Here is a 53,526-nt window from a genome sequence, read left to right on the forward strand (position 1 = left end):
TTACGTACAGATGCAAACATTATTGTTGAAACAGCTTTAGCGCGTGATCCACACCAGTTTGCCGTAATGCTTGGCTTTGGCGCAACAGCAATTTACCCATATCTTGCATATGACGTCATTAATGATTTAATTGCGAAAGGTGAGTTGTTAGGTGATCCGATTCATGCACAAGCGAATTTCCGTAAAGGGATTGAAAAAGGATTGCTGAAAGTCCTTTCAAAAATGGGTATTTCGACTGTTGCTTCATATCGTGGTGGGCAGTTATTTGAAGCTGTCGGTTTATCTGAAGAAGTTGTTAATAAATGCTTCACAGGTGTTCCAAGCCGTATTAAAGGTGCTACTTTTGTTGATCTTGAAAATGATTTGAAAAAATTAGCAGAAACCGCTTGGAAATCACGTAAGCCAATTGAGCAAGGTGGTTTGCTGAAATTTGTATTTGATAAGGAATATCACGCTTTTAATCCTGATGTAATTAATGCTCTACATAAATCTGTACGTTCTGGGAAATATGAAGATTTCAAAGAATATGCTGAGCTTGTAAATAATCGTCCAGTGGCAACCATTCGTGATTTATTTAAACTCAAAACAGAAAATTCAATTCCACTGGATCAAGTTGAATCTGTAGAAGCGATTCTTCCGCGTTTTGACTCTGCAGGGATGTCTTTAGGGGCATTATCACCAGAAGCACATGAAGCGATTGCCATTGCAATGAATACAATTGGTGGTCGTTCGAACTCAGGTGAGGGTGGTGAAGATCCAGCGCGTTACGGCACAATCCGGAACTCAAAAATCAAACAAATCGCATCAGGTCGTTTTGGTGTAACGCCTGCTTACTTAACTTCTGCAGAAGTACTGCAAATTAAAGTGGCACAAGGTGCAAAACCGGGTGAAGGTGGTCAGTTGCCAGGTGGTAAAGTGAATGGCTTAATTGCACGTTTACGCTATTCTGTACCGGGTGTGACATTAATTTCTCCACCACCGCACCACGATATTTATTCAATCGAAGATTTATCGCAGTTAATTTTTGATTTAAAACAAGTTAACCCTCAAGCGATGGTCTCTGTAAAACTGGTATCTGAGCCAGGTGTGGGTACGATTGCTGCGGGTGTTGCAAAAGCCTATGCTGACTTTATTACCATCTCTGGTTATGACGGTGGTACAGCAGCATCGCCATTGTCTTCGATTCATCATGCGGGTTCGCCATGGGAGCTTGGTCTTTCTGAAGCGCATCAAGCCCTTCGTGTAAATGATTTGCGTGGTAAAGTTCGCGTTCAAACGGATGGTGGTTTAAAAACGGGTCTAGATGTCGTGAAAGCAGCTATTTTAGGTGCGGAAAGCTTCGGTTTTGGTTCTACACCAATGATTGCGTTGGGTTGTAAATACCTCCGTATCTGCCACTTAAATAACTGTGCGACTGGTGTAGCGACTCAGCAAGATCATTTGCGTCAAGAGCACTATATCGGTGAACCACAAATGCTCATTAACTTCTTCACCTTTATTGCTGAAGAAACACGTGAGTGGTTGGCTGCATTAGGTGTATCAAGTTTGAAAGACTTGATTGGTCGTACCGATTTACTAGAAATGCTACCTGGTGAAACAGATAAGCATGCTCACCTAGATTTAAGTGCTTTACTTGAATCACATCCAGCTGCTGAAGGCAAAGCTCAATATTGCGAAGTCGAAGGAAATGCACCATTTGATAAAGGTGTTTTGGCTGAGTCTATGATCGCAGAAATATTGCCTGCGATTGAAGCTGGTACAGGTGGTGAATACAGTTTTAGCATTGGTAACTGTGACCGTTCTATTGGGGCACGTGTTTCAGGTGAGATCGCTCGTCGCTATGGTAACTTAAGTATGGAAGCACACCCTGTTAAAGTGAATTTGACAGGTACTGCTGGACAATCACTTGGTGTATGGAATGCGGGTGGCCTGCATATCAAGCTTGAGGGTGATGCGAATGACTATGTGGGTAAAGGTATGGCGGGTGGTCGTATCTCAATTTTCCCACCGAAGGGTTCTCCATTCCAAACACAAGAAACAGCGATCATTGGTAACACATGTTTATATGGTGCAACAGGCGGTAAATTATTTGCTGCAGGTACAGCTGGTGAACGTTTTGCTGTTCGTAACTCAGGTGCGTTCGCGGTGATTGAGGGTGCTGGAGATCACTGTTGTGAATACATGACAGGTGGTATTGTGACGGTACTGGGTAAAGTTGGTCATAACTTCGGTGCAGGTATGACAGGTGGTTTTGCTTATGTACTTGATTTAGATAATGACTTTGTTGATCATTATAACCACGAGTTGATCGAGCTTAATCGTATTTCGACCGAATCAATGGAAGAACATAAAGAGTTCTTAAGCCGCATTTTAGATGAGCATATTAAGGAAACTGGTAGTGCTTGGGCGTACAAGATCCGTAACGAGTTTGATTTCTACAGCCGTAAATTCTGGTTGGTGAAACCAAAAGCTGCAAACTTGCAGACTTTATTAAAAACAACTCAAGCTGATCCTCAATAATTCCACTACTGCAGATATATAGGCAGATGCAGCTGAACTAACAATAGACTGCATTTACCCACGGAGAGAGACATGGCAGAACGCCTTAATAATGACTTTCAATTCCTGGATGTCGCACGCCAAGATCCAGAGAAAAAAGATCTCAACGTCCGCAAAGCTGAGTTTGTGGAAATTTATAAACCCTTTACAGCTGAAGTTGCGAAAAACCAAACACATCGCTGTTTAGGTTGTGGTAACCCTTACTGTGAATGGAAATGTCCAGTACATAACTATATTCCAAACTGGTTAAAACTGATTGCTGAAGGTCGTATTTTTCAAGCAGCAGAGCTTTGCCACCAAACCAATACTCTACCGGAGGTGTGTGGTCGAGTTTGTCCTCAAGACCGTTTGTGTGAAGGTGCATGTACACTAAATGATGGGTTTGGTGCGGTGACCATTGGAAATGCTGAAAAGTATATTAATGATACGGCATTTGCATTAGGCTGGCGTCCTGACATGTCTCATGTCAAATGGACAGATAAAAAAGTCGCGATTATTGGTGCAGGCCCTGCAGGTCTAGGTTGTGCGGACATTTTGGTGCGCAATGGTGTTAAACCTGTCGTATTTGATAAGCGCCCAGAAATTGGTGGTTTGCTGACCTTTGGTATTCCTGAATTTAAGATGGAAAAGGACGTGATGAAACGTCGTCGTGAAATCTTTACAGGCATGGGGATTGAATTCCGTTTAAATACAGAAATTGGCACAGACATCACTATTGATCAATTGCTTGCTGATTTTGACGCTGTCTTCATGGGTATGGGAACATACACATACATGAAAGGTGGTTTCGCAGGTGAAGATTTGGAAGGTGTTTATGATGCGCTTGATTTCTTAATTGCCAATGTGAATCGTTGCCAAGGTTGGGAGAAAGATCCTTCAGAATTTATCAGTGTGGAAGGTAAGAAAGTTATTGTACTCGGTGGCGGTGATACTGCTATGGACTGTAACCGTACTTCAATCCGCCAAGGTGCAACATCTGTCACTTGTGCATACCGCCGCGATGAAGAAAACATGCCAGGTTCACGCCGTGAAGTTAAAAATGCGCGAGAAGAAGGTGTTGAATTTCAGTTCAATCGTCAGCCGATCGAAATCGTGGGTGAGAATGGAAAGGTCACAGGTGTTAAATTTGTGACGACTCAACTCAGTGAGCCTGATAGTCGTGGTCGTCGCAGTCCTGAACCGATCCCAGGTTCAGAGGAAATCTTACCTGCTGATGCAGTGCTGTTGGCCTTTGGTTTCCGTACAAGCCCTGCAGAATGGTTTAATGATGTAAGTATTAATTTAGATGGTTCAGGTCGTGTCGTTGCTCCTGAGCATCAACAATACAAGTTCCAAACTTCTAATCCGAAAATCTTTGCCGGTGGAGATATGGTGCGTGGTTCTGACTTGGTCGTAACTGCGATTTGGGAAGGACGTCAGGCTGCTGAAGGTATTTTAGATTATCTTGATGTTTAAACGAAAACATGCCTTACAAAAAATCCTACTTCGGTAGGATTTTTCATTTATATGCATGACTTGTTTGACAATCTCTTGTTGAATATTCAAAAGTATCCAATTCAAGAACTATCTTAAGAATCATGTAATTAAATTAAAAAAGAGAATGGAGTTGTAATTTAATTTGCGACTTTATTGGCAAAAAATATAATTTATTTGTCTGTGTGGTTATTTTTGCAATATTAAATCTGATTTATTCTGACAGTATGAATAAGAAATGCTATATCCATATAGGCTCTAAAATGACAACTACACAAATCGCCAAAGATAAATCTTATTTAAATCGTCCAAAAGCGATTGGGATTACCGTACGACGTTTAAATTATAATCCTAAAGCCATACGACGCCATTTTTTCGCGAATTCTCCTGTCATGTCACACTTGTTAACGGCACTTTCTTCTACCTTTCCAATTGGTGAACAATTCTTTGTTCATAGTGTTCGTAATGTACGAGATAAAGTGAAAGATGAAAAATTACAAGCGCAGATTGCAGCATTTATTGGTCAAGAAGCGATGCATTCAAAAGCACATGCGGAATTTAATGACGCTTGGCGCCGTGATGATTATCAACTTGACAACTTTCAAGCATGGTTAGCGCGACGCGATGAATTTATTCGTACTACCCATCCAAAATTGCAGTTAGCAATTACCTGTGCTTTTGAGCATTTTACAGCGTTATTGGGTGGTTATATTCTTCGTCATCCTGAAGTCCTGTCGACCTTAGATGAAGATGCAACTAAGCTTTGGGTGTGGCATGCTATTGAAGAAATTGAACATCGAGCAGTTGCATTTGATGTCTATCAAGCGGTATACAAAGATACCAAAGTGCGCCGCAATATTATGCGTAGCGTAACCACAGGTTTCGCGAGTCTTACATTTTATTCAGCGACTCGATTATTTTGGCAAGATCGTCGAAAAAGCTTACCGAAGGTCAGTGGAAACTTATATGGTATTTACCTGATTTCTAAAATGATGATCGAGCTAATTCCAGAATATTTATCATATTACAAAGAAGATTTTCATCCTTCTGAAATTGACTATACGGATATCGTGAATCATTGGAAGGCAAAATTAGCTGAAGAATATCAAGTGGAAGGCTTCCAAGAGCATCCCCAACCTGTACTATATAGCTAACAAAAAAAACCTAGCGAAAGCTAGGTTTTTTTATTACTTAGATGAGTCTTGATTAAACTGACGCATTCTTCTTTGGCGCTGCCAAGGGAGAGGGCGGTCTAGTGCTTCGGGGACATCGCCTGATGTAGAGCGTAAACGTAAATGTAATGCAGCTTGTGCAATTAAATTTGCCGATACAGGCGCCGTAATAAAGGCAAGTAATGTAATCAGTAGTTCAGCAAACCCAAAGCGACTATGAAAAGCTGAATAAATCATAGCTGCTATTAAAAAACTACCTAAGCCTAGTGTGCTCGACTTTGTAGGGGCATGCAGACGCATGAACAGATCGGGTAACTTTACGATTCCAATTCCACCTACAAGGGTAAAGAAGGCACCCGTAAGAAGGAAGAATGAAACTAAGATTTCCATGATGAGCTGAGTATTCATATTGTTCTCCTAGTCCACCACATGGCCTGTCGTAAAATAACGAGCCAATGCTGCTGTGGATACGAATCCAAGCATTGCCACCAACAATGCACCTTCGAACAATGAAGTACTTGCCCAAAAAATTCCAAGTACCACGACCAAGCAGGTTGCATTCAGAAATAAAGTATCTAGTGCGAGTAGTCGATCTACCATAGAAGGACCAATGACTAAACGTATTAAGCAGAGCAGCATTGAAATCGTAATTCCAATCAAACTAATTCCCAATGCATAAAGTAAGATCGTCATGCTGAATCTCCTTGTTTCACATGGAAAATCGCCATAAGTGGTACTTCATAGCGTTGTTTGATTTCCAAAATATCAGCTTCGGGATCATCTGAGTTAATTGAATGAACCAAAATGTCACCGCGTTCTTGGTCGATTCCAGCACTTACTGTGCCAGGTGTAGTCGTAATGATCATTGCCAATAAGCTGTTGACCTGATCATGATCAGTATCTAATGGAACACGATACCACTTGGGATGAAGACGGTCAGTTGGTCCAAGCACTTGCTTAGCGACACGGATATTACTGATGATAATGTCCCAAAGTACGACCAAAATTAATTTGCACGCTAAATCCCAATGAATATTGGGTGTGCGAACGATAAAAGGTTGTACCAATTTTGGGATGACTAAACCAATCACAATGGCAACTAAAATATCAAAAAACTGAGCGCTTTGTGCCAGCATTAGCCAACTTATTCCCACAATCACAGAAACAAAAGGATGCGGGAAAACTCGATCGAGTAGAGAACTTTGTTGTTTCATTTATTGCTCCATCGGTTGAAGTTTAGATTGAACTTCTTCAGGCTGAAGCTGATTCAATTCTTGCTCTTTAATTTGACGTTGCTTGTACTCAGATATATGTTCTCCTTCGAGTGCCTTCTCGCTTACGATATGTGGAATATAATGCGCATTTTGGTCTGCAGATTCCCCGCCATATTTTGTTTCTGGCAGATAATTTGGATCAAATGGTTGCACACTAATCACTTTGCCTTGTTCATCTTTTTTCAGGACAGCTGCAATATATTGCTCAGAATCATTCAGTTGGACTGCGGTATATTGAATATACTGAGTAATTGGATTTGCGAAAGCTACATAAGCAATAAGGCCAATCAGGAAAATATAAATCGTGGTGTGATTACGAGGTGGTGCCTGATTTGGTAATTTTTGATATTCCAAATATGCTTCTTCTTTAGGATTGTTTTCAGGAGTTGTAGAACGCCAGAAAATGACAAATCCTAAGCGCGTAAAAGCAATGATACTAAGCAAGCTCACAATCAGAATGACAATAATAATGAGCAATTGATAGCTAGATACAGAGGCCGCTTGAAGGATAAATACTTTTCCAAAGAATCCACTGAAGGGTGGAAGCCCTGCCATCATGAGTGCAATAATGAAGAAGCAAATCGAAACTAGCGTCTGCTGTTTCATGATTGGTGCGATTTTTAGATGATCTTTGAATGCACCACGCTGCGAAGTAATCCAACCGCATAGCAAGTAGAATGCAGCGGCAATAATCGTACTATGCACGAGGTAATATAGCGCTGCAGCCCAAGCATCTGCAGTCATCAGAGAAAGGGCGATTGCAATCGTTCCTATAGACGATAGGATCATGAAACCAACAAAACGACGCATTCGCTCTGCACCAATCGCTCCAATTACACCATAAATAGTCGTAATTAAACCAATTGGAAGCAGCCAAGTGCTGAGAATTTCTCGCGAAAGCTCATCGGTGAATACGGTTCCATTCACACGTAAAATGGCATAGATACCCACTTTGGTCATGATGGTGAATAATGCGGCTACAGGGGTCGTGGCGACGGCATAAGTTTTAGGTAGCCATAGTCCGACAGGGAGGATTGCAGCCTTGATACCAAAGACTACAAACAGCATTAATCCGCCTGCAACTGCCATATTGTACTGATCACCTTCAAGTGTACGTACAATTCGACCCACATCAGCCATATTCAGGCTACCAGTATTACCATAAATCATCCCTAAGCCAATCAAAAAGAATGCAGACGCTAATAGGTTGATCGTTACATAGTGAATACCAAGTTGGAAACGTGCTTTGCCTTGACCATGTAGAAGCAATACATATGAAGCCATCAACAGCACTTCAAAGAAAACAAACAAGTTAAATAAGTCGCCTGTTAGAAATGCACCACATAATCCCATGAGTAAAAAATGGCTCATTGCATGGAAATAGCGTCCACGTTCATCCCATTCTTTACTTGCAAACCAAATAATTGGTGTCGCAAGAGCATAGGTGAGCACGAGCATAAAGGCTGCCAAACGATCTAGTACAAGTACAATGCCAAAAGGAGCTGACCACTCGCTTAAACTATAAACATAGATCTGACCAGAGTTCGCCTGAATTAAGTAAATGATTGCAGTCGCTAAACCAAGAAAAACCGATGTTAAACTGATTCCACGACGCCAAGGTTGACGCCAGTCATGCGCTAAAGATCCTGAACCTGGATTACCCAATAGCACTAAAATAAATGCAGTAAATGTCGGAATTAAAATACTTAAAATTGGCGAGTGGGTGAGCCATAAATCATAAAAATTCATCATTAAGGCTCATCCTCTCTTGGGTCTGTATTGATTATTTCTTCTTTAGAGTCAACATGATCAGTACCCGATTCATAACGACTTCTCAATGCTAGTTGCACGATAAAAGCAGTTGTGGCAAAACCGATTACAATTGCCGTTAATACAAGTGCTTGAGGTAATGGATCTGTAACTTGAGTGGCATTGGTTAAAATCGCAGGTGAATTTAATTGAATCCGGCCCATTGCGAAGAGAAATAAATTGACTGCATACCCTATCATGGCCAAGCCTAGTACCACAGGGAAAGTGCGGGCACGTAAAATCAGATAAATACCAGTGGCAACCAATAATCCAATAGCGGAGGCGAGTAAAAATTCTAAACTAATCATTCTTTACTCCTTCGGTACAGGGCCGGTGATGCTTGAGTTGCGTGAGTCGCCTAAAACGGAAATCATGAGCATTGTTGCACCAACGACTGTGACATAGACACCAACATCAAATGCTGCAGCAGATGGCAAATGCATTTTTCCGAGAATGATCGGCTCTACATAAATATGAGCACTGGTCAGGAATGGTCGACCCCAGAACCACGCAGCGACCCCAGTCAGACCAGCAATAGTTAAGCCAGTACCAATCCAAATTTCATAAAGACGCCCAGACTTTGCTCGTAAGAGTTGTTCAGTGTGATCTTGACCTAGTGCAATGTACTGAATCACAAGCGCCATTGATGTAATGAGACCTGCGATAAAGCCACCCCCTGGAAGATTATGTCCGCGTAAGAAAATATATAAGCTGACGACTAAGGCAATCGGAAGGACCCAAGATGCGGTCATTCGGAACATCAACGGTGATGGATTAAAGCGATAGGTTAAGCCTTGTGTAATGGTCGTACCATGAGCACGCATTCCATCCATTAAACACAGTGTCCCAATCGCAGCAATACCCAGTACTGTGATTTCACCAAAGGTATCAAATCCACGGAAATCGACTAAAATTACGTTCACAATATTTGAACCACCACCGAGCGGTAGAGATTGTTGAACAAAGAACCATGAGATTGAATTGTGATCACGCGTTAGAATCATCCAAGTGATCCAACCGATTCCTAGGCCTCCGATGATTGCAATCACCGCATCTCTCCAACGACGAGTGCGTGAAGATTCATAAGGCGTAAGTTGTGGTAAGAGGGACAGACTCATCAGAAGTAAAACAGTTGTGACAACATCGACTGTGATTTGTGTGAGTGCCAGGTCTGGTGCTGACATCGTAACAAAGACCATCGTCACGACAAGACCGATTGCTCCACTGATAAGAACGGCTTTAATGCGTTCATGGTGAAACCAAAGCATCATCCAGCACGCTGAAAACAGTAATAACCAAAGCACGATTGCAACCAATGGTGCATGCGTCAGTTCGCGTGTACCTGCATAAATACCTTGACCAATGAGAGGCATGGAGACTAAAACAACAGCAAAAATTAATATCCACAATAAATAGTTTTGTAGAGAACCTGTTTCTGTTGCTCTTTTTAATTTTCGCGAATTTAAGAGCAAATGTTTGAGAAAGAGATCAAACAGGACTTTACCTTGAAGTTTGCCAAGTATTGGATCAAGGTCAATGTCACGAATTCTACTGTTCTTCGCAAGACTAAAATAAAAAATAATACCGCCAATCAATGCAATCGCACTCATCAATAAAGGCACATTAAAGCCATGCCAGATTGCTAGATGTACGCCTTTAAAAGCTGGAAGGTTGGTGCTTGCTCGTGCACCAGCATTGACGATATCGCCTACTAAGAGCGCTGGTAATAGACCCACTGCAATACATAATGTAGCTAATAAAATTGCAGGTGCACGCATACCAATTGGTGGTTCATGCGCATCTTTATTTGGAATCGCTTTGCCTAAATCACCATCAAAAAATACGCCATGAACTAAACGAACAGAATACGCGACAGCAAACAGACCTGCGAGTGTTGCAATAATTGCTGCGAAGATACCTACACCACCCGAGAGATTCGCTAATAGTTCAGTAAAGAACATTTCTTTGGATAAGAATCCATTGGTCAGTGGTACACCAGCCATTGAGGCTGCTGTGATCATGGTTAAAGTCGCTGTAAATGGAAGTAACTGCCATACCCCACTGAGTTTTCGTAAATCACGTGTACCTGTTTCATGGTCGATAATACCAGCGATCATGAATAATGCTGCTTTAAAGGTCGCATGGTTAATGATATGAAAAATAGCTGCAGCCACAGCGAGTGGTGAACCAATCCCAAATAAGCAAACGATCAAGCCTAAATGACTAATGGTGGAGTAGGCAAGCAAACCTTTCAGATCTTCCTTAAAAATGGCAAAGAACGCGGCCATACATAAGGTAAATAAACCAATGAATGTGACGAGGTTATGATACAAAGCAGAACCAACAAAGATCGGCATTAAGCGCGCCAGTAAGAAAATTCCGGCTTTCACCATTGTCGCTGAATGCAAATAAGCTGACACGGGTGTTGGGGCAGCCATTGCATTTGGCAACCAAAAATGGAAAGGAAATTGAGCACTTTTGGTGAATGCACCTAAAAGAATAAGGAGCAAGGCTGGCACAAATAAATGACTCGATTGAATCTGCGTCGTCATATTGAGGATTTGATCAATTTGATATGTGCCAGTAATTTGACCTAAGAGAATAAAACCACCGAGCATAGCTAAACCACCCATACCCGTGATGGTTAAGGCCATTCTTGAGCCACGCTGTGCTGCTTCGTAGTTACTCCAATAACCCACTAAAAGGAATGACGAAATACTGGTCATTTCCCAAAAGACAAGAAGAATAAGTAAATTATTGGAAAGTGAAATGCCGAGCATGGCGGCCATGAACAGCATCAGTAAGAAATATAGCTTACTTAGAGAGTTTTTATGATTTAAATAATAATAAGCATAAATATAAATGAGCGTCCCAATCCCTGTAATAAGGAGGGAGAAGATCAAGCCTAATGCATCAAGTCTAAAGCTTAAGTCGATACCAAACTGTGGTAACCATGACCAATGTTCAGAGATGACTTGACCTTGAAAGACGTCTTTGGCTTGAGTCAGCAACAAGATAAAACTTGTTAAGCTGACTCCAATTGCCCCTAATGCTGTCGCCCCGCGAGAGATTTTTTGCAGCCAGAGGACAAGAAAAGTGCCAAGTATTAATGGTAACAATATAATAATCGGTAGCACACTCGTATCCATAGAGTTGTAGGCCGGAACCTATGATGAGTTTTATCTTTCAAAAGCTTGAGGATGGCAAAGAGTCATCCAACTACTTAAACTTTGAAAGCCGAACGAATTTTAAAAACAAAAACAAGTTGTGTTGCGCAACTTGGAAAGCTAATGCAAAGAAATAGACACTTTTTGATTAAAAAATGAATGAGTAGATTTTATTACATGTATAAAATTACATCAAACTTTTTAGCTACACAATTCAGAATTATAGCGAAAAAAAGCTTAAATTTCTGTTTAAATTGAGTGAGTCATACCCGATTAATTCATCTATTTCCAATCAATTAGGGTAAGGAAATACTCGATAAGTCACCAGCTTGGAGATACTCAATGAAGCGCTGTTTTTCTGACGCTGATAAATTTTTGAAGTGTTCAAACAAACGCAAGCCATCAAGCGTATCAGTAGTTCGATTCACTTCAGAGATTTGGCCATCTTGTAAATCATTAGCCATGAGTTGAGCAAATAGTTCATCATATTGTTCCCTGATTTGGTTTTGTTCTATTTCAACAACTTTTCGATTTTCTAATTTAAAATGTTGTAGATCTACGTCATTGTTTAAAATCAATTCAGAGCATGCAGATGCGATAATTTGAATTTGTGGGAATGCTTCATGCAAACGGCTGAGTACGTTTTGCACAAAATCTTCATCCACTTGAGCATCAATATTGTCAATTAATAGAATGCCTTCACCATCAAGGCATGGGTCAATACTATGAGGATTCAGGAGACAAAGTCGTCTGACAATATCACCTACTAAACACAACCATTGACGATACGAATTAGATAATTGCGAAAAAGGAATTTCTTGACCATTTTGTACCAGCATCAATTGGATCTTGGGCGTGTATTCAATATAAATGTCACTGATCGACGGGAATAATGTCTGGATGGCTTTCTTGAGTGCTTTGAGTGATGGTAGTTGCATCTCTGCTTCAAGATTCAATAATTTTGCAACTAAATCCTCTTGGTCATGATGAGAGGATAATTTTTGATTGGTTTGAATTTTTTGAAAAACTTGTGCTAATCGTGCATTTTCGATGTCACTAATTTCACGAAACCATTCGAAGAACCGAGCAAATGTTGTATAAGGTAGTGCTGCAAGTTCGTAGGCTGCATGTGTTTGTAATACAGCAGGATTATTTTTGCTTAGCAAATTCACTTCGTTGATAAAGCGATCAGAAGGATAGTAGGCCACCATAGGCATGCCTTGAGCAGGATCTTGTTTGATCGCTTGTTGATAAAGATGAACGAGTGATTCTAATTGAGTCGTTAGCGCTTTACTATGACCTACACCTTTGCTGGTTAATGTTTTATAGAGTTGCCATTCGCACAAACCCTCTTCATTGTTTTGCACGGTCGCAGCCTGTTCAATAGATCCAATATCCGTGGGATATTGAACACAAATATCTATTTTGGCTTGAATGTGTTTGTGCTTAATATCCGAATCAAGCATGACTACACCAGCAGTTCTTAAATCTTTGGCACGTGCAGCAAACCACGTTAAAGCTTGATAAATATTTTTAATTATCGCAGTTTTACCAGAGGCCTGATCACCTAAAATAATAGATATTGGTCGTTGAGTTGGATCAAATTTAATTTTTATATCTGAAAAATGATAACAGTGACGTAACTGAATAGATTGAACTTTCATATTTTGCCTGCAACTTATCGTAGGGGATTATGCTGTTGCTTTCGTTTTAATCGTGGATTTAAGTTTGAGTTGTTGTATTAAATCATAAATATGATGAATATTTAAGCTGCTTTTTGCTCGTGTACATGCAACATAAAGTAAACGTAATTCTTCATCGCTAATTTTATGTTCTAGTCCATTAATTTTAAATTGGTAATCATCTTCTAAATGCACACGATTCCACTCTAAACCTTTGGCTTTATGAGCGGTTGAGATTACATAGTCCGCTTGTTCAATGGGTGTGATTTTGGCAAGAGCTCGTTTGAGTGGATCTGTACCATGTTCATCAACCAATTTAACCAAAGGCTTGATGTCGCTACCATCATTTGTTTCACAATATTCATGCACATCATGCCAAGAGTTAAACCAAGCTAACTCTGGAACGTCCGTTACTCTTTTACCTTGTTTAAGTAAGCTTGCAGCGTCAACAAAGCGATTTAATTTCGCATGATCGGCTTGCAGGCTCACTTTGTCCCCTTGAACTAATCCTGAGAGTAAAAGTTCCATTGCGCGTGCGTTAGTACGGCACAAAATCGCATCTCGCATTTTGGTATGAGGCTTGTTGACGACTTTTGATTGGAGTTCGGGGTTGCCAATCAACGGAACAGTCTCATTGAGTGCGCCTAATAAGTGATTAGCAACTTCAGCGATATCATCACCAAAACGGAATGAAGTGGTTAGGCGCGATTCGGGTAAAGGCATTTGTTGCATCGCATTGACTGCCCCACGCCATGCATAAATTTGTTGATGTGCATCGCCGACATAGATGACTTGCGTACTTTTTTGCTTGAGTAAAATCCCTAGCATGAGTGGGTCAGCATCCTGTGCTTCATCAAACAATACATAGTCTGCGGGTATAAAAGGATCTGATAAAGCCCATAATTTGAGATAGATATCATGCCCAATGCCAGCCTGATGATTAGGGTCGATTGATTCTAACCAACGACGTTCGACTGCAGGATAGAGGTGTTGCTGTAATACCGCAATATCGTCAGCATGTAGCCAACTTGGTGCTTGAATATGTCGGGGTGCAGGATATTGCGAGCTTGTTGAACAGAAATAACTAACAGCATTAGCAACTAAGCCCGCCAAACGACTAGGCATAAGCGCATATTTTTCGTAACGCCCCCCCATGAGTCGGCGTAATGTGATGGGTTGCAAACGGTATTCTTTGGCAATAAAGCTCGGGCTCAAGCGTGGGAGTCTAAGTTTATCTGTCACTCCACGTGGAACGCTTCGAAATGCTAAAGAGTGGAATGTACGACAATCCACGCGCTGATGAAATTTTTGTTGAGCCTCGCTGGCAATCGCTTTGTTAAAGGCAAGATACATACCGCGACGCTGTTGCATCGCATCACTGACTAATTTAAGCGTTGTTGTTTTACCTGTACCTGCATAGGCAATCACTTTGAAGGATTGACCAGATTGCGCTTGTTGAATCGCAATTTCTTGTTCTAAGGTAGGTTTGACAATGACAGACACAGGTTGATAAATCTTCAATGGTTTTAAAAATGATCAGTGAGTATAGCAAGAATTTACAAAGGGGAGAGTTCAATCTTCTTCTTTTTGGATGGGGAGTCTTCGGCGACTTAAAAAGCCGAATTAAATAAAAAAGCCATGTTTGAACATGGCTTTAAAGAGTAAATTAATGCGTGCGATTTGCTTTTTCAACAAGTCCTGACAGACCCTGACGTCGTGCAAGCTCATTTAAAACGAGTTGAATATCAAGATCGAAGTAACCCAGCATCACTATGGTATGGAACCAAACATCAGCAACTTCATAAATTAAATCATTTTGGTGATCCAGCGTCGCTTCTTGTTTGAAATCTTTAGCAGCTATTACCGTTTCAAAACTTTCTTCACCAATTTTTTCAAGTATTTTATTGAGACCTTTATGATAAAGCTTTGCCACATAAGAAGAGTCAGGATCTGCAGATTTACGTTCTGCCATCATTTGACCAAGATAATGTAATACATCGACTTGCTCAGCTTGAGCTGTTGATGCATTCATCACTTTACTATGCGCATTCTCAGACTTTTCGCCATAAATTTGGTTCGGATCTTTCAATTGAGCGTCTACAATTTCCCAACCGTTTGATGTTAAGCGGCGATAAAAACATGATTCACGTCCCGTATGGCAAGCAATGCCACCATGTTGCTCAATTTGAAGAACGATCACATCAGCATCACAATCTAAACGAATTTCATGCACAGTTTGGAAGTGACCTGATTCTTCGCCTTTATGCCACAATTTGCTGCGTGAACGAGAGTAGTAAACAGCTTGATTTTTTTCTGCTGTAAGTGCCAAAGACTCACGATTCATCCAAGCCACCATCAACACTCGACCTGTTTGATGATGCTGAGCAATGGCAGGGATTAAACCTTGTTCGTTAAATTTTACTTCATCGAGCCATTGCGTATTGTTCATAAGGATTTCACCAGAATTAAATGAGACACTACAAAATTGTAGGTCATTAGTTTAAGCGAATAAATCTTTGTAGGGGAGAGTAGAAATTAATTTATTTAAGATCTTGCATGTATTCTTCAAAGTTTTGCTTATGGATCATTTCTAGGAATGCATCCCCTAATCGTTGACTTTCAGCTACAGACTGTTTCCAAAGCTCGATTCGTTTTTTTTGATCAAGCCCTTTCAGTGTGAAATCTTTGCGATCAGGAAGACGTCCTAAAGGAAGCGATCTTAAATAAGACTCAGAGGGTGAAATCAATACGGTTCGTGCTTGATATTCAGCATTAGATCTACGTTTTTTGAGGAACTTATCGAACCAACCAGGTGTTATTTGATCTGTAAAATGAGGGTAGAGGACAATCCCATGACTCGGTAAAGGTAGATCAATATGATAATCGATTAGCCCGCCATCACGATAAGCAGCGACATCTGCACCTTCGATATTTCTGACCGCCGGCATCAAAAATGGAATGGATGCAGATGCCATTAACCAATCTTCTAAATTTTTTTCAGTCAACGCATAATCAAGGTGTTCGAATTCATTTTTGATGAGTGAAAGTCGTGAAGCGTTGTGTGGTTGGGCAATTGTACGTTGCATGAAGTGCCCAATTTTAGCTCTCGAAAAAGTATTGAGACCGATAATGCCAGCGACTGCACGGGCCAGCATAAGAGGGTGATCACTTTGAAATTTTTTCGATGACTTTACTGCCAAAATAGCCAGATGGTAGTCGGGATGATCAATAATTTGATTGGTTTTACCTTGAAGGAGGGCTTTAAGCATGCCGCGACAGACATCTCCAACTTCAAGAATATTCATCTTAGGTCGAAATTCAAGATGGGTATATAAGTCTGCTAATTTGGATGTGCCTGCTTGTGCACCATGCGCTGCAATACTTGCAAAACGCCAACTCCCAATGGATGAGCCTATTAAAGTTCGCTTTTTCGGTGCTTGAGCAAAGAACTCACCAAAAACAGCTTGGTCCAATCCTTGAATTCCAATACCTTTAGGACCACCTGCTGCTCCAGGAACAAAATCAACCGCACTGGCTTGTAAACCTTGTTCTTCAAGGACCTGTTTTGCTTTATAACCTACATGAATATTCAAGCAAGGTTGAGTGTTCTTGAGGATATGTGTCATAAGCAATTCAGCGACTAAAAACCTATTGAGGTAGCAAGTTTTGACATGAGATAGTGAACTTATTTCACCATACGCCAAATGGCAATAAAAGATGCCAACACAATTAAAATCATGGAAATAAACCATGGTGCGATCACAGCGATTGAGAGCAGAATTGCGATTACACTTCCGAAAATCCAACTACGCTTTTGCTGATGCTCCATTTGCAAGCGCAGCGTTTGAAGTTCATTCAATTGTTTAGCATGCCATGCAGACTGATTTTTTAAACCGTTAAGACTGTCAATCAGTAAAGTCGGTAAATCCTGAGCGCCCAATAACAAGTCTGGGATTTTTTGTCCTAATTCTTTAATATTTTTTTGAGGATTCATTTGGGCTTTAACCCAATCCGTTAGAATTGGCTTTGCTAACTTCCAAATATCTAATTCAGGATAAAGGTCTGTACCTAAGCCTTCAACATGCACTAAGGTTTTAAGCAATAACATCAGTTGCGGTGGGATTTCTAAATGAAAACGTCGAGCGATGTCCATCACTTGGATCAATATGCCTGCGAAATCTAACTCATGCATCGGTTTCGAAACCATAGGTCCTACTGTACGACGCATTTCACGTGCTAAAGCATCTTGATCCGTGCCTGGTGGAATCCAACCTGCTTGATGCACAATCTGAATCAATTGCATGAAATCACTGTTCATGACTGCCAGCAACATACGTGCTATCGTCATTTGATCATGCTTGGAAAGCTCGCCCATGATGGCGCAATCGAGCGCAATAAATCTTGGGTTTTGCGGATTAATCGTTTCTACGAAAACATTACCCGGATGCATATCTGCATGGAAAAAATTATCGCGAAACACTTGAGTAAAAAAGATTGTTAAGCCTTTTTCTGCTAAGTCTGCACGATTCATTCCTAAACGATCAAAGGTCGCAGTATCTGAGATAGGCACACCAGTGATACGCTCTGCCACCATTACATCCGGACTATCCATATATACTTCAGGCACATACATCATGCTTGAGCCAGTAAAATAATGGCGCATACGTCGTGTATTTTCGGCTTCAAGAGTCAAATCGAGTTCATTTAAAATGATTTGACGATAATCTTGAATAATTTCTGATAGATGTAAAGCACGGGCAGCTTCTAGCCTTTTTTCTAAATAGTGACCAAGCCATTCTAAAATTTCAAAATCTTGAATAATTTGAGCACGTATATTCGGGCGAGTTACTTTCACGACAACTTCACGCCCATCGTGAAGAGCAGCGGTATGTACTTGGGCAATTGAAGCAGCAGCTAGCGGCTTATCATCGAAGCGCTCAAATAATGTGGAAACATCTGCTTTAAGTGATTCTTGAATTCTTTGCTTAGCCACACCAAGATCGAAAGGTTTAACACGATCTTGTAATAACACCAATTGTTGTAATATTTCTGGTGGAATTAGATCGCGACGCGTAGAGAGGAGCTGCCCTAATTTAATTGCGAGTGGCCCCATTTCTTCTAAAGCTTCTTTAAGCTTTAAAGGATTTTTACGTTCTCGACTAGAAAGTGCAGCAGGATGCAAACGTATAAGATTCAGTAGGGGGCGAACCTTTGCAGGAATATCTTCCGCAGGAACCAACGTGTCGATTCTATAGTGCGCAGCTATACGCCAAAGTTCGATTAAACGTCTAATGTGCGGAATCATATATGCAATTACCTGAAATCTACGAAGGGTTAAATTTTGATTTTAAAAGCTGAATTTTTGCTTCTAGTCGATCAATATCTTGATTAAGCTGGCGAGTTCCGTGGAGAAGATCGTCCATTTGCCAACGTGGTGCGAATAGTCCGGTATCTTCTTTTAAAAAGTCTTCCGCAAAAAAAAGATGAGATTGAAGTGACTTAATTAAATGTTGTGGTGCTAATTGAACCTTGCCGATTTGACTTGCAAGATTAGGTCCGATCCAATCACTCAATTGCGAAGCGAGGTCTGGCTCAGCATTTTGTATAATTTTTTGAATGTCTTGCAGAAGGTGATAGTCACCTTGAACGGGGATATTGCCAATGTCATCTGCTAGAAATAGTTTGCACAAGTCGACCACATTATTAACATGCAATGTGGAATCTGCTTCAGTAATCGTGTGAGCTTGCTCCCAAGGCCGCTGTTCGAAAATAGAGGGTTGAGTGCTATGACCTGTTACTGTTGGTTCTAAACGAACTTTATTTTCATCAAAAAACACATCAACGGAAAGTTGTGGCGCATCGATCACAACACGAAGCATTTTCCCTTGTAATTGGTTAAATTGGATACGAGTAATCGCATCCAAATTAATCCAATGATGTATGGTTTTTTCAACTGCACCCAGTGCTAAGATTGACCACATGACGAAGTGCTACCTGCGGTTAGAGTTTAAAACCACGGTGAACTGCAACAATACCACCTGTTAAATTGTGATAATCGCAGTTTTGGAAGCCCGCATTTTCCATCATGCTTTTCAATGTGCGTTGGTCTGGGTGCATACGAATTGATTCAGCAAGATATTTATAACTTTCAGCATCATTTGCCACAATTTTACCCATGATTGGTAAAGCAGTGAATGAGTACAAATCATAGAGTTTTGAGAAAGGCTCAAAGACTGGTTTTGAAAACTCTAATACAAGTAAGCGACCACCTGGTTTAAGTACACGATACATTGCTGCAAGTGCTGCATCTTTGTCTGTTACATTACGTAGACCAAAACTGATGGTGAGTAAATCAAAACTGTTGTCTTCGAAAGGCTCGAGGGTTTCAGCATTCGCCAGTACAAAATCAACGTTGGTACAACCCGCGTCGATCAGACGGTCGCGACCTACATTCAGCATGGATTCATTAATATCAGATAATACAACATGCCCAGTAGGACCAACTTCACGGCTAAATACTTTCGCTAAATCACCAGTACCACCAGCGATATCTAAAACGCGTTGCCCACGGCGAACGCCAGACATATTAATGGCAAAACGTTTCCACAAACGATGAATACCAAATGACATTAAGTCATTCATAATGTCGTATTTTGCGGCAACTGAATGGAAAACTTCAGCGACTTTTTGCGCTTTCTCTTCAGAATTTACGGTTTTATAACCGAAGTGTGTCGTTGGTCCAACGTTTCCAGTATTCGCACCACGTGGCAAATTATATTTCGGCACTGAAGAATGTACTGGCGTATCTATCAGTTGCTCTTGTAGCGATTGTTGCTGACCTTGAGGTGCGCCAGTTGGTAATGGATCTGTTAAAAAAGGACTCACGTTGTCTTTATTATTTGCCGGCTCAACCTGAGCATGAGGCTGTTGATTTTCATTAGACATTCGAGTCACTCCTGAACACAAATAATATTAAATCTGAATTAAACTGCATAATGACAGATTCTTCAGTTTTTTTCAGTCTAGATTATGCAATTGATATGAATAATATACAGAATTAAAGCGAAGTTTCATCCATGAAATGAGAAGATGTTCTTTTATTTTCGATATTCTGACCAGACGCTTTTACGCTTTTTCGGCTGATCAGAATCTTTGCTAATGATTTCTAATTAAGCGATTTGGAAGGGATTTTCTTTCCCTGAGTGGACATTATTTACAATGATTCGCTCTTTTTCTGTAAAACTCCGAATAAAGGTCGCAGCCGATTTCATTGGTTTCATAGCGACAAAGCCTTCACCAATAAAGTCATACATCAGTTCAAAATTATATTTGCTTGCTGCACCTTTACACATTTTAAACGCTGTGTGCATGATGAATGAACGCATGTATTTGTCCAGACTCAGACCGAGCTCATCCAACAGATTGAGTTGTTCATGGCGCGCTTGCTCTTGATCTAAAGCCACTAAAGTTTCACGCATCATTTCATCAGTAATTGGTTGGTCTTTTGGATAATGTTGGAGTAAATACTGTGAAACTTGTTCATCCAGTTGCATCGCCAAGACCGCCAGTCCTACAGATTTTAACCCAGTTTTAATGGCATTTTCTGGAATGATTTTTTCAGCTTTGTGTGCGTATTTTAGTAAACGTTCGATTTGCAATGCTAGGTCATCAAATTCAGGGCCACCATAAAGACGGTTAATAAAATATTGAGCCATCAGCTTATTTTTGTCTTCAGCGAATAACTCAGCATGTGTGTGAAGTATGCGCTGTTTTAGCCAATTTTGAGCATCATTTAACCTTTGTTTAAGTACCGGATCCTGATGATAATTGAGTTGTTTGTATTGTTCTAAAAGTTGATCTAATGCAGCAAGTTTGGACATGTTCTAGCTCAATTAAAAGGACTGAAAAAAGCATAATAGGTTGGATTGCGCTCGACTATGACTGTTGAAATCTAAAATAAAACCTTTCAGGTCAGTCATGGATGAAAAGACAATTGCAATAAATTGTACCTGAAGATTTAAGTTGATACTGTTCCTTGCGTATACTGTCGAAAATACAATAATTTTGAGTGGGCTATGTCTGAACCAAAACAACAATTTGATAAAAATACTGATCAACCCGAAGATAAGAACAAAATATTTGATGCAGATCAGATCAATTTAGACTTAATTGAAGCGCAATATGCTCTCAAAGATACACGTGGTAAGAAAAATGCCAAAAGCTTAGTGGTGTTGGTAAGTGGCATTGAGTTAGCAGGTAAAGGAGAATCGGTTAAGCAATTAAGAGAATGGGTTGATCCACGATATTTGAAAGTCAAAGCTGACCCTCCTCACCTTATTCAGCCGAATATCCCATATTGGCAACCTTATGCACGTTATATTCCTGCTGAAGGACAAATGATCGTCATGTTTGGAAATTGGTATAGTGATCTTTTAGCCACATCCTTACATGTTTCAAAACCATTTGATGAAACCATGTTCGAAAATTATTTGCAGCAAATGCAAAGCTTTGAGCAGGATTTAAAAAATAATCATGTTGATGTCGTGAAAGTTTGGTTTGATTTATCGTGGAAATCATTACAGAAGCGTTTAGATAAAATTGAACCTTCGGAGCAGCGTTGGCATAAATTGCATGGGCTGGATTGGCGCAATAAAAAACAATATGAAAATGTACAACGATTGCGTCAAAAATTTACCCAAGACTGGGTCATTATCGATTGTGAAGATGAAGTATGTCGTGATCAGAAATTCGCAGAAGTTGTATTAGCGCGACTGAAAGATTTGCCAAATCATCCTCAAAAAAAGCGCCAAAAATGGCATCAAGCGGATATCCCAGAAATTTTAACGTCCCCCAATGAAGCAGTACTTGAAAAAGATCAGTATAAGGCTGAACTCAAGAAACTGACCAAGAAGGTCGCTGAAGCATTACGCGCAGAAGGACAAAAAACGGTGATCGTTTTTGAGGGGGTGGATGCCGCAGGTAAAGGTGGTGCGATCAAGCGTATTGTGAAAAAGCTCGATCCAAGAGAATATGGAATTTATAACATTTCTGCGCCCGAAAAGTATGAATTGGCGCGGCCTTATCTCTGGCGTTTTTGGAATAAACTGCTTGAAGATGAAAAAATCTCGATTTTCGATCGCTCTTGGTATGGTCGTGTATTGGTGGAAAGAGTTGAAGGTTTTGCAACGGATGTGGAGTGGAAACGTGCATATGATGAGATTAATCGCTTTGAAAAAGATCTAGTAGATACGCAAACAGTCGTTATTAAGTTTTGGTTGGCCATCAGTCAAGAAGAGCAAGCCAATCGTTTCAAAGCACGAGAGGAAACACCGCATAAGCGTTTTAAAATTACGGCTGAAGATTGGCGTAATCGCAAACGTTGGGATGATTATTTATTGGCTGCAGCAGACATGCTCCACCGAACAAATACCGAAGATGCGCCGTGGTATATCATTGCTACCAATGATAAATATACTGCACGCCTTGAAATTTTGAAGGCAATTTTGAAACAATTAAAAGTAGATGTTTATAACTGATGAGAGATATAAATAAAGCCCTTACAGGGCTTTATTTATACGTCTAAGGTTTTATGTGTTAAGCGTATTTCACAACATTTGCTTGTTGTTTTTGTTGAATGCTTTTGGCAAGTTTATAGCTTTCTTCAACATGAGCCTCAGCCACTTTTTTCATGACAATATAACCCAAGCTAGCTGCAATAATTGAACCGCCCAATGGAATAAACTTAGTCACTTGCTTGGTCAACACTTTGGCTGCCATATTGTTCAGCGAAGCTTTAGCGGCAGTACGAGCCACGACTAGACCAGAAAACTCGAAACCGCGTTTGCGTAGTTCGTTCCAATGGATTTTTTTGGTTTGAGGATCAAAGACGCTGATTTGTTCAGGAGCTAAGCCAAAGCGAGCATTAATTTCTGGAATTAAAATTGACAACATACCTACGTCAATCACAACATCTAAAAAGGGCACAGGAATGACAGCAACACCTGCTGAAACATAAGAGCGTTTTTTGACGAGTTCAAGACATTCATCTCGAATTTGTTCTAAATTTAAATTTGGGTCGATTGTTTCTGGAATTTTATCAATTTTCATTTATTTATCACCTAATCAAAGTCTATGGTTCTCGATCCATCACATGATGAACATAGCGCGAGATGAAAGTTTTATTAAAGTCATAAAGTAAAAGTGACATAGTCAGATTAAGATGTATAGTAATTTATGTTTATGATTTTGTTCACACAACTTCATAACGTGTTCGTTGTATGGTGAAAGGGACCTTATGGGAATTCATGTAATTCAAAGTCAGCGCATTGAAGTTTTGGTACAAGGCATCATCACAACTCAAAAGCGTCCCACGAACAACCCATTTGCAGTCCTACAGCAACAACATTTTGTGGTGCCTTCTGCGGCAATGCAAGAGTGGTTAACCCAACGGTTATCTGAGCACCAAGGCATCAGTGCAAATACATTTTTCCATCAACGAATTCGTGGCTTTCAGTGGTATGCCTACCAGCAAATTCTGAGTGACAAAGATAAAGTGCGTAAAGCGAATATTCCACGTCTGATTATGAAGTGGCGTATTTTCCAAGCGCTCAAACCTTTTATACAGTGTGGGCATAATCAGCTTGAGGTTGAACATCCTTTATTCCCATTAATCACACGTATCTATGACAGCGCAGCACGTATTGAACAGTCAAATGAACAATATCGAAAAAAAATGAGCATGTTGTATTGGGTGTCTGATCAAGTGTCAAAATTGTTCAGCCATTACATGATTTATCGAGCAGATTGTCGTCGAGGATGTGAATATGATTGTCGTTGTCCTGAAAATTGGATTCAGGTATGGGGGCGTAATGAAGCACTCAATATTGAACAACAATTACAATATTTAAATGATCAAGATTCCAGTTTTAAATTTTCGCAGGCACAACAATTAGAGGCTTGGCAACGTTGGTTATGGCTCAATATTTTTCATGAAGACTTTGTTGAAATGCAAAGTATTGATCATGATTTTTGGGCTGTACTTCGTGATGAACAGCAACAGAAAATAGCCCTCAAAAAACTACCACAGCAACTGATCGTTTTTACACTCTTGGATTTACCACCAAGTCAATTACAGTTTTTGCGCCGTTTGGGTCAGTACATTGATGTGTTGATTTTGCATTACAATCCCTCACAAGAATATTGGGCGGATAGTGTCGATCCGAATTGGAAAAAACAATATGACTTAAAGCTTAAAGAGCGATATATCGAAAAGTTTCAGCAAAAGCATCAAAGAAAACCAGCTGATAATGAAATTGAGCAGTTTTTTGAGAATTTTAGTCTGAGCTTTAATGGGCTGGCACGTGAGTCCAGACATCCCTTATTAACACGAATGGGCAAGCAGGCACGTGATCACTTTTCTCTGTTGTCTAACCTTTCCTCTGGTGATGAGGGGCAATGGATAGATGCTTTTGTGGATGAAGCACCGCAGCATTTACTGAGCCAATTGCAATCAGATATTTTACATTTGGTTGAACCTCAAGCTCAAAGTTATGTATTAGATCCAGCAGACGATTCAATCCACATTCATGTTTGTCATTCCGCTGTACGACAGCTTGAAGTCTTAAAAGATCAATTGACCCGATGGCTTGCTCAGTCAACAGCAGAAGCACCACGCCGTCCGAGTGATATTTTAGTTCTTGCGCCTGATCTGAAACAAATTGAGCCTTTGATACGGAGTGTGTTTCCGCAAAAAAATACTGCAACAGGTGTTTATCTGCCAGTAAAGCTAGCTGGTATCACGCAGTTAGATACAGTATTGGCATGGCGTTCAGTGTTAGGGCGAATTGAACTGATACAAAGTCGATTTACCATTGATGATTTTGCTGATTGGTTGAACTTAGCAGCGACCCAAGTGAGATATTGCTTAGACATTAACGGGACTGAGCGCATCTTATCTTTGTTGAGACAAGTGGGATTTCGACGAGGTTTGGATGAACAACATCTGCAAAAAACATTGGCGGAGTATGATCAAGACTATCGGTTCAGTTTTAAGTATGCCTTAGATCGTTTGGTGCTGGGTGTTGCTGTTCCAGTTCATGCGATGTTTGAGGAGACCTTAAGTTCTCATATAGTGGACTCGGGTGATTTTCACTTAATTGCCACGCTCATTGAAATATATAAGCACTTTACAGAGCGTCGAGATTGGCTCACGACGATTGAAATCGAAAGTGAACAAGAGACGTCAGAGCATGTTGAATTTTGGCTCAATCGTTTAATTTTAGAAGTTAATGAGTTTGAAAGCGCTGGTGTAAGCTCGTTAGAGATGATTAAAGAGATTATTCAAAAGCAAATAAGAATGCTAACGCTGGCAAATTTCTATGAAGAACATGATCAAGCCATTCTTAAAAACATACGTTTGCCTTTGAGCTATATTCTGACTGAAATCCAAAGCACCCTTGAATCGCAACTTGATTATGCATTGCCAACTGGACAAATTACATTTAGTCAAATTGGTTTGATTCGGCCAATACCGTATAAGTTAATTGTCATGATGAATTTAGACGGGGGGAAGTTTCCAAATCGGGAGAGCCATTTACCTTTTGATTTAATGGATTTACTCAAGCCAATGATTGGTGATCGATCACGTTTAGACGATGATCAAGGTGCTTTTTTAGACGCTTTGTTATTGGCCAAAGATAATCTCTGGCTATTCTATAATGGTTTTGATGTAGCCGATGGTGAAGTACGAGATCCATCGAGTAGTGTTCAGGAATTACTCCAACATCTCGCGTGGATCATAAAAACATCAGATCAATCTTCCTCGAATCCTCTCATTGATATTGATGGCATTCAAGTTCATCAGAATTTGAGCACACTCTACACGGTACATCCTTTGCAACCCTTTGATCCTGATGGTTTTCAGCAACAGCATCAGCGCTATGAAGATGAATGGTATGCCGTGGCTTCTAACCTCAATCGTCAGGATCAACGTGGTCATAGAGAGGCTTGGATTAATACCACGCTTGAATTGAATCAGGACATCATGGTCTTGGATGCTGAACAATGGATCAAAGATATTTGTTTTCCTGCGCGTCTTTATTTAAAAACCTTAGGCGTATCTAATTTAAAGGATCAGGATTTACCTGAGGTGAATGAGCCGTTGTTATTAGATGGATTGGCACGATACTCTATTCGTGACTTTTTACAACAGCAGCCAAATGTTTCGAAGCTTCAGACTGAATTACTCAGTGACCAGCTTCCTGTCGGCAAATTACAAGAAGTCAGTTTGAAAATGAGTCTGTTAGAACATCAACAGTTATTAAAAAGGCAAATGTACTATATTGATGAGCCGACCAAAATCACTCAGCGCGTCATAGCAATAGATGATATACAGCTTCAAGTGACCGTTCCTCAAGGGAATGAGATGAGCTGGGTGAGTGTTTCAACATCCAGTGCACGCGCACAACGACGAGCACATGTATGGTTAGAATACTTACTTTGGTTAAGTTATCGAGACTTACCAGATCACCTTGCAACTGAAATGCAGCGCATCCAAATCTTTAGCGATAAAACGATCATCTGTACTGGCCTGACGACGAAACAAGCTCAGGATATGCTTTCCCAATGGATTCAGGCATATAAACAAGCTCAGATAGAGCCTCTCGTTTTACCTGCAGCATTGCTGATGAAACTTGCGGTAGATGGAAAAGCATTAGAATGGGTCACTGATGAAGAGGGTCATCAGCAGTTAAACAACTTCGATAAGCTATTAAATGAGTGGAATAAAAGCGATGCCTTTCTGAGTTATAGTTTAAATGACAGCGAAGAAAGTCATTTGCACCGAGATTGGCAGTATATTTTACAAGATTTAGATGCTGAGCATCTATTAAAACAAGCGTGTGATCAGTTTGCTTATGTCTTATATCAGCCGATATATATGTATCAATCGGAGGCTGAAATATGAGTCAAAAGCCTATAGTCTCATATCAGCCAATTGTGGATATGCATTTCACTGGATTGCATTGGATTGAGGCTTCTGCGGGGACTGGAAAAACGTATACGCTCTCCAGCCTCATGGTCAGAATTTTATTAGAAGAATATTTACCAAAGCAGATTATTGCGACGACATTTACACGCAAAGCAGCGGCTGAATTGAAAAGTCGAATTCGTGCACGTTTAATCGAGGTACTTGGACTTTTAGAGTCATGTCGTGAGTTAACTCAAGATCAAGTTCAAGCGCGTGCAAAATTAGAATCAGATATTTTATATCAAGTGATTTTAAATCAATTTTCTGGCTTGATTGCACATGCGTGTGCACGTTTAAAACTGGTAATAGATCAGCTTGAAGAACTCTTTGTTGGGACCTTAGATAGCTTTAGCCAAAAGCTTCTTCGTGAGTTTGCATTTGAGAGCGGTAAAATTGAACGAATGCAAATCACCAATGATGCAAAACAATATACGGTTGAGTTAATTCATGATGAATTACGGGCATGGATTCAACAGCAGCCTCAATCAACTGTAGATTATTTGTTGCTTAAGAAAAAAATTAAGTCACAAGATGCTTATATCGATTTAATTGAAACCAGTTTGAATTTTTCCTCTGCTTATTTCAAAGCAGTGCCAGCGCCGACCATAGATGTAGATGCTTTCAAAACTCATGCAGAGCGCTTCATGCAGATCGAGCTTGAAACGCTTGATTCATTAACAGACTTTTATGATCCTGAAGGGCAGTATTATGCTGTAGTCGCAAAGAAGTGGCGCGATCAAGATAAATTAAAAATTACACTCACGCAGTTGTTGCCTGAATTCCATGATCAAGTTAAATCCCAAGGCATTGAAGTCATTTTTGCGTCGCATCTCAGCACTCATCTTAGTCAGTTGAATGAATTGAGAAAAAAAGTTCTCAATAAATGTCCCGTGGATGTTTTGGCGGCATTTGAGCAACATCCTATTATTGTTGAACTTGCTGAGTTTTTTAAACACTTTGATAAGCTCAACCAACAACTCGAGCATTTGGAGAGTTATTTACAATATTATTTAGCACAACAAGTAAAACAACGTTTGCCAGAATTGCTACAGCAAAAATCAGAAACCACATTCTCACAGCAAATTCGAACTTTGGCCGAAGCATTGCAGGGAGCGCAAGGTCAGGAGTTTGCAAAGTACGTTCACGCGCGTTACCCACTTGTTTTAGTGGATGAGTTTCAGGATACCAACCAAGATCAAGATGATATGTTGGCGCAGATTTGGAGACATCCAAGTCGCGTGAAGCAGGGTTGTATGATTATGGTGGGAGACCGTAAGCAAGCGATCTACGGTTTCCGCGGTGGAGACATGCTCACGTTCCTAAAAGCATATCAAGATGTTGAAACTAAAGCAGGGCGTTTTTACCAACTTGTGCATAATCATCGCTCAGTGAAACCATTGGTCGAAGTCGTCGATGCATTGTTTCAACAACAAATGGATTTTGGTGAACAAGTTGAATATACGCCTGTTACAGCAGGTACTCGACCGCATCCAGGATTGATCCAATCCGGTTTAGAAAATTATGCTCCGCTTCGTTGGGTTCAAGTAAATGATAAGGAACACGAGTTAGAGCAGGTTGCTTGGAAGATACTGGATTTGCTCAATCAGGCTGCCCAAAGTCAGCTATATTTCGAAAAGCAGGGGCAACGTATTGAGCTTCAGGCAGATGATATCGCTGTTTTGTCTCGTAACAATCCTGATTTAGATAAAGTTCATCATCACTTATTGATGTTAGGCATTCCTGTAAATCGACCTTCACGAAAAAGTGTCTTCAAAAGTGGAATTGCTCGAGATGTTGGTGCAATTTTGACAGCCATCATGAATCCATTTGATGAAGCTAAATTAAAGAGAGCTTTACTTACACGATTGATGGGTTTTAATTTACATCGTTTTTTGCAACTTCAAATTCAAGCAGATGGCTTAAGTTTATTTATCACGAAATTTGAAGAAATTCGTGAAATGTGGATGGGCCAAGGCTTTTTAACAGCATGGCAAAGTTTCCTCACAGAATTCAAAGTTTGGACAAACTTGGTTGAGCAATTCAGCTATGACAATGAACGCGAAGTGGTCAATCTACGACACATTTCAGAGTTGTTGAGCCAAAACAGTGATGAGTTAAGAGGTATGCATACCCTTTATCATTGGTATATGCGGCAGCTTTCAAATCCGATGGAAAGAGAGTGGGAAATTGAAAGACAGTTGAGTAATCAAGCGGGCGTTCACCTTTTAACTATTCACCAATCTAAAGGATTGGAGTTTAAGATTGTATTCTTGCTTGGCGCAGATCGTAAACTGTCAGATCGAAGCGAACTTAACTTTTCAATTCGTGAAGTGCAGGATCATGGAACTGGAAAGTCCGTCGCACAACGTGTCGTGGCGTTAAAGCGTGAAGAATTATTGGAACCATTAGAGGTTGAGCAACATGACCAACGTGCTTTGGCAGAGCATCGACGATTATGGTATGTGGCCTTAACTCGAGCACAACACCGCGTTTATTCAATGATGAGTGATCAAAAAGGGCAATCTATTTATGGTTTGGCGTTTTGGCGTGGTCATGGTGCGAACCAATTTCAGCATGCTTTCAGTTTAGATGAGCCATGTTTAGAGCAATGCCCTGAGAAAGTAATCGCAAAAAAAGAACATCATACTGTTCAAATGATTGCGCAGAAATATCCTCAAGTTCATTTTTATCCTAGAGCCAAAACCAGTTTTAGTTATCTCGCACAACATTTGAGTCATCAACAAATTAAAGATCGTATGGCGGCTCAAGATATGATTGAACATCATGCGAGTGATGAGGTCAATGCTGTGACGCTCGTGACTCCATATCAATTTGAGGATTTGGATCATCAACAACCTTTGAGTTGGATTCGTGCTCATTTTCCGATGGGAACATTAGCTGGAAATTTCCTACATGAAATTTTTGAACATATCGATTTTCAAGATCGCCGAGATTGGACATTAGAAATTCGCCGCCGTTTTAAAAATGCCTATTCGAGTTTATGGGAGCAATTATTCGCTAAATTTCAATCAGATTTTCCTCAACATGATGATGCCGAGCAACATCTGTTAGAAATGATGGCTGAATGGTTAGCAGAGGTTTTAGAGACACCTATTCAACCTGAATTTCGACTCAAACAATTAGTACCTGAAGCACATTTGGCTGAATTTCCATTCTATTTGGCTTTAGCAGACCGAATATTTGGTATTCAGCGTATTCAGCAATTATTTTTAGAGTTTGGGCTTAATATGCCCGAATTCAATGCTGCAAATTCAGCACGTTACCTCAATGGTTCAATTGACTTGGTTTATTATGATGGGGAGCGCTATCACATTGCCGACTATAAGAGTAATTATCTCGGAAATCATGTGGAAGACTATTCAGCTCAAGCTATTCAGCTGAGCATGACGCATGCAAGTTATTGGCTACAAGCAGCCCTATATTTGGTGGCATTACATCGCTATTTAAGTATTCATATTGATGACTACAACATCGATCGAGATCTTGGTGGTGCCAGTTATTTATATTTACGTGGGATGAATGGCACTGACCAATATGGATTTAATTATTGGCGTCCTAGTTCAGAATTTATTCTAAGATTAGATGCAATATTGGGCTATTTTGCTGAGGATAAAAACAGCAAAATAGCATGAATATTTAAATGAATTTATTATTAATCATTAATTTATCTTGTGGATAATATTGATGATAAATGTGTAGATAACTATGAGGATAACTGTGTGGAAATTAACCAGAATGAAAAAGTTGATGTTCCTCAATGGGTAACAACTTGGGCTGAATATATCCTAAATCAGTATCTTTCATCAGATGATTTAAATGAACAATCCATTAACACCATTGAACAAGTTCTGATGGCATCTACTGTCGGCGATAGTTGTATTGATTTGAAAGGGGAGGTTATCCAAGATCTGAGTAAGTTGCTCGTGAGCGCAGAGCTTGCAGAACAACAGGTCGCGCCTTTTGTTTATGATCAGAACTATTTGTATTTATATCGCTATTGGCAATTAGAGCAGCGTTTAGCTCAACAAGTTTATCGTTTAAAGCAGCAAACGATAGTGCCTGTAGATTGCACAAAATATGAAAAATTATTAATCGATCCATTTCAAAAGCAAGCCTTAGAAATAGTATCAAGGCAAGCGCTGAGTATGATTACAGGTGGTCCGGGTACAGGGAAAACGTATACTCTAGCGCGTATTATTGCCGTATTAAATGAGTCGAATCATCAGTTAAGAATCGCAATGGCTGCACCGACAGGGAAAGCTGCACAGCGAATGAAAGAAGCATTGCAAAACTCATTAAATGACGATGCAATGCTCAATATGGGTTTGGATATTGCCCACTTAAAGCAGCAAAATACGTTAACGATTCACCGTCTTCTAGGTTTAGGGCATAGCGCTCAACCTAAATACAGTCTGAAAAAGCCATTACCCTATGATGTGGTGGTGATTGATGAAGCCTCAATGCTCGATCTCAATCTCGCGACGATGCTTTTTGAAGCAATTCCAGACCAATGTCGTTTGATCTTGTTAGGGGATGCACAGCAGTTGGCCTCGGTTGATGTGGGGATGGTATTGGCGGATTTACAACAAGTAAAAGCGCTTAATGACCATCACGTCAATTTAGTGACCAGTCGAAGATTCAAAGCAGGTGCAAAAATCGGTGATTTGGCAAGGTTCATCCAGTCACATCAATGCTCACCACAAAGCTCGAAAGTTGAGGTATTGGCTAAATTTGAGAAGGAGATTTGTAGAGCATCTGAAATCCAACAGATTAATTTAGCTGAGCTTCAAGAGGATCTTGTTCAACTAGAGTATTTGAATAAAGAATATTCAGATCAAGATTTAAAAGCCTATTACCTTAAATTAAGCTCGGGGTTTACGGATTACTTTAAAGCACTCAACCTTTATGTCAGAAATGGATATCAGCAGCAGGATGTGGCTGAAATTATCCAAAAATTTGATGATTATAGGATCTTAGCTGCAGTGAGACATGGACATTTGGGATTGAATCGTTTGAATGATGAAATTGAAAGGGAGCTATTTCAGCACATGCGGATATCACGACACGACCTTTGGTATATTGGTCGCCCTGTCATGATGACATATAACGATTATCAACTCGGGCTTTCTAATGGTGATATTGGGATATGTCTCAGACATCGCCAGTTTGCTGATCAATTTGAAGTATATTTTCCAAGTCTTGACCAATGGTTTCCAGCATCACGTTTACCAAAGTCAATGCAAACCTGTTATGCGCTGAGCATTCATAAGTCGCAAGGTTCTGAATTTAAACACACTGCAGTTGTATTAGATGAGTTTGCGTCACGTCTATTGAGCCAAGAATTATTGTATACCGCGATTACGAGGGCAAAAAAAGCAGTCAGTTTATTGGTGGATACTGATGCTTTATTTGAGGCAATAAACATTAAAACAATAAGAAAAACAGGTTTATTGAATAAATTAAACACTTTATTTATATCTAATATTTAACGATTGGTTGAAAATAGAAAACCTTTGTAGGAAATATCTTACAAGGATTCGAGAAATTGGCGCATAGAGCTTCGTACAATTTTTTGCGATGATTGCTTGCATAAAAGGTTCAACACGGAAAGTTGAGCAATATCGCATAATTACAATAATTTATAGTCGAGAGACTGCGAACTTACAATGATGTAAGTGATAAAAGAGGAAACTTACAGCCGCTAAGCCTTGTAGTTTTGGGAGAGACTACAGGGCTTTTTTATATACATATAAGATTAAATTGATTACATAATGTACGCAATTTCTTACATAAAGATCAGAAAACTGCGACTTGTGTTGCATAATGAATCTGGCAAAATAGTCATATAAGGAAATGAAACCTTAAGAACAAGGACCGTATTAATAATAAATGTGTGTGCAGCACTTACAATAAAAATATAAATAACAGAATCATAACTAAAATATAAGAATCTACAGCGCAAAAAAGGCCCTATGACTTGTCATAGGGCCTTTTTTAACCGTTTATCTCAATCTTAATTTTTAGGCATCTTTATACTTGTTTTGACTTAACGATTCTATTAAAGTGAGTAAAAATTATCACTTTACAAAAAAACCATGAAAAAATTCATAATTTTAATCATTTTGGTGAGTGTTGTTCTGTTTGGGTTGTATAAATGTTTTAAGCCTGCAGATCAAAACACTTCCTCAGTCGCTCAGATTGATTCTCTATCTGCTCCTGAGAGTGGACAGCAAACGCCAATATCGCCTAACGAAGATCAAGTCGAAGATTTAAATGAGTCTGAGAAGATGCCTGTTACTGATTCTCCAGATTTAGTAGATCCGAAGAGCGATTTTTCGATTAAGCCTATTGATCCAGAAACTGATCCAGCCAATCAAGTGTAATTTTTTACCCTGCGCACTAAAAACATAACAACGGAGAACAATTATGTTTAAAACTTTATCATTAAGCGCATGTTTGAGTGTTTTGATGGTCGGTACTGCAATGGCTCAAATGAGTCCTGTAGCAGCTAACGCTAAATTGAACAATCAGGCAAAACAAAAAGTGTCGAAAGGTGGTATTAATCTGTCGGCATTATTGAACAACAGTTCAAATGATCTAATCGTTGAATATCATATTGACATTAATCATTTAGAAAATAATCGCGCTCAACTTCGTGAACATCTTGCTCAAAAGAAGCAATCGATTCAATCGAACTTTAAGCGTTTAGGTGGTATTCAATTACTACGCGATTATAATGCCTTACCATATAGTTTTCATCGCGTTCAAAAGCGTGACACGCTCGTAAGCTTATTGAATGACCCGAATGTAAAAGCAATTTATCCAAATAATATTTCTTATACGACAGCATCTCAAAGTCTACCATTAATTGGTCAAGTGCCTGCAGCTGCGCAAGGCTATACTGGTGCAGGGACAACAATTGCTATCTTAGATACAGGTATTAATTACCAACATTCAGACTTTGGTAATTGTACAGCGCCAGGTGTACCATCATCCACTTGCAAAGTTTCGGATTCTATTGAAATTGCTCAAGAAGACGATACATTAGAATTAGATGTTAATGGACATGGAACTAACGTTGCAGCAATTGCTTCTAAAGTTGCACCAGATGCAAAAATTGTCATGCTTGATGTGTTCACCGGCAGTACAGCTAGAACTGGTGGTGGCGCAACCGATTATGACATAATTGGTGCCTTGAACTGGGTAGCGAACCATGCCCAAAGCAAAAACATTAAATCAGTAAACTTAAGCATTGGTAATGGACGTAGTTATTCCTCAACTTGTACTAGTTCCGTACTTACAGATTCTTTTTCGAAGTTGAGAGGCTATGGGGTATTACCAGTAGTTGCATCTGGCAATGATGGCCATCTGAGTGGTATATCCTATCCAGCATGTACTGCGGGTGCAGTCAGTGTAGGGGCAGTTTATGATGCTAACGTAGGTTCGATTGCATTTAGCAATTGCTCTGACAGTGCAACTTATAGCGACAAAGTAACGTGTTTCAGTAACTCGAGTCGTAATTTAACTTTATTGGCGCCTGGTTCACGTATCACCGCTGGCGGATATACAATGGATGGTACTTCAATGGCTGCACCTCACATTGCTGGTGCTGTTGCTGTGTTACGTGCGAATAATGCTTTCCCGAATGAATCTCTGGATCAAATTGTTGCACGTATGACGTCTACGGGAACTTTGGTTACGGATCATCGTAACTCAATTCGAACACCTCGTTTGAATTTAATTGCTGCGTTAAATGGTGCTCCATCTACTCCAGCACCACAACCCCCTGTTATTGACCCACCTGTAGTGACGCCAACTCCTACGCCAACACCAACGCCAGCACCAAAACGTAACTGTCGTACTTTCTTTTTTGTGACAATCTGTAGTGGTTAATTAATAGCTAATAGATGAAAACTTTAAAAAAAGGCATCTAAATGATGCCTTTTTTACATTGATATTAAACACGTTCAGTTTCAGATTGATCAGTTCCAAATAACGCGCGTCTTTTTTCCTTAGGAATACTTGGGCATTGGTTGGATATTTGATATAGCACTTTTGCTAAAGCGGCTAAATGTGTGCCTAACACAGATTTCCCTGTATTTAAGAACGATACACTGATATCCCGTTGAGGATCTGCCCAACATAAAATATTCGAGAAACCTAGATGACCAAAAGCTTGTCCAGTATTTGGGCCAAATACACCGATTGGATTACTGCCTAACATCGGACCAAGTGCATAACGCATAGGTGCTAAAAGGTTACGGTCTATTGTTGTATTGGATGTAGGGAGTGTTGCTCTGAAAACCGTTTCTGAATTGATAATTTGCTGGTCTTGATAACGACCACCATTAAGTAACATTTCAAAAAAGCGATTGGCTTGTTCAGCACTGGTGTAAATATTTCCTGCAGGACAGACGGTATCCATAAAACGGGGATCATTGGTGACATCCACTGCCAGTTGCAGTCCTCCGCCTAATACACGATTGAGATATAGGTCAGTCCCCAAAACAGGGTGAATCCCAGTTGGATAATTTTTTGCAACTAAATGACGTAGTTCTGGTTTTAAACCATAGTTGAAGAAAGGTAAATTCATTGGTTTTTCAATATGTTCGTGCAAGTAATCACGAATATCTTGTCCTGTTACACGTTCAACCAATTCTCCTAAAATATATCCAGCAGTTACAGCATGATAAGAGAGTTGCGAGCCTACGGGTGCAATCGGTTTTGCTGCATAAAGATGCTCCAGGATCCCTTGACGATCAAATAAAAGCTCTGGAGTGACCTCAGTTTCAATTTTAGGAATACCGCCACGGTGTGATAACAAATGAAATATGGTGGCGCGTCGTTTACCGTTAACACCAAACTCTGGAATATAGCGACTCACTGGATCAAGTAAGTTAATTTTCCCTTGTTGATCTAACAAATGCACTAACATGGCATTAACGATTTTAGAGGCAGAAAACATACAGACCGGTGTTTCTGGTGTCGCAACTTTAGAAGGGTCTGTTTGATAGTTTGGACCAAGTTCTGTGTAACCAATACTGCGATTAATTAATATCTGACCCTTGCGACGTAAACACATACTGATCATTGGATGATTGCCAGTACGATAAAGTGCTTCAACACTGTGCCAAATTTTATCAATTTGCTGTTGCGTCATTCCCCCAAGTTCTGGCGCAACTTCGTCTTTATGACGAGTGATCGTAGTTAAGTCTTTTGGTGCTATGCACGTATTTGTAGAGAGTAATTTCACGTTCATTCCATGTTTCATTGTTTTTATAACAGGCAAGTTTGCCCTGCCAAAAAACAAAAGTCAGTATCTTTAACGACATGAATTGATGATTGTTTCTGCCAGAAGTTATTGAGCGGATAATTTTGCTTTTTGAGGGGGGTTCCTTTAAAATAGCACGCTGCTGTAGTGATGCACGGCAGTCAATTCCGCTTTGAAGAGCGTCATTGATTTGTATCAAATACTTTTAAATAAGCATCTCGGAGAAATCGAATGGCTTTAACAAACGCAGATCGCGCAGAGATCATTGCTAAATTTGCTCGCGCTGAAAACGACACTGGTTCACCAGAAGTTCAAGTAGCTCTTTTATCTGCTCAAATCAATGACTTACAAGGTCACTTCAAAGAGCACAAACACGACCACCATAGCCGTCGCGGTCTTATCCGTATGGTTAACCAACGTCGTAAGCTTCTTGACTACCTTAAAGGTAAAGATGCTACTCGTTACAGCGATTTGATTGCTGCTTTAGGTTTACGTCGTTAATTCGATTTAAACTTTATTTTCGGATTATTGCATGTTGAATGCTGTATTGCTGAAAACTAAAGGCGATCTAGTTTCGACTAGATCATGGGGAAGGGGCGAATAGTTTCGCTCCTTCTTTGTGTTTAAAAATAGTGTTTCTAGTGAGGTCGGCTTCTAAGCTTTGTCATTTAAAACCTGTGTTGTGAATGCCAAACCTTAGGGGTCTCCACTAGAATAAAATCAGGAAAAAATAGAACATGTCGATGTTTAATATTATTCGTAAAGAATTCCAATTCGGTCAGCACCAAGTTGTGCTTGAAACAGGCCGTGTGGCGCGTCAAGCAAATACAGTAGTGATTACCATGGGTGGTGTGACTGTATTGGTTGCTGTTGTTGCTCAACCGACTGCGAAAGCAGGTCAAGACTTTTTCCCATTGACTGTTAACTACCAAGAAAAACAATATGCTGCAGGTCGTATCCCAGGTGGTTATGGTAAGCGTGAAGGCCGTGCATCTGAAGCTGAAACTTTAATTTCACGTTTGATCGACCGCCCAATTCGTCCGTTGTTCCCAGAAGGTTATTACAACGAAATCCAAGTGACTGCGACAGTTGTATCATCTGACAAAACAATGGAAGCTGACATTGCTGCAATGTTAGGTACTTCTGCTGCACTTGCAATTGCAGGTACACCTTTCCGTGGTCCAATTGGTGCTGCACGTGTCGGTTTAATCAACGGTGAATACGTTCTTAACCCAAGCCACGAACAACTTGCTCAATCTGATCTTGATCTTGTCGTTGCGGGTACTGAAGCTGCTGTACTTATGGTTGAATCAGAAGCGAAAGAACTTTCTGAAGACCAAATGTTGGGCGCAGTTCTTTTTGGTCATGACGAAATGCAAATTGCAATTCAAGCAATCAAAGAATTCGCAGCAGCAGCGGGTGCAACAGAGTCTACTTGGACTGCACCAACTAAAAATGAAGAACTTCAAGCAAAATTAAAAGAAGCATTTGAAGCGAAAATCTCTGAAGCATACACGATTGCGGTTAAGCAAGACCGTTATGCAGCACTTGATGCACTTCATGCTGAAGCAATTGCGCAATTCGTTCCTGAAAATGATGAAACAGGTATTGCTGATGAAGTGAACGAATTATTTGAAGACCTTAAATATCGTACAGTTCGTGACAATATCTTGTCTGGTAAACCACGTATTGATGGTCGTGATACTAAAACTGTTCGTGCAATCGACGTACAAGTGGGCGTATTAGATCGCGCTCATGGTTCTGCATTGTTTACACGTGGTGAAACTCAAGCACTTGTAACAACAACTTTGGGTAACACGCGTGATGCATTAATGGTGGATACCCTTGCAGGTACGAAGACTGATAACTTCATGCTTCACTACAACTTCCCTGCATACTCTGTAGGTGAAACTGGTCGTGAATCGGGTCCTAAACGTCGTGAAATTGGTCATGGTCGTTTGGCACGTCGTGGTGTTCAAGCAGTTCTTCCACCAGCTGATCGCTTCCCGTACGTGATTCGTATCGTATCTGACATCACTGAATCGAATGGTTCGTCTTCAATGGCGTCTGTGTGTGGTGCTTCTTTATCACTTATGGATGCAGGTGTTCCACTTAAAGCGCCAGTTGCAGGTATTGCAATGGGTCTAGTGAAAGAAGGTGAACGTTTCGCAGTTCTTTCAGACATTCTAGGCGACGAAGATCACCTTGGCGACATGGACTTTAAAGTAGCAGGTTCTGCAAACGGTATTACTGCACTTCAAATGGACATCAAGATCGAAGGTATTACTGAAGAGATCATGGAAGTTGCATTGAATCAAGCGTATGCAGGTCGTATGCATATCTTGAATGAGATGAATCAAGTGATTTCACGTGCTCGTCCTGAAATCTCAATGCACGCACCAACATTCCAAGTGATCAGCATCAATCCTGATAAGATCCGTGACGTGATTGGTAAAGGCGGCGCAACTATTCGTCAAATCACTGAAGAAACCAAAGCAGCGATCGATATCGAAGATAACGGTACAGTACGTGTATTTGGTGAAACTAAAGCAGCGGCAATGGCTGCAGTAGCGAAAATCCAAGCGCTTACAGCAGAAATTGAACCAGGTACAATTTACACAGGTAAAGTCATTCGTATCGTTGAATTCGGTGCGTTCGTCAATATCCTTCCTGGTACTGATGGCTTGCTTCACATTTCACAAATCTCGAACGAGCGTATTGCGAATGTGACAGACGTTCTTACTGAAGGTCAAGAAGTTAAGGTACAAGTTGCGGATGTTGATAACCGTGGTCGTATCAAACTTACAATGAAAGACATTGAACAAGCTTAATCATTTAAGCTAATTCTAAGCCTTGTGTGGTGCTTCGTTTAAACGAGTGTTACACAAGGCTTTTTTTATGGCATGATCAAAATGTTCTCATTTAAAAATAACTAAAATGCAAAAGTTTAATTATTATTATCATCAAGGTGACGGGTATATTTATCTGAGTGAAGAATTATCGACTGATGTTGATGCAGAATTTATATGGTTGAGTTTTGAACGCCACGAATTGATTCAAAATACAGAGACGTGGCAACGATATATTTTTGAGAACACTGGAATTCTGTTGAACGAATTTCATCTTAAAGATATTCAAAACCTTGAGCATCCTTGCGTATTTGATGCATTGGATGATTATGATTTGTTGATCTTTAAAAAATTAATCACCCCAGATGACCACATACAAATTCAGAATGGTCATTCAGCTGAACAACAAACTGCGGACATTGTTACAACGCCGGTAAGTTTTGTCATGACATCAAATGTTTTAATCACAGTGCATGAACGAGGTAATTGTGTATTTGAAACATATCTTGAAAGAGTGCAGGCGATTCAAACACGACCTATAGAGCAACAAAATATTCCACGAAAATTAGCACAGAGCCCTGTAGATATTGTGCTTAGATTACTGAATATGATGGTGGATGGCTATTTAGGTTTACGTGTGCCACTAACCAAACGTGTGGAATTTTGGCAAAGAGAACTATTACAAGGAAATCAAAAATTTAATCGATGGAATCAACTGCTGCAAGAGATCACGGCTTTTCAACAAGTTGAAAATTTGTGTGAAGAACAGGTTGAATGCCTACAAGAATTAAGAGATGAAGTTGTCGAAAATTATCATCATATTAAAGCTAAACGTAAGGCAGAGAAGCAAAATTTAATGCTCGTCCGAATGGATGATTTAATTAGCCATATTGAAAGAATACAAAAGCACAGTGTTCGGTTAAACCATGCAGTACAAGCCGCTATCGATTTGCACTTTTCAGCAGTGGCCAATCAAACCAATGAAAATATGAGAATTTTAGCAATTATCACCGCTGTATTTGCACCACTGACTCTTCTTACAGGTATTTACGGAATGAATTTTGAATTTATTCCAGGATTAAACTCACCGCATGGCTTTTGGTGTATGCTCACAGCCATGTGTGTGACAACACTTTTGTTAATTTGGTATTTTTATCGTAGACAAATGGTCGGACGCGGTGAAAAAAGTGTGATGGAATTGTTGGCTCAACAAAACCAGCAGCAACAACTCGGTTTGTTTGCATTTTTGGAGTATGAACCGATTCAAAAAACATTGAAAGGTACGCTCCGAGAAATGGGACGTTGGACTCGATTAAAATAGTCAACGTCACATAAGGCACTTATGCTTTAAGTCAGAATGATAAGTGCCAGATTCACCGTTATTTTATAATATTAAATTGAAATTACTGGGTAAGGTTCATCTGCGCTTGTTTGAGCAAACGATACATTTCATCTTTTAATTTAAGTTTTTTTCGCTTTAGAAACTCAATATCATCATTAATTACATTAACTGGATTTAGTTCCAAATGCGTAATTTCATGATCTAGCGTTTCATGTTCCTCGAAAATTTTAGCGAAGTGAGGGTTTTCTTCTCTTAAAGGCTGAATAAGTTCACGGAACTCAGGGAAAAGGTTTTTCAGCTTTTTATTGCATTCTTTAACTTTCATTGATGGTTTAATCCTTTCATTCTAATCAATAAAAAATAAATGCATGTAACAGTACATGCATTTATGTGGGCTTGCTTTATTTGAAGTATTTCACTTGCTTGCGCAATTGTTGTACTTCATCTATCAGATCCATCATCATGGCGACGGCAGGGAGACTTGCTTCAAAATCCCGTTGCAAGCGATAAGCTCTCCGTGCTCGAGTAAGTTCTTCACCAAAAAATTGATGGATTTTTTGCTCAGAACGAGCTGGTAGAATTTCATATTCAAGTAATTGCAAAACCCATTCAGGACTTTGTCCGCATGCTTGGGCAAAATGCTTTAAATCAAAAATACATTGGTCATCAATGATTTCAGCCTCTAAATATCCATTTTTGTACACTTCTCGGTACTGAATCGTTGTCATGATTCACCTCCTTCATCACGAGGGTTGAAATGTGTAAATGCTTGAGCAAATTGCTCATATGCCTGTTTTTGCTGCGGGGATTCTGCTCTTGGATAAACAATATTCAGGATTAGATAAAGGTGTCCCGGGGGGGAAGAGGGAATCCCTTTTTCTTTAATACGGAGTTGTTTGCCATAAATTGTATGTTGAGGAATGCTGAATTTGATCTTTCCAGAGGGGGTTTTTAGCTCGATGTCTTGGCCTAAAGCAGCTTCCCAAGGACTAATGTTAATGTGATAGTAAATGTCTGCCTGATCGACATATATGCTGTCAGTGGTTTGATAATGGATCTGTATATAAAGATCTCCATTTTCACCGCCCGATAAACCAGCTTGTCCTTGACCTTTGAGTCGAATTTGTTGACCGTTTTTCATCCCTTTCGGGATTCTAATTTCAAGGGTTTTTCGCTGAACTTCAGGTTGTCCATATGCATTAAAAGTGGGTATACGCAATTGGATGGATTGAGTGACACCTTCAAAAGCGACTTGTAAGGGCACTTCTATACTGGCATGTTGATCTTCACCACGAATCGGCTGGGATTTATATTGGTGTGAGCGCTGTGCATAACCTCCACCAAAACCTGTTCCAAAACGCCCAAACAAATCTTCAAAGCCAGAAAATTCATGATTTGTATGGTTTTCACTATCCGAGAAAGGAGACTGACTATTCAACTGATCGAGTTGTTGATCGTACTCTTGTTTTTTTAAAGGATCACTTAATGTGTCATAAGCCGTATTAATCGCCTGCATTTTTTTTTCGGCATCAGGTGCTTGACTGATATCGGGATGGTATTTCCGAGCCAGTTTTCGATATGATTTTTTTATTTCCTCAGGACTCGCATCGCGATCTAGTCCGAGTTCCTCATAATAATTATTTGCCATTAAGCAAAAATAACCGTTGATTAACTTTTAATCATTATGAGCAGACTTTCGAAGACTACAATATGTTCAGATGGTGAATAATTGTTTCAATTTCTTACAACAAAAAAAATCAGCAAGTAAAACTTGCTGATTTTCGAAGAGAACTGTTTAGGATTAACTGAGGTGCTCGCCGAATAGACCAAGAGCTTCTTCAGCAGTAAATCTGTATTGAGTGTTACAGAATTGACAGTCCATGGTAATAGGGTTCTGTTGTTCTAAAATTTCACGCACAGATTCAGCACCCACCTGAATTAATGCTGTAGAGCAACGCTCTTTAGAACATGTACAGCCAAATTGAAGTTGTTCAGCTTCAGGTAGTCTGACTTCTTCTTCATTATATAAGCGATACAAAATTTCTTGCGCATCCAGCTCAGTAAGTTCATCTGTTTTTAAAGTTTCAGTGAGCATGGTTAGACGAGGCCAGATATCTTCATCAACCTTTTGCTGCTCTTCATCATTGTTACGCGGTAATAATTGAATCAAAAGACCACCAGCGCGTTGAGCAGTACTAGCTAAAACGATCTTGGTTGGAATTTGGGCAGATAAATCATAATACTGCATGAGGCATTTAGCTAAATTCGGCTGATCTAAAGGCACGATACCCTGATAGCGTTCGCCAAATTCAGGTTCAATATTAATAAATAAAACTGGACTGACCAAAGTTTTCAGAACGATGCTGCTGTCTGATGCTTCTTCAAAACGTGGATCAGCTTCATATTCAGCTAATCCGCGTACTTCACCGAGGTGATTACATTCAGCCATAGCCCATTTTAAGGTGCCAGAAGCTTGAATTTGGAGGCTAATACGTCCCTTAATTTTAAGTGTGCTGGCCAACAATGCAGTTGCACTGAGCATTTCGCCCAATAAAATTTGAATCGCAGGTGCATAGGCGCGTTGCGCTAAAATTGTTTTAAGCGTATCTTCAAGATGTACGACTTCACCACGAACAGGGCTGTTATCAATAAAAAAACGTTGACGTAAATCAGACATAAAATTCTCCAAATCCCTGTCTAGATGGTGACGATATTGTAAATCACAAGTTAAAATTCTTCATCTCGACAAACATTAATTTGGTTTTGCGAGTGCTTAGCGCGTCGTTCTACAGAACTTACTTCAGAATCAATGGTTTCATCTAAACTTTCTAAAAGTGGTTGATGTTGTTGCGCATCATTTTCAAAAATTTGTTCGAGTTCCGCTAAGAAATTTCGATAGCTTTCAAAGACTTTTTGATCATCCGTATAGATGCGTTGTTGCTCAGCTAATAGACGCTCATCATAGTCTCTAAATATTTCAATACTATGTTGAGCATGTTCTTGACTTAAACCTAACGCGGTTAAGGTGCGAAATGCCATACCGAGTGAAGATAGAAAAGTTTCACGCCAAATATGCTCAATGCCTAAGTCTTTAAGTAAATGCATATGATGTCGATCACGGGCACGGACGATGAGTTTGAGCGTTGGATAATTCAAACGTAAATGGCGAGCAATATTCATCGACATTTCCACATCGTCTACAGCAAGTACAAATGCCTTAGCATGCTCGATGCCTGCAGATCTCAATAAATCAGGGGAGGAGGCGTCTCCATAATAAATTTTACCACCGTACTTTCTCACAAAATCAATTTTTTCTAAATTATTATCAATGGCTGTAAAGCTGACATGATTGAGATAAGCAACGCGCGCCACTATTTGTCCGACGCGTCCAAAACCTGCAATGATTAATGTTGAATGAGTGTCTGGTAATGGGACATCTTCAGCGCTATCAGTCTTTCGATCAAGATATGGAATGAGCCATCGTTGTGCAAGCCAGAAAATGACAGGGGTGAGTGCCATCGAAATTGCAATGATCAGAATCGTAGGGGATAACACTGCTTGAGTAATTAAACCTTCGGTATTCGCAACAGCTAAGATCACATAAGCAAATTCTCCTCCTTGAGCAAGACAAATGGCAATCAATACACTGGTTTTGCATTGAAATTTAAAATATCGCGCGATTGCAACCATGCTTAATATTTTTATGATGATCAGCACGAATGCCCCACCAAAAATGAATAGCGGCTGATCTACGAGGAGATCAATCGGTGTCATCATGCCTACGCTCATAAAGAATAAACCGAGTAATAACCCTTTGAAGGGTTGAATGCTCGATTCCAGTTCATGGCGAAACTCAGAATCCGCGAGTAATACACCTGTCAGAAAAGCACCGAGCGTGGTGCTTAATCCGAGCATATCCATAAACAGAACGACAGCCAAAACAATGAAGAGTCCAGCAGCCGTAATGAGTTCAGTGGCACCACTCTGTACAATGAATCTAAAAAATGGTCGCATCACATAGCGACTAAATAAAAATAAGCCAGTAAACGTTGCAACAACAGCGGCAAAATAAGCAATACCATGATGTGTAGACTGATTTCCCGCGAGTAGGGGAATCAGGGCGAGTAAAGGAATAGCGGCAATATCTTGAAACAGTAAAATAGAGAAAGATTGCTGACCATGCGCGGTATTCAGCTGCTGCTTTTCTGCAAGTAATTGCATGACAAATGCTGTAGATGATAAAGCAAGGGCAAGACCAATTACGACACTAGCAGCAAGATGCTGTTGGAAGAACAGCCAAATGGTTGCGACAAGAATTATACCTGTGATCAAGACTTGAGCACTTCCAATCACAAATATAGAGTGACGCATATTCCACAAGCGCTGAGGGCGTAATTCTAGGCCGATTAAGAACATCAAAAAAATCACGCCGTACTCAGCTAATTTCATTAATGTTTCGGCATCATTGGTCACATTCAATGCACTTGGACCAAGTAATATTCCTGTAAACAAATAACCTAAGACTGTCGCAATACCAATTTTTTTTCCGAGCGGAACAAAAATTAATGCGGCAGCTAGAAAAATTGTGATTTGTAACAACAATGGCATTGGCCTTCCCTAAAGTGGAATGTTGGACTGATGAAATTGTAATCGTGTCTGCTTTAGCTGTGTAAATTTAATTCAGGTCTTCGACTTTGATAATTTAACTCTATTCATGATTAGCTTAGCTCTTGAGGATCTATATCAATACTGAGCTTCATCGTTGAAGGTTTTTGTTGAAGCACAAATGGCCACCATTCTCGTATATAGAAATGCATTTTTGCACGATCTGATGACAATAAAACCACATGTGCCTGATAACGCCCAGCCTTTCGCTCCATTGGCGCAGGAATTGGACCCCAAATCTCAATCAGCTCACCAGTATGTTGTTGGAGCGATTGTGTCATATTGGTTAAAAAATTGAGATTTTCTTCCTGACTACGCGATTCACAACGTATTAATGCTGCATAGCGCATTGGAGGGAGTAAAGCAGATTGACGATCATGAAGTGTTTCACGAGCAAAAGCACGATAGTCTTTATTAATGAGCGTGTTGAGTAGAGGGTGATCAGGTCGTAAAGTTTGTAGATAAACCTCACCTTTTTTTTCACCTCGTCCTGCACGACCTGCAACTTGAACAATCAATTGGGCTGTTCGTTCCGTTGCTCTGAAATCAACACTGAGTAGGCCACTATCAATATCTAAGATTGCAACTAAGGTTACATACGGAAAGTGATGACCTTTGGCTAACATTTGCGTACCAAGTAAAATCATCGGTTTACTTTGATGAATTTGCTCGTAAATTTTTTGCCAACTACCGACACGGCTCGTGGAATCACGATCTACTCTGACCACAGGAAAGTCTGGAAATAAATGTTGTAAATTCTCTTCAACTTTTGCCGTGCCCATTCCAATAGGCTTCAAGGTGTGTTGCTGACAAGAGGGGCATTGATCAGGCAGTCGATTAATTGTCCCACAGTGATGGCAATGCAGGTGCTCATATGGTTTTTTATGAAGCGTAAAATGTGCATCACAATGGGGACAATTGGCTTGCCATCCACAGCTTTCGCAGATCAGGACAGGTGCATAACCACGTCTGTTTAAAAAGATCAGTACCTGTTCTTCTTGATTGAGTCTTTTTTGAATTTCTTTAATGAGTTGTTCGCTTATACCATGCTGTTTTTGAGCAATCTTTAGATCAATTAAATGAATTTTAGGTAAGCTTGCACCTGCAGCACGTTCATCGAGTTTCAGAATCGTTAATTTTTTTTGCTCCACCAAATGATATGAGTCAATACTTGGTGTTGCTGAGCCAAGGACAATGGGGCATTGCTCTAAATAAGCGCGATAGAGAGCAACATCACGTGCATGGTAGCGAAAACCTTCTTGTTGTTTGAATGACAGGTCATGCTCCTCATCTAAGATAATGAGCCCTAAATTTGGCATGGGGGTGTAAATCGCAGAGCGTGTACCAAGAATAATGGAGGCCTTTCCTGTTTGAGCATATTGCCAAGCTTGGAGGCGCTTTGTGTCATTCAGTCCGGAATGCAACAAGACAATATTGCAGTGAAAGCGAGATTGAAACCGACTGATAGTTTGAGGGGTTAAGCCAATTTCTGGTACCAGTACCAATACTTGCTGACCTTTTTGTAAAACCTCTTGCATGACTTGCAAATAAACTTCAGTTTTTCCGCTTCCAGTTAAACCATCGAGTAAAAATGCTTGATAGCGATTTTGTGCTTTTAAAATGGATTGAATTGCTTTTTTTTGATCATCATTTGCAGTCAATGGCATTTGAGCCAGCTGTACAGGTTCAGGACTAAAGTCCTGCTGAATCAATTTACATTCGACGATTTCTTTCTTTTCAAGCGCTTTTAATGTTGCTGTTTCCACACCACTCAAATTCAGTATCGTCTCGGCAGTCCCTTGAGGGTGTAGCTTTAAAATTTTATAAGCCTCTTGTTGTTTTAAAGATCGAGCCACTTTCTTTTCAGCGTCTAAATTTAAAACTTTCCAAGAGTGAGCTAATAAATTATAGGGTTTACCCTGCCTTAAAAATGTCGGCAAAGTGGTATGCATGACTTCCCCAATGGGGAATTGATAATATTGAGCAGACCACTGCGCGAGCTGAATGATCGTATCATTGAGTATGGGTTGCAGATCCAAGATTTCAGTGATGGGTTTCAGTTTGATTTTCGGATCTAATGGCGTTTCCGGTGCGATCTTTTCGAGTACGATTCCGACTAAGTTTTGACGACCAAACGAAACAAGAACACGGCAACCTATGTGTATAGTTTGGTATTGTTCTGCAGAAACTTCATAATCAAAACAATCATATAGATAAACTGGCACCGCGATGCGCACTCGATAAACAATTTGGCTTAATTCTGAAATATTTGTCATATATAGTCGTCAATCAATATGGTGAAAACTTATCGTGGATAACCAATGCTTGTGATAGAGTGTTCAAGTTGTTGCAAGTGATCAATATGAATGAAGAGAACGGTCTAAGGCAACTCTTAAGACATCATAATTAGGAAAATTAGAGCATTATCATGCCCGCATATCAATATACTGCCATCGATGCTTCAGGAAAGCAGCAAAAGGGTGTGCTAGAAGGTGATTCAGCCCGACAGATTCGACAACAGCTTCGGGATAAACAATGGATTCCAGTACAAGTTGATGCTGTAGAACAAAAAGACAAGCATCGAACTGGTGGTTTTTTTCAAAAAAAGTTTACAGCTTATGACTTAGCTTTGATGACTCGCCAATTATCCGTATTAGTTGCAGCGGGGATCCCACTTGAGGAAGCATTAAGAGCAGTTGCCAAACAAAGCGAAAAAGCTCACGTGCAAAATTTGATGTTATCTGTAAGATCAAAGGTTTTAGAAGGTCATTCCTTGGCTCAAGGGATGCAACAATCTGGCAGATTCCCTGAACTTTATATTGCAACGATTGCTGCTGGTGAGCGATCAGGACACTTAGATCTTATTCTCGATCAATTGGCTGATTACACTGAAAATCGCTTTGCGATGCAAAAGAAGATTCAAGGTGCAATGATTTATCCTATTATTTTGATGTTGATGTCTTTCGGTATCGTGATGGGACTCATGACCTATGTAGTGCCAGACATCGTTAAAACCTTTGACCAAAGTAAAGATGCGCTACCTTGGATTACGGTTGCTTTAATGAAAGCCAGTGATTTTATACGTCAAGCTTGGCCATTTGTATTGGTCGCGTCGGCGTTGGGATTCATTATATTGGTGCGTTTTTTAAGGACTGCCGCAGGGCATTATGCTTTTGATCGTCTCACGTTGAAGTTGCCATTATTTGGAAAACTATCACGAGGTATTAATGCCGCCCGCTTTTCAAGTACCTTATCTATCTTAACGCAATCTGGTGTTCCTTTGGTCGACGCGTTGAAAATTGGTGCAGCAGTAAGTAGCAATTGGGTTATTCGAGATGCAGTCAATGTCGCGGCTGAAAAGGTCACAGAGGGTGGAAATTTGGCGACGCAACTTGAACGCTGTGGTTATTTTCCACCGATGATGGTGCAAATGATCAAAAGTGGTGAAGCCTCGGGTGAGTTGGATCGAATGTTAGAAAGAGCTTCGACGATGCAAGATCGAGAAGTTACCACATTAATTTCGACATTATTGGCGTTGCTGGAGCCACTAATGTTGGTGTTAATGGCTGCGATTGTATTGGTGATCGTGATTGCTGTCATGTTGCCAATCGTCAACATGAACAATATGATTTAAACAGATTCAATAAATTCTAATAATGAATGAAACAGCGAGTGAAAATATGCGAAACAAGATGAAAATGCGAAAACAATCTGGTTTTACCCTGATCGAAGTGATGGTGGTGATTGTGATTTTAGGTGTGCTTGCAGCACTGATTGTGCCTAATGTCATGGGTCGTGGTGAGAAAGCGAAGGTTGATACCACAATCATTACGCTGAAAGGTGTTGCAGGTGCATTAGATCAATACAAATTAGACAATAACCAATATCCATCGATGCAAGATGGTGGCTTGGATGCCTTAGTCAATCAACCAGCTTCAGCAAAAAACTGGTTACCTGGTGGTTATGTGAAGGGTGGTTATCCTAAAGATAGTTGGGATAATGATTTACAATATGTGATTCCCGGTTCGGAAGGTCGTGCATATGATCTTTATTCATTCGGCGCAGATGGAAAGCAGGGTGGTGAAGGAAATGATGCTGATATCTTTTACACACCATAAATGAAAATCATTATTAAAAACCATTCATGGTATTAATCACTTCACTTAATCGAATTAATAAATATTGAGTGAAGTGATAATCTTTATTATTTAGAAATATTAAACCAAATCATTGATAATTATAATTTTTAAAAATAAAGGTTTTTTGAGATTTATAATAAGAATTATTCCCATATTTAATGGTTACAAGAAACAGAAAATATGAAGAAAATTAGGCTTTTTATTTTAATTATTCCCTGCATAATGGAGCTAACAGCTTAGCTTGATAATAAGGGGGAATGATGAAAGCATTAATATTGTCAGATGAAATCAATTTATTTCATTGGACTGTGCTCAAGTCTGCACTGCTTATTTTGAGCTTATTGCCTATCAGTCATCTATTTATTGATCTTTGGTCAAATGCAGATGCAAGCAGTCAAATCATGATCGGATTTATGGCGATTAGTGTATTTAGTGCGATTACGATTTTAAGTTTTTATAGTGCACTTAAAGCATCTATTTTGACGCTGTCTGATGTATCTTCAACATTTGAAGCGCTGCTCATTAAAATTTATCGATCTATTCCCATGTTGAGTTTGATGGCAATGCTGTCTTACCTCACAACACAAATTTAAAAAAACCGAGCATATTTGCTCGGTTTTTTTGATATAGAACGTATATTTGATTTGAACCAAGTGTTATCGACGAGATTTAAAACTGACATCGACAACACGTGGTCTAAAGAACCAACCCATCATCAATAAAATCAATGACAATCCCAATATTGGCCAATCACTGAATCTCGTATACCAAGTTTGCCCTTCCATTGCAGGTAGATCACCACGAAGAACCGCTTTTTGATCAATTGGGGCTTGGCTGACGATTTCCCCTTTGTGGTTGATAAAAGCAGTTACACCTGTATTGGTTGCACGAATAAACCAGCGTCCATTTTCTTTTGCTCGCATTTGTACCATTTGTAAATGTTGCCACGGACCAGCCGTACCCGTAAACCACGCATCATTTGAAACGGTGACGAGGAAATCACTATTTAGTGCATTGCGTCGGGTTAGGTTCGGATAGGCAACCTCATAACAAATCGCAGCAGCTAATTTGTGGTTGTGAATTGAAAAAGGAGCTTGATCCTGCGGACCACGTGAAAAACCGCTCATTGAAGGATCATTTTGAAGCGCAGGTAACACCCAACTTAACAGGCCAGACAGCGGAATATATTCACCAAAAGGAACGAGACGCTGTTTTTTATATAAGCCTGTAGCTTCATCACCAGATGCTATCATGGAGTTGTAATAACGCGGATAACCCAATGCCTTAGATTCATTTAAATCCCAATAAGGAATGCCTGTTACCCAAGCTGTGTTGGTACTTTTGGCTTGCTGATCCATTGCATCTAAAAATGGTTCAATATCTGATTGAAACATTGGGATAGATGATTCAGGCCAAACCACCAAGTCACGTCCCCATTCTGATCGTGTTAATTGTGCATAGATTTCAAGTGTCTTTACTTGATACTCAGTTAACCACTTTAAATCTTGAGGAATATTACCCTGGATTAAAGAAACGCTCAGCGGTGCAGATTTTCTTTCTTCAACAAAAGTTAAATGGGATGCGCCCCATGCACCTAGCAATACAATTGAAACTGGAATAGCCCAAAAGTAGCGTTTTCGTAGCAGTTCAACAAGTGCAGATGCAATGAGAATGACCACGAAAGAAACGGCAAATACACCAAATAAAGGTGCATAGCTATCTAAGAAGCGCTCTGTAAAAGCATAACCTGCAAATAACCAAGGGAAACCAGTAAATACCCAAGTTTTTGCCCATTCAAAGAATACCCATAAAGGGGCAAAAGTAAGTGGTGTTTCTGGAAAGAATCGACGATATATCCAAGTTTGTATTGCAGTAAATAGCCCCATCACCAAGGCCATAATCGCAATCATGATGACACTTAAAAACGCAGATGTATCACCATACACATGGATAGAGGTGTATAACCAGAATGCACCTACAAACCATAATCCAAAACCGTAAGCCCAACCGATGAGGAATGCTTGTTTAGAATTCCGCTTACTGAGTGTGGCATATAGCAATGCTGGCGATAATATTGCCAGCCACCACCAATAAAAAGGTGCAAGTGCGAGACTAAAAGTCGCACCTGCTGTTAAAGCAATAAGGAGTGGATAAATGAAAGGTAATGATTTTTGTTTTTCTGAAGGACTCAATAATTTTTGAAAATAGGCTCTCATTTACGCACAGCTCGAATCAGATGAATAGTACGGACATCTGCTTCCACAATGGTAAATTCCCAATCTCCCAATTCAATCACTTGGCCTTGAAGATCGCTGACTAAACCAATTTCTTGCAGTAATAGTCCACCCACAGTTTCCACTTCATCATCGGAAAATTCAGCATTTAAAACATTGTTAAAATGTTCAATTGGTGTAAGTGCTTGAACTAACCACGTGTTACTGCTGTTGCTGGTTTGATCTGGAACAATGAAATTGGCTTCTTCATCGACATTGTCATGTTCATCTTCAATTTCACCCACAATTTCTTCAAGAATATCCTCAAGTGTCACTAAACCCGAAGTAGAACCGTATTCATCAATCACAATCGCAATATGTGTTTGAGTGTTTTTTAGCATTCGGAGCACTTGATCAGAACGCGCGCTTTCAGGCACAAAGATCGGTTGGCGCATCAGCGAATGTACATTTACTTTCGAATCACGATCTTTTAAGAAAGGTAAGAGGTCCTTTGCCAAAAGGATACCAATGACGTTATCAGGTTGATCTGTTGAAAATACAGGGAAACGTGAGTGCGCTGACTCGATGAGAACATCAAGAATATCCAATAACTCATCATCTTCTTGTAAGCTGACCATTGAAGTTCGTGGCGTCATGACTTCACGAATTTTAGTCGCTGGAAGGTCAAAGATTCCCTCGAGCATCGCTACTGTATCTGGTTCGAGTAGTCGACGTGAATCTTGTACAATTTTTAACAGTTCATCTCGGGTTTCTGGGGCTGTGCCTAACCATTTGCGTAAGCCACGCATACCCCACGATGTACCTGATTCCTCTTGCATGATCTTTCCTAAAGACTCTTCAATTGAAAAAATAAGTTTTAATCATACCGAAGAAAATACGCTTGTCTATTGGTAAAATTTTGATTCCTAATGATCTATTTGATCATAGACCACTGTATTTGGAGTCTTTTTCTGAATTTGGGAGTGAAAAGATTGAATTATGATAAAATAATCGCCCAATCTTTTAAGGGCGATATTGAATGTCTGATTCTCAAGTTCAACCTCAAATCCAGTTGAATACACGTGGTTTACGTTGTCCAGAACCGGTGATGATGTTACATCAAGCCATTCGTAAATCTAAGTCTGGTGATGTGGTGGAAGTATTTGCAACAGATAATTCAACTTCTTGGGATATTCCTAAATTCTGTATGCATCTTGGTCATGAATTGCTGTTGCAAGAAGAACGTTTAGATGACAATGGGAACAAAGAATTTCATTATTTGGTAAAAAAAGGTTAGCCCGTCGTGAATTAACGGTTGAAACAATTCATATCGTTTAAAATTGATTTTTTCGTGTACAATTTGGGTTAAGAATATCTAAATAATAATGATTAACTCATTTTGACATGAAGAATTTCATCAATAATATTCAGCGTACGATTGAACAGCTCGGTCTAACTGCCCAAAACAGAGCCCTCCACATCCAATTCAGTCATTCACAACTGAATAGCCAAGTCTTCCTACAACGCATCGATGGCAGCCATGCCCTTAACGAAGGCGTGCAAGCAGAACTCATCTGTCTCTCGACCAATGCCTTAATTCCACTCAAACAATTCATCGGCACACAAGTGGCCGTCGATCAAGTCACCGATCAAGGCACCCTGTTTAGAACTACAGGCATCATCACCGAAGCCTCACAAGGACAAAGCGATGGGGCACTGACCCTCTACAAACTTACGCTTAACGATGCAACCTCACTTTGGCACAAACGCCGCAACAGCCGCGTATTTATGAACAAATCCGTGGTCGAAGTGGTGGAAATCCTCTTTGAAGAATGGCAAAACAAAAGCCCACTCTTTGCCTCGA

General features: G+C 40.0%; 41 protein-coding genes (1 of these 41 running past the window's edge). 17 read left to right on the forward strand and 24 right to left on the reverse strand.

Annotation, left to right across the window (positions count from 1 at the left end; genetic code table 11):
* The 3 genes from gltB to AC1M9J_RS07675 form a co-directional block, all read left to right on the forward strand.
* Nucleotides 1-2,520, forward strand: partial view of a glutamate synthase large subunit gene (gene gltB / locus AC1M9J_RS07665; protein ID WP_481610872.1) — the 3' portion only. It extends 1,956 nt beyond the left edge of the window; 2,520 of the gene's 4,476 nt are visible here — the last part of the coding sequence; its start codon lies beyond the left edge, outside the window; it ends in the stop codon at nucleotides 2,518-2,520.
* 72 nt (nucleotides 2,521-2,592) lie between these two features.
* A complete protein-coding gene (locus tag AC1M9J_RS07670; RefSeq protein ID WP_481952107.1) occupies nucleotides 2,593-4,014 on the forward strand; it encodes an FAD-dependent oxidoreductase in 1,422 nt (473 codons plus the stop codon).
* A 281-nt stretch (nucleotides 4,015-4,295) separates the two neighbouring features.
* Complete coding sequence (locus AC1M9J_RS07675) at nucleotides 4,296-5,186, forward strand: metal-dependent hydrolase (protein WP_481589148.1); 891 nt, start codon at nucleotides 4,296-4,298, stop codon at nucleotides 5,184-5,186.
* Nucleotides 5,187-5,219: 33 nt separating this feature from the next.
* Here AC1M9J_RS07675 and AC1M9J_RS07680 read toward each other — a convergent pair whose 3' ends face one another.
* The 14 genes from AC1M9J_RS07680 to AC1M9J_RS07745 form a co-directional block, all read right to left on the reverse strand.
* Nucleotides 5,220-5,612 carry a Na+/H+ antiporter subunit G gene (locus AC1M9J_RS07680; RefSeq protein WP_481596121.1) on the reverse strand — a complete coding sequence of 131 codons (393 nt, stop codon included), beginning with the start codon at nucleotides 5,610-5,612 and terminating at the stop codon, nucleotides 5,220-5,222.
* A 9-nt stretch (nucleotides 5,613-5,621) separates the two neighbouring features.
* The gene (locus tag AC1M9J_RS07685; RefSeq protein ID WP_481596122.1) at nucleotides 5,622-5,897 is read right to left on the reverse strand and encodes a monovalent cation/H+ antiporter subunit F; all 276 of its coding nucleotides are present in this window, start codon (nucleotides 5,895-5,897) and stop codon (nucleotides 5,622-5,624) included.
* Nucleotides 5,894-6,418 (reverse strand): Na+/H+ antiporter subunit E, encoded by a 525-nt coding sequence (locus AC1M9J_RS07690; protein WP_481596123.1) that lies wholly within the window; start codon nucleotides 6,416-6,418, stop codon nucleotides 5,894-5,896. Before AC1M9J_RS07690 ends, AC1M9J_RS07685 begins: the two co-directional genes overlap by 4 nt.
* On the reverse strand, nucleotides 6,419-8,230 hold the full coding sequence (locus tag AC1M9J_RS07695) for a monovalent cation/H+ antiporter subunit D (RefSeq protein WP_481596124.1): 1,812 nt from the start codon (nucleotides 8,228-8,230) through the stop codon (nucleotides 6,419-6,421). It lies immediately after the preceding gene.
* Nucleotides 8,230-8,595 (reverse strand): Na+/H+ antiporter subunit C, encoded by a 366-nt coding sequence (locus AC1M9J_RS07700; RefSeq protein WP_092767259.1) that lies wholly within the window; start codon nucleotides 8,593-8,595, stop codon nucleotides 8,230-8,232. Before AC1M9J_RS07700 ends, AC1M9J_RS07695 begins: the two co-directional genes overlap by 1 nt.
* A gap of 3 nt (nucleotides 8,596-8,598) precedes the next feature.
* Nucleotides 8,599-11,436 (reverse strand): monovalent cation/H+ antiporter subunit A, encoded by a 2,838-nt coding sequence (locus AC1M9J_RS07705; RefSeq protein ID WP_481952108.1) that lies wholly within the window; start codon nucleotides 11,434-11,436, stop codon nucleotides 8,599-8,601.
* Between the two features lie 314 nt (nucleotides 11,437-11,750).
* A complete protein-coding gene (locus AC1M9J_RS07710) occupies nucleotides 11,751-13,118 on the reverse strand; it encodes an ATP-binding protein (protein ID WP_481591464.1) in 1,368 nt (455 codons plus the stop codon).
* 27 nt (nucleotides 13,119-13,145) lie between these two features.
* Nucleotides 13,146-14,639, reverse strand: coding sequence for a UvrD-helicase domain-containing protein (locus AC1M9J_RS07715; RefSeq protein ID WP_481586744.1), 1,494 nt, complete (start codon nucleotides 14,637-14,639; stop codon nucleotides 13,146-13,148).
* 163 nt (nucleotides 14,640-14,802) lie between these two features.
* Nucleotides 14,803-15,585 (reverse strand): bifunctional phosphoribosyl-AMP cyclohydrolase/phosphoribosyl-ATP diphosphatase HisIE, encoded by a 783-nt coding sequence (hisIE, locus tag AC1M9J_RS07720; protein WP_092767251.1) that lies wholly within the window; start codon nucleotides 15,583-15,585, stop codon nucleotides 14,803-14,805.
* Nucleotides 15,586-15,676: 91 nt separating this feature from the next.
* Nucleotides 15,677-16,762 (reverse strand): patatin-like phospholipase family protein, encoded by a 1,086-nt coding sequence (locus AC1M9J_RS07725; RefSeq protein ID WP_481952109.1) that lies wholly within the window; start codon nucleotides 16,760-16,762, stop codon nucleotides 15,677-15,679.
* A gap of 59 nt (nucleotides 16,763-16,821) precedes the next feature.
* Nucleotides 16,822-18,441, reverse strand: a complete 1,620-nt coding sequence (locus AC1M9J_RS07730; protein ID WP_481952110.1) for an ABC1 kinase family protein — start codon at nucleotides 18,439-18,441, stop codon at nucleotides 16,822-16,824.
* Nucleotides 18,442-18,460: 19 nt separating this feature from the next.
* Nucleotides 18,461-19,117, reverse strand: a complete 657-nt coding sequence (locus AC1M9J_RS07735) for a ubiquinone biosynthesis accessory factor UbiJ (RefSeq protein ID WP_481952111.1) — start codon at nucleotides 19,115-19,117, stop codon at nucleotides 18,461-18,463.
* A gap of 19 nt (nucleotides 19,118-19,136) precedes the next feature.
* Nucleotides 19,137-20,081, reverse strand: coding sequence for a bifunctional demethylmenaquinone methyltransferase/2-methoxy-6-polyprenyl-1,4-benzoquinol methylase UbiE (gene ubiE / locus AC1M9J_RS07740; protein WP_481952112.1), 945 nt, complete (start codon nucleotides 20,079-20,081; stop codon nucleotides 19,137-19,139).
* A 224-nt stretch (nucleotides 20,082-20,305) separates the two neighbouring features.
* Nucleotides 20,306-21,016, reverse strand: a complete 711-nt coding sequence (locus tag AC1M9J_RS07745) for a DUF8198 family protein (protein WP_481952113.1) — start codon at nucleotides 21,014-21,016, stop codon at nucleotides 20,306-20,308.
* A gap of 195 nt (nucleotides 21,017-21,211) precedes the next feature.
* On the opposite strand from AC1M9J_RS07745, the gene pap reads away from it, so the two are divergent.
* Nucleotides 21,212-22,672, forward strand: a complete 1,461-nt coding sequence (gene pap, locus AC1M9J_RS07750; protein WP_481596133.1) for a polyphosphate:AMP phosphotransferase — start codon at nucleotides 21,212-21,214, stop codon at nucleotides 22,670-22,672.
* A 58-nt stretch (nucleotides 22,673-22,730) separates the two neighbouring features.
* Here the strand turns inward: pap and AC1M9J_RS07755 are convergent, their stop codons facing one another.
* Complete coding sequence (locus AC1M9J_RS07755) at nucleotides 22,731-23,243, reverse strand: hypothetical protein (protein WP_035264037.1); 513 nt, start codon at nucleotides 23,241-23,243, stop codon at nucleotides 22,731-22,733.
* A 187-nt stretch (nucleotides 23,244-23,430) separates the two neighbouring features.
* Here AC1M9J_RS07755 and AC1M9J_RS07760 point away from each other — a divergent pair, with 187 nt between their 5' ends.
* The 5 genes from AC1M9J_RS07760 (at nucleotide 23,431) to AC1M9J_RS07780 (ending at nucleotide 35,076) form a co-directional block, all read left to right on the forward strand.
* The gene (locus AC1M9J_RS07760; RefSeq protein WP_481952114.1) at nucleotides 23,431-27,099 is read left to right on the forward strand and encodes an exodeoxyribonuclease V subunit gamma; all 3,669 of its coding nucleotides are present in this window, start codon (nucleotides 23,431-23,433) and stop codon (nucleotides 27,097-27,099) included.
* A complete protein-coding gene (locus AC1M9J_RS07765) occupies nucleotides 27,096-30,815 on the forward strand; it encodes a UvrD-helicase domain-containing protein (RefSeq protein WP_481952115.1) in 3,720 nt (1,239 codons plus the stop codon). Before AC1M9J_RS07760 ends, AC1M9J_RS07765 begins: the two co-directional genes overlap by 4 nt.
* An 87-nt stretch (nucleotides 30,816-30,902) precedes the next feature.
* Nucleotides 30,903-32,672, forward strand: a complete 1,770-nt coding sequence (gene recD, locus AC1M9J_RS07770; RefSeq protein WP_481607854.1) for an exodeoxyribonuclease V subunit alpha — start codon at nucleotides 30,903-30,905, stop codon at nucleotides 32,670-32,672.
* Nucleotides 32,673-33,278: 606 nt separating this feature from the next.
* Nucleotides 33,279-33,566: a hypothetical protein gene (locus AC1M9J_RS07775; RefSeq protein WP_035264045.1), complete on the forward strand. Its 288-nt coding sequence runs from the start codon at nucleotides 33,279-33,281 to the stop codon at nucleotides 33,564-33,566.
* 43 nt (nucleotides 33,567-33,609) lie between these two features.
* Nucleotides 33,610-35,076 carry a S8 family peptidase gene (locus tag AC1M9J_RS07780; protein WP_481952116.1) on the forward strand — a complete coding sequence of 489 codons (1,467 nt, stop codon included), beginning with the start codon at nucleotides 33,610-33,612 and terminating at the stop codon, nucleotides 35,074-35,076.
* A gap of 64 nt (nucleotides 35,077-35,140) precedes the next feature.
* Here the strand turns inward: AC1M9J_RS07780 and AC1M9J_RS07785 are convergent, their stop codons facing one another.
* Complete coding sequence (locus AC1M9J_RS07785; protein ID WP_092767411.1) at nucleotides 35,141-36,436, reverse strand: serine hydrolase domain-containing protein; 1,296 nt, start codon at nucleotides 36,434-36,436, stop codon at nucleotides 35,141-35,143.
* Between the two features lie 249 nt (nucleotides 36,437-36,685).
* Between AC1M9J_RS07785 and rpsO the strand changes: the two genes are divergently transcribed.
* From rpsO to AC1M9J_RS07800, 3 genes are all read left to right on the forward strand, one after another.
* Nucleotides 36,686-36,955 carry a 30S ribosomal protein S15 gene (gene rpsO / locus AC1M9J_RS07790; RefSeq protein WP_035264047.1) on the forward strand — a complete coding sequence of 90 codons (270 nt, stop codon included), beginning with the start codon at nucleotides 36,686-36,688 and terminating at the stop codon, nucleotides 36,953-36,955.
* Nucleotides 36,956-37,197: 242 nt separating this feature from the next.
* On the forward strand, nucleotides 37,198-39,285 hold the full coding sequence (pnp, locus tag AC1M9J_RS07795) for a polyribonucleotide nucleotidyltransferase (protein ID WP_180028184.1): 2,088 nt from the start codon (nucleotides 37,198-37,200) through the stop codon (nucleotides 39,283-39,285).
* 106 nt (nucleotides 39,286-39,391) lie between these two features.
* Nucleotides 39,392-40,624, forward strand: coding sequence for a magnesium transporter CorA family protein (locus AC1M9J_RS07800; protein ID WP_481952117.1), 1,233 nt, complete (start codon nucleotides 39,392-39,394; stop codon nucleotides 40,622-40,624).
* 82 nt (nucleotides 40,625-40,706) lie between these two features.
* Here AC1M9J_RS07800 and AC1M9J_RS07805 read toward each other — a convergent pair whose 3' ends face one another.
* From AC1M9J_RS07805 to AC1M9J_RS07830, 6 genes are all read right to left on the reverse strand, one after another.
* A complete protein-coding gene (locus AC1M9J_RS07805) occupies nucleotides 40,707-40,970 on the reverse strand; it encodes an HP1242/YdcH family protein (RefSeq protein WP_481586754.1) in 264 nt (87 codons plus the stop codon).
* Between the two features lie 76 nt (nucleotides 40,971-41,046).
* Nucleotides 41,047-41,373: a chaperone modulator CbpM gene (locus AC1M9J_RS07810; RefSeq protein WP_035264056.1), complete on the reverse strand. Its 327-nt coding sequence runs from the start codon at nucleotides 41,371-41,373 to the stop codon at nucleotides 41,047-41,049.
* Nucleotides 41,370-42,293 (reverse strand): DnaJ C-terminal domain-containing protein, encoded by a 924-nt coding sequence (locus AC1M9J_RS07815; RefSeq protein WP_481596141.1) that lies wholly within the window; start codon nucleotides 42,291-42,293, stop codon nucleotides 41,370-41,372. Before AC1M9J_RS07815 ends, AC1M9J_RS07810 begins: the two co-directional genes overlap by 4 nt.
* Nucleotides 42,294-42,446: 153 nt before the next feature.
* The gene (gene hslO / locus AC1M9J_RS07820) at nucleotides 42,447-43,322 is read right to left on the reverse strand and encodes an Hsp33 family molecular chaperone HslO (RefSeq protein ID WP_035264061.1); all 876 of its coding nucleotides are present in this window, start codon (nucleotides 43,320-43,322) and stop codon (nucleotides 42,447-42,449) included.
* A gap of 50 nt (nucleotides 43,323-43,372) precedes the next feature.
* On the reverse strand, nucleotides 43,373-45,253 hold the full coding sequence (locus AC1M9J_RS07825) for a monovalent cation:proton antiporter-2 (CPA2) family protein (RefSeq protein ID WP_481596142.1): 1,881 nt from the start codon (nucleotides 45,251-45,253) through the stop codon (nucleotides 43,373-43,375).
* 110 nt (nucleotides 45,254-45,363) lie between these two features.
* Nucleotides 45,364-47,586, reverse strand: coding sequence for a primosomal protein N' (locus tag AC1M9J_RS07830; protein ID WP_481597487.1), 2,223 nt, complete (start codon nucleotides 47,584-47,586; stop codon nucleotides 45,364-45,366).
* 152 nt (nucleotides 47,587-47,738) lie between these two features.
* On the opposite strand from AC1M9J_RS07830, the gene gspF reads away from it, so the two are divergent.
* From gspF to AC1M9J_RS07845, 3 genes are all read left to right on the forward strand, one after another.
* Nucleotides 47,739-48,944: a type II secretion system inner membrane protein GspF gene (gene gspF, locus AC1M9J_RS07835; protein ID WP_481590406.1), complete on the forward strand. Its 1,206-nt coding sequence runs from the start codon at nucleotides 47,739-47,741 to the stop codon at nucleotides 48,942-48,944.
* A gap of 58 nt (nucleotides 48,945-49,002) precedes the next feature.
* On the forward strand, nucleotides 49,003-49,428 hold the full coding sequence (gspG, locus tag AC1M9J_RS07840) for a type II secretion system major pseudopilin GspG (RefSeq protein WP_228143111.1): 426 nt from the start codon (nucleotides 49,003-49,005) through the stop codon (nucleotides 49,426-49,428).
* A gap of 281 nt (nucleotides 49,429-49,709) precedes the next feature.
* Entirely contained in the window at nucleotides 49,710-50,042 is a 333-nt protein-coding gene (locus AC1M9J_RS07845; RefSeq protein ID WP_481952118.1) for a hypothetical protein, read from the forward strand.
* A 63-nt stretch (nucleotides 50,043-50,105) separates the two neighbouring features.
* Here AC1M9J_RS07845 and lnt read toward each other — a convergent pair whose 3' ends face one another.
* A complete protein-coding gene (lnt, locus tag AC1M9J_RS07850) occupies nucleotides 50,106-51,665 on the reverse strand; it encodes an apolipoprotein N-acyltransferase (RefSeq protein ID WP_481952119.1) in 1,560 nt (519 codons plus the stop codon).
* On the reverse strand, nucleotides 51,662-52,501 hold the full coding sequence (locus AC1M9J_RS07855; protein WP_092767211.1) for an HlyC/CorC family transporter: 840 nt from the start codon (nucleotides 52,499-52,501) through the stop codon (nucleotides 51,662-51,664). The genes lnt and AC1M9J_RS07855 overlap by 4 nt, the downstream gene beginning before the upstream one ends.
* A gap of 200 nt (nucleotides 52,502-52,701) precedes the next feature.
* Here AC1M9J_RS07855 and tusA point away from each other — a divergent pair, with 200 nt between their 5' ends.
* Together tusA and AC1M9J_RS07865 are read left to right on the forward strand one after the other, a co-directional pair.
* Entirely contained in the window at nucleotides 52,702-52,959 is a 258-nt protein-coding gene (gene tusA, locus AC1M9J_RS07860) for a sulfurtransferase TusA (RefSeq protein WP_035264077.1), read from the forward strand.
* Nucleotides 52,960-53,066: 107 nt separating this feature from the next.
* A partial coding sequence (locus tag AC1M9J_RS07865) for a phage late control D family protein (RefSeq protein WP_481952120.1) occupies nucleotides 53,067-53,526 on the forward strand: 460 nt, incomplete at its 3' end.

The organism is Acinetobacter sp. ANC_7588, assembly GCF_056783995.1.

Coding starts and splice junctions, on each gene's coding strand:
- AC1M9J_RS07670 (WP_481952107.1), top strand. CDS start 2,593: ATGGCAGAACGCCTTAATAATGACTTTCAATTCCTGGATGTCGCACGC.
- AC1M9J_RS07675 (WP_481589148.1), top strand. CDS start 4,296: ATGACAACTACACAAATCGCCAAAGATAAATCTTATTTAAATCGTCCA.
- AC1M9J_RS07680 (WP_481596121.1), bottom strand. CDS start 5,612: ATGAATACTCAGCTCATCATGGAAATCTTAGTTTCATTCTTCCTTCTT.
- AC1M9J_RS07685 (WP_481596122.1), bottom strand. CDS start 5,897: ATGACGATCTTACTTTATGCATTGGGAATTAGTTTGATTGGAATTACG.
- AC1M9J_RS07690 (WP_481596123.1), bottom strand. CDS start 6,418: ATGAAACAACAAAGTTCTCTACTCGATCGAGTTTTCCCGCATCCTTTT.
- AC1M9J_RS07695 (WP_481596124.1), bottom strand. CDS start 8,230: ATGATGAATTTTTATGATTTATGGCTCACCCACTCGCCAATTTTAAGT.
- AC1M9J_RS07700 (WP_092767259.1), bottom strand. CDS start 8,595: ATGATTAGTTTAGAATTTTTACTCGCCTCCGCTATTGGATTATTGGTT.
- AC1M9J_RS07705 (WP_481952108.1), bottom strand. CDS start 11,436: ATGGATACGAGTGTGCTACCGATTATTATATTGTTACCATTAATACTT.
- AC1M9J_RS07710 (WP_481591464.1), bottom strand. CDS start 13,118: ATGAAAGTTCAATCTATTCAGTTACGTCACTGTTATCATTTTTCAGAT.
- hisIE (WP_092767251.1), bottom strand. CDS start 15,585: ATGAACAATACGCAATGGCTCGATGAAGTAAAATTTAACGAACAAGGT.
- AC1M9J_RS07725 (WP_481952109.1), bottom strand. CDS start 16,762: ATGACACATATCCTCAAGAACACTCAACCTTGCTTGAATATTCATGTA.
- AC1M9J_RS07730 (WP_481952110.1), bottom strand. CDS start 18,441: ATGATTCCGCACATTAGACGTTTAATCGAACTTTGGCGTATAGCTGCG.
- AC1M9J_RS07735 (WP_481952111.1), bottom strand. CDS start 19,117: ATGTGGTCAATCTTAGCACTGGGTGCAGTTGAAAAAACCATACATCAT.
- ubiE (WP_481952112.1), bottom strand. CDS start 20,081: ATGTCTAATGAAAATCAACAGCCTCATGCTCAGGTTGAGCCGGCAAAT.
- AC1M9J_RS07745 (WP_481952113.1), bottom strand. CDS start 21,016: ATGTCCAAACTTGCTGCATTAGATCAACTTTTAGAACAATACAAACAA.
- pap (WP_481596133.1), top strand. CDS start 21,212: ATGTCTGAACCAAAACAACAATTTGATAAAAATACTGATCAACCCGAA.
- AC1M9J_RS07755 (WP_035264037.1), bottom strand. CDS start 23,243: ATGAAAATTGATAAAATTCCAGAAACAATCGACCCAAATTTAAATTTA.
- AC1M9J_RS07760 (WP_481952114.1), top strand. CDS start 23,431: ATGGGAATTCATGTAATTCAAAGTCAGCGCATTGAAGTTTTGGTACAA.
- AC1M9J_RS07765 (WP_481952115.1), top strand. CDS start 27,096: ATGAGTCAAAAGCCTATAGTCTCATATCAGCCAATTGTGGATATGCAT.
- AC1M9J_RS07775 (WP_035264045.1), top strand. CDS start 33,279: ATGAAAAAATTCATAATTTTAATCATTTTGGTGAGTGTTGTTCTGTTT.
- AC1M9J_RS07780 (WP_481952116.1), top strand. CDS start 33,610: ATGTTTAAAACTTTATCATTAAGCGCATGTTTGAGTGTTTTGATGGTC.
- rpsO (WP_035264047.1), top strand. CDS start 36,686: ATGGCTTTAACAAACGCAGATCGCGCAGAGATCATTGCTAAATTTGCT.
- pnp (WP_180028184.1), top strand. CDS start 37,198: ATGTTTAATATTATTCGTAAAGAATTCCAATTCGGTCAGCACCAAGTT.
- AC1M9J_RS07800 (WP_481952117.1), top strand. CDS start 39,392: ATGCAAAAGTTTAATTATTATTATCATCAAGGTGACGGGTATATTTAT.
- AC1M9J_RS07805 (WP_481586754.1), bottom strand. CDS start 40,970: ATGAAAGTTAAAGAATGCAATAAAAAGCTGAAAAACCTTTTCCCTGAG.
- AC1M9J_RS07810 (WP_035264056.1), bottom strand. CDS start 41,373: ATGACAACGATTCAGTACCGAGAAGTGTACAAAAATGGATATTTAGAG.
- AC1M9J_RS07815 (WP_481596141.1), bottom strand. CDS start 42,293: ATGGCAAATAATTATTATGAGGAACTCGGACTAGATCGCGATGCGAGT.
- hslO (WP_035264061.1), bottom strand. CDS start 43,322: ATGTCTGATTTACGTCAACGTTTTTTTATTGATAACAGCCCTGTTCGT.
- AC1M9J_RS07825 (WP_481596142.1), bottom strand. CDS start 45,253: ATGCCATTGTTGTTACAAATCACAATTTTTCTAGCTGCCGCATTAATT.
- AC1M9J_RS07830 (WP_481597487.1), bottom strand. CDS start 47,586: ATGACAAATATTTCAGAATTAAGCCAAATTGTTTATCGAGTGCGCATC.
- gspF (WP_481590406.1), top strand. CDS start 47,739: ATGCCCGCATATCAATATACTGCCATCGATGCTTCAGGAAAGCAGCAA.
- gspG (WP_228143111.1), top strand. CDS start 49,003: ATGAAAATGCGAAAACAATCTGGTTTTACCCTGATCGAAGTGATGGTG.
- AC1M9J_RS07845 (WP_481952118.1), top strand. CDS start 49,710: ATGAAAGCATTAATATTGTCAGATGAAATCAATTTATTTCATTGGACT.
- lnt (WP_481952119.1), bottom strand. CDS start 51,665: ATGAGAGCCTATTTTCAAAAATTATTGAGTCCTTCAGAAAAACAAAAA.
- AC1M9J_RS07855 (WP_092767211.1), bottom strand. CDS start 52,501: ATGCAAGAGGAATCAGGTACATCGTGGGGTATGCGTGGCTTACGCAAA.
- tusA (WP_035264077.1), top strand. CDS start 52,702: ATGTCTGATTCTCAAGTTCAACCTCAAATCCAGTTGAATACACGTGGT.